The 57,671-nt window shown below is 61.9% G+C and carries 44 protein-coding genes and 1 riboswitch (1 of these 45 running past the window's edge); of the genes, 10 read left to right on the top strand and 34 right to left on the bottom strand.

What is annotated here, in order from left to right:
* The 5 genes from NKH30_RS00225 to NKH30_RS00205 all read right to left on the bottom strand — a co-directional run.
* Positions 1 to 337: the 5' portion of a replication initiator protein A gene (locus NKH30_RS00225; RefSeq protein WP_352470547.1), read on the bottom strand. Its footprint begins 95 nt before the window's first position; only the first 337 of its 432 coding nucleotides appear in the window; it begins with the start codon at positions 335 to 337; the stop codon falls past the left edge of the window.
* A 17-nt stretch (positions 338 to 354) separates the two neighbouring features.
* Positions 355 to 645: a helix-turn-helix transcriptional regulator gene (locus tag NKH30_RS00220; RefSeq protein ID WP_352993738.1), complete on the bottom strand. Its 291-nt coding sequence runs from the start codon at positions 643 to 645 to the stop codon at positions 355 to 357.
* Between the two features lie 125 nt (positions 646 to 770).
* On the bottom strand, positions 771 to 1,295 hold the full coding sequence (locus NKH30_RS00215) for a DUF2285 domain-containing protein (protein WP_352470697.1): 525 nt from the start codon (positions 1,293 to 1,295) through the stop codon (positions 771 to 773).
* A gap of 46 nt (positions 1,296 to 1,341) precedes the next feature.
* Positions 1,342 to 1,527 (bottom strand): transcriptional regulator domain-containing protein, encoded by a 186-nt coding sequence (locus NKH30_RS00210; protein WP_352452199.1) that lies wholly within the window; start codon positions 1,525 to 1,527, stop codon positions 1,342 to 1,344.
* 168 nt (positions 1,528 to 1,695) lie between these two features.
* On the bottom strand, positions 1,696 to 1,974 hold the full coding sequence (locus tag NKH30_RS00205) for a DNA -binding domain-containing protein (RefSeq protein ID WP_352612552.1): 279 nt from the start codon (positions 1,972 to 1,974) through the stop codon (positions 1,696 to 1,698).
* 122 nt (positions 1,975 to 2,096) lie between these two features.
* Between NKH30_RS00205 and NKH30_RS00200 the strand changes: the two genes are divergently transcribed.
* Positions 2,097 to 2,312, top strand: coding sequence for a helix-turn-helix domain-containing protein (locus tag NKH30_RS00200; protein WP_023674290.1), 216 nt, complete (start codon positions 2,097 to 2,099; stop codon positions 2,310 to 2,312).
* Positions 2,313 to 2,505: 193 nt separating this feature from the next.
* Here the strand turns inward: NKH30_RS00200 and NKH30_RS00195 are convergent, their stop codons facing one another.
* The 4 genes from NKH30_RS00195 to NKH30_RS00180 form a co-directional block, all read right to left on the bottom strand.
* Positions 2,506 to 2,835: a DUF736 domain-containing protein gene (locus tag NKH30_RS00195; protein ID WP_352502581.1), complete on the bottom strand. Its 330-nt coding sequence runs from the start codon at positions 2,833 to 2,835 to the stop codon at positions 2,506 to 2,508.
* A gap of 848 nt (positions 2,836 to 3,683) precedes the next feature.
* The gene (locus NKH30_RS00190; RefSeq protein ID WP_352993735.1) at positions 3,684 to 4,619 is read right to left on the bottom strand and encodes an SLOG family protein; all 936 of its coding nucleotides are present in this window, start codon (positions 4,617 to 4,619) and stop codon (positions 3,684 to 3,686) included.
* A gap of 313 nt (positions 4,620 to 4,932) precedes the next feature.
* Complete coding sequence (locus NKH30_RS00185; protein WP_352994039.1) at positions 4,933 to 5,979, bottom strand: DUF7146 domain-containing protein; 1,047 nt, start codon at positions 5,977 to 5,979, stop codon at positions 4,933 to 4,935.
* A complete protein-coding gene (locus tag NKH30_RS00180; RefSeq protein WP_352993732.1) occupies positions 5,979 to 6,290 on the bottom strand; it encodes a hypothetical protein in 312 nt (103 codons plus the stop codon). Before NKH30_RS00180 ends, NKH30_RS00185 begins: the two co-directional genes overlap by 1 nt.
* 766 nt (positions 6,291 to 7,056) lie before the next feature.
* On the opposite strand from NKH30_RS00180, the gene NKH30_RS00175 reads away from it, so the two are divergent.
* Both NKH30_RS00175 and NKH30_RS00170 read left to right on the top strand, forming a co-directional pair.
* Positions 7,057 to 7,470, top strand: coding sequence for an excisionase (locus tag NKH30_RS00175; RefSeq protein WP_352470541.1), 414 nt, complete (start codon positions 7,057 to 7,059; stop codon positions 7,468 to 7,470).
* Positions 7,471 to 7,478: 8 nt separating this feature from the next.
* Positions 7,479 to 8,519: a site-specific integrase gene (locus NKH30_RS00170; RefSeq protein ID WP_352612556.1), complete on the top strand. Its 1,041-nt coding sequence runs from the start codon at positions 7,479 to 7,481 to the stop codon at positions 8,517 to 8,519.
* A gap of 547 nt (positions 8,520 to 9,066) precedes the next feature.
* On the opposite strand, the gene NKH30_RS00165 is transcribed toward NKH30_RS00170, so the two are convergent.
* The 14 genes from NKH30_RS00165 to NKH30_RS00100 form a co-directional block, all read right to left on the bottom strand.
* Positions 9,067 to 10,134 carry an ABC transporter ATP-binding protein gene (locus NKH30_RS00165; protein WP_352502585.1) on the bottom strand — a complete coding sequence of 356 codons (1,068 nt, stop codon included), beginning with the start codon at positions 10,132 to 10,134 and terminating at the stop codon, positions 9,067 to 9,069.
* Positions 10,134 to 10,922: an ABC transporter permease gene (locus tag NKH30_RS00160; RefSeq protein ID WP_352470538.1), complete on the bottom strand. Its 789-nt coding sequence runs from the start codon at positions 10,920 to 10,922 to the stop codon at positions 10,134 to 10,136. Before NKH30_RS00160 ends, NKH30_RS00165 begins: the two co-directional genes overlap by 1 nt.
* Positions 10,922 to 11,791 (bottom strand): ABC transporter permease, encoded by an 870-nt coding sequence (locus NKH30_RS00155; RefSeq protein ID WP_352470537.1) that lies wholly within the window; start codon positions 11,789 to 11,791, stop codon positions 10,922 to 10,924. The genes NKH30_RS00160 and NKH30_RS00155 overlap by 1 nt, the downstream gene beginning before the upstream one ends.
* A gap of 68 nt (positions 11,792 to 11,859) precedes the next feature.
* Entirely contained in the window at positions 11,860 to 12,921 is a 1,062-nt protein-coding gene (locus tag NKH30_RS00150; RefSeq protein ID WP_352540071.1) for an ABC transporter substrate-binding protein, read from the bottom strand.
* A gap of 53 nt (positions 12,922 to 12,974) precedes the next feature.
* Entirely contained in the window at positions 12,975 to 13,949 is a 975-nt protein-coding gene (locus NKH30_RS00145; RefSeq protein WP_352917956.1) for a PfkB family carbohydrate kinase, read from the bottom strand.
* The gene (locus NKH30_RS00140) at positions 13,946 to 14,986 is read right to left on the bottom strand and encodes an ADP-ribosylglycohydrolase family protein (protein WP_352993730.1); all 1,041 of its coding nucleotides are present in this window, start codon (positions 14,984 to 14,986) and stop codon (positions 13,946 to 13,948) included. Before NKH30_RS00140 ends, NKH30_RS00145 begins: the two co-directional genes overlap by 4 nt.
* A gap of 3 nt (positions 14,987 to 14,989) precedes the next feature.
* Positions 14,990 to 15,715, bottom strand: a complete 726-nt coding sequence (locus NKH30_RS00135) for a GntR family transcriptional regulator (RefSeq protein ID WP_352993728.1) — start codon at positions 15,713 to 15,715, stop codon at positions 14,990 to 14,992.
* A gap of 412 nt (positions 15,716 to 16,127) precedes the next feature.
* The gene (locus NKH30_RS00130) at positions 16,128 to 16,901 is read right to left on the bottom strand and encodes a hydroxymethylpyrimidine/phosphomethylpyrimidine kinase (protein ID WP_352540153.1); all 774 of its coding nucleotides are present in this window, start codon (positions 16,899 to 16,901) and stop codon (positions 16,128 to 16,130) included.
* Positions 16,892 to 17,497, bottom strand: coding sequence for a thiamine phosphate synthase (locus tag NKH30_RS00125; protein ID WP_352470532.1), 606 nt, complete (start codon positions 17,495 to 17,497; stop codon positions 16,892 to 16,894). Before NKH30_RS00125 ends, NKH30_RS00130 begins: the two co-directional genes overlap by 10 nt.
* Entirely contained in the window at positions 17,494 to 18,267 is a 774-nt protein-coding gene (locus NKH30_RS00120) for a thiazole synthase (protein WP_352540067.1), read from the bottom strand. Before NKH30_RS00120 ends, NKH30_RS00125 begins: the two co-directional genes overlap by 4 nt.
* Before the next feature lies 1 nt (position 18,268).
* On the bottom strand, positions 18,269 to 18,466 hold the full coding sequence (gene thiS / locus NKH30_RS00115) for a sulfur carrier protein ThiS (RefSeq protein WP_023679205.1): 198 nt from the start codon (positions 18,464 to 18,466) through the stop codon (positions 18,269 to 18,271).
* The gene (gene thiO / locus NKH30_RS00110) at positions 18,435 to 19,436 is read right to left on the bottom strand and encodes a glycine oxidase ThiO (RefSeq protein WP_352470529.1); all 1,002 of its coding nucleotides are present in this window, start codon (positions 19,434 to 19,436) and stop codon (positions 18,435 to 18,437) included. The genes thiS and thiO overlap by 32 nt, the downstream gene beginning before the upstream one ends.
* Positions 19,433 to 21,268 (bottom strand): phosphomethylpyrimidine synthase ThiC, encoded by a 1,836-nt coding sequence (thiC, locus tag NKH30_RS00105; protein WP_352517564.1) that lies wholly within the window; start codon positions 21,266 to 21,268, stop codon positions 19,433 to 19,435. The genes thiO and thiC overlap by 4 nt, the downstream gene beginning before the upstream one ends.
* Positions 21,269 to 21,372: 104 nt before the next feature.
* Positions 21,373 to 21,489: riboswitch (TPP riboswitch) on the bottom strand.
* Positions 21,490 to 21,670: 181 nt separating this feature from the next.
* Complete coding sequence (locus NKH30_RS00100; protein WP_352470527.1) at positions 21,671 to 23,215, bottom strand: Fic family protein; 1,545 nt, start codon at positions 23,213 to 23,215, stop codon at positions 21,671 to 21,673.
* A 1,130-nt stretch (positions 23,216 to 24,345) separates the two neighbouring features.
* Between NKH30_RS00100 and NKH30_RS00095 the strand changes: the two genes are divergently transcribed.
* The 7 genes from NKH30_RS00095 to NKH30_RS00065 all read left to right on the top strand — a co-directional run bounded on the left by NKH30_RS00095 (position 24,346) and on the right by NKH30_RS00065 (position 32,691).
* Positions 24,346 to 24,801 (top strand): YybH family protein, encoded by a 456-nt coding sequence (locus NKH30_RS00095; RefSeq protein WP_352470526.1) that lies wholly within the window; start codon positions 24,346 to 24,348, stop codon positions 24,799 to 24,801.
* A gap of 525 nt (positions 24,802 to 25,326) precedes the next feature.
* On the top strand, positions 25,327 to 27,324 hold the full coding sequence (locus NKH30_RS00090; RefSeq protein ID WP_352816831.1) for a conjugal transfer protein TraG: 1,998 nt from the start codon (positions 25,327 to 25,329) through the stop codon (positions 27,322 to 27,324).
* Positions 27,308 to 27,763, top strand: coding sequence for a CopG family transcriptional regulator (locus tag NKH30_RS00085; RefSeq protein WP_352470524.1), 456 nt, complete (start codon positions 27,308 to 27,310; stop codon positions 27,761 to 27,763). The genes NKH30_RS00090 and NKH30_RS00085 overlap by 17 nt, the downstream gene beginning before the upstream one ends.
* 297 nt (positions 27,764 to 28,060) lie before the next feature.
* Positions 28,061 to 29,059, top strand: coding sequence for a LacI family DNA-binding transcriptional regulator (locus NKH30_RS00080; protein WP_352470523.1), 999 nt, complete (start codon positions 28,061 to 28,063; stop codon positions 29,057 to 29,059).
* On the top strand, positions 29,056 to 30,573 hold the full coding sequence (locus NKH30_RS00075) for a sugar ABC transporter ATP-binding protein (RefSeq protein WP_352470521.1): 1,518 nt from the start codon (positions 29,056 to 29,058) through the stop codon (positions 30,571 to 30,573). Before NKH30_RS00080 ends, NKH30_RS00075 begins: the two co-directional genes overlap by 4 nt.
* A complete protein-coding gene (locus NKH30_RS00070; protein WP_352993721.1) occupies positions 30,573 to 31,628 on the top strand; it encodes an ABC transporter permease in 1,056 nt (351 codons plus the stop codon). Before NKH30_RS00075 ends, NKH30_RS00070 begins: the two co-directional genes overlap by 1 nt.
* 73 nt (positions 31,629 to 31,701) lie before the next feature.
* Positions 31,702 to 32,691: a substrate-binding domain-containing protein gene (locus NKH30_RS00065; RefSeq protein WP_352470518.1), complete on the top strand. Its 990-nt coding sequence runs from the start codon at positions 31,702 to 31,704 to the stop codon at positions 32,689 to 32,691.
* A 729-nt stretch (positions 32,692 to 33,420) separates the two neighbouring features.
* On the opposite strand, the gene NKH30_RS00055 is transcribed toward NKH30_RS00065, so the two are convergent.
* The 11 genes from NKH30_RS00055 to NKH30_RS00005 all read right to left on the bottom strand — a co-directional run bounded on the left by NKH30_RS00055 (position 33,421) and on the right by NKH30_RS00005 (position 56,529).
* The gene (locus NKH30_RS00055) at positions 33,421 to 34,071 is read right to left on the bottom strand and encodes a hypothetical protein (protein WP_352470517.1); all 651 of its coding nucleotides are present in this window, start codon (positions 34,069 to 34,071) and stop codon (positions 33,421 to 33,423) included.
* Positions 34,072 to 34,103: 32 nt separating this feature from the next.
* Positions 34,104 to 40,565, bottom strand: coding sequence for an RHS repeat-associated core domain-containing protein (locus tag NKH30_RS00050; protein WP_352993718.1), 6,462 nt, complete (start codon positions 40,563 to 40,565; stop codon positions 34,104 to 34,106).
* A 25-nt stretch (positions 40,566 to 40,590) separates the two neighbouring features.
* Entirely contained in the window at positions 40,591 to 43,428 is a 2,838-nt protein-coding gene (locus NKH30_RS00045; RefSeq protein ID WP_352993715.1) for a leucine-rich repeat domain-containing protein, read from the bottom strand.
* A gap of 65 nt (positions 43,429 to 43,493) precedes the next feature.
* Positions 43,494 to 45,611, bottom strand: a complete 2,118-nt coding sequence (locus NKH30_RS00040) for an RICIN domain-containing protein (protein ID WP_352470513.1) — start codon at positions 45,609 to 45,611, stop codon at positions 43,494 to 43,496.
* Between the two features lie 19 nt (positions 45,612 to 45,630).
* Positions 45,631 to 47,676, bottom strand: a complete 2,046-nt coding sequence (locus tag NKH30_RS00035; protein ID WP_352612577.1) for a hypothetical protein — start codon at positions 47,674 to 47,676, stop codon at positions 45,631 to 45,633.
* Positions 47,673 to 49,013: a hypothetical protein gene (locus tag NKH30_RS00030; RefSeq protein WP_352993712.1), complete on the bottom strand. Its 1,341-nt coding sequence runs from the start codon at positions 49,011 to 49,013 to the stop codon at positions 47,673 to 47,675. Before NKH30_RS00030 ends, NKH30_RS00035 begins: the two co-directional genes overlap by 4 nt.
* On the bottom strand, positions 49,010 to 52,858 hold the full coding sequence (locus tag NKH30_RS00025) for a coiled-coil domain-containing protein (RefSeq protein WP_352993709.1): 3,849 nt from the start codon (positions 52,856 to 52,858) through the stop codon (positions 49,010 to 49,012). Before NKH30_RS00025 ends, NKH30_RS00030 begins: the two co-directional genes overlap by 4 nt.
* On the bottom strand, positions 52,855 to 54,183 hold the full coding sequence (locus tag NKH30_RS00020) for a hypothetical protein (protein WP_352993706.1): 1,329 nt from the start codon (positions 54,181 to 54,183) through the stop codon (positions 52,855 to 52,857). The genes NKH30_RS00025 and NKH30_RS00020 overlap by 4 nt, the downstream gene beginning before the upstream one ends.
* Complete coding sequence (locus tag NKH30_RS00015; protein WP_352502898.1) at positions 54,180 to 55,310, bottom strand: hypothetical protein; 1,131 nt, start codon at positions 55,308 to 55,310, stop codon at positions 54,180 to 54,182. Before NKH30_RS00015 ends, NKH30_RS00020 begins: the two co-directional genes overlap by 4 nt.
* A gap of 374 nt (positions 55,311 to 55,684) precedes the next feature.
* The gene (locus NKH30_RS00010) at positions 55,685 to 56,239 is read right to left on the bottom strand and encodes an Lcl domain-containing protein (RefSeq protein WP_352993703.1); all 555 of its coding nucleotides are present in this window, start codon (positions 56,237 to 56,239) and stop codon (positions 55,685 to 55,687) included.
* 80 nt (positions 56,240 to 56,319) lie between these two features.
* Positions 56,320 to 56,529, bottom strand: a complete 210-nt coding sequence (locus NKH30_RS00005; protein WP_352993700.1) for a hypothetical protein — start codon at positions 56,527 to 56,529, stop codon at positions 56,320 to 56,322.
* Positions 56,530 to 57,671: the final 1,142 nt, after the last annotated feature.

The following is a 57,671-nucleotide window of genomic DNA, read 5'->3' as shown; positions in this document are numbered from 1 at the left end:
GCCGCCGTTGACGCGGCGACATGAAGGTCAGGATTTGCTGCTGTTTCGCCGCTACCAAGCGGCGCGGTTGCAATCTCCTGGCTTGCGCGTGGATGGTTTGCGACGCAGCCCAGACCAGGATGGCAGCGTTCCAAATCGTTCCCATGCCGTGCACACTTGCCGCCTCAACGCAGGTCGATTCTTCGCCCGCATGAGGGTGGATCGGTGTCAGGCGGCGGGATTTCACCAATAAGACGAGCTGCCGCGCCACGACGTCCCGCGTGCCGCGTGGAGGGAAGCCGGTTGAGGGGACATAAGACAGCGCAAATTGCTGCTGAACGGTCTCGCGATACTGCATTTTCGGTGCGCCACAGATCAGGAGCTGCGGTCGCGCCGGCCGACATAGGCGGGCGCGCGGGCTGCATGGGGTTTTGCCGGCGGAACATAGGTCGCGTTGGCATCGCTGGTGGAGGTGCGTGCGCCCAGCTCTATCCAGGCGTGCAGGTCGTTGATGTCGTAGAGAACGCGCCCGCCGACCTTCCGGTATTTTGGGCCGGTGCCGTAGGTCCGGTGCTTTTCGAGTGTGCGGACGCAGAGCCCGACGATGGGTGCTGCCTCCTTCGTGCGCAAATACTTTTGGGGCGCGACCGCGGGACCCTTCGACATCGCTCGATCTCCATTCGGTTCTGCTGTCGTCCTGGCCTGCCGGGACGCGCGAAGTGGACCATGATCGAAATGAGGAAAGGCGAGGGAGGGCAAAGATTGGGGGGCGCGTTTTTGCTACCCCTTTGCTATCCCGAAGAAGGACTTCGGCGGCCGGACTTTTCGCTGCGGTTGTGGGGATAGAAGAGAAGATCGCGATAGCCGCCGGCGACTAAAAAAGCTGCACGGCGTAAGATAGCTCGGACCTTGTGGCGGAGATGATGATCACGCCAATCTCGCGGCACAATCGGCTCTTGCGAAAACAGCACCTCCGCGAGCTGACGATAGGTTGCACCCATGCGGTGACCATCATGTGCGCGCAAATTGAGGATATGCCTGGTCTTGGTCTGTTGCGGCAGCGCGCCGTAAGATGAACTTCCTGCCCGGCCGTTCAGTGCGCGCCAGAACCGGCGCGCTGCATCGAGCCGCGTCTCGAATGCAGCGTCGAGCGGCAGAAGGGTAGCGTTGAATTCACCGGCGCGGTCATCAGCGACGAGATGACTTTTCCCAATTAAGGTAGACCAAATAATGTGAAGGCCTTCGTCCTGCGGCCAAACGCTGGCTCCGGCAAGGCTGGAAGGTCGAACTGTTTGATGGGATGTAGATACCCGCATGACCCGGAGCACGCGCGGCGAGGCCTGTTCCGTCCAGATGATATTGTCAGCTTTCGGAAGTCCGGCACCGGCAGTTTTGAAATCGCGCGCCCCAACGGGCGGCGAGATCGGGCTGACCGGCAGGTTCTCCAGAACCAGCGAGTTGCGATGCAAGCTGGCTGCACTCTGCCACGAATTCGTCATTCCGGATCAGATACTCGGCAGCGAATTCCGTAGCCTGGTAGCTGCACATGTGTGCATACGCCGCCGGATCGGTCCAATCGCCTTGCACTGTTCCTGTCCTCTCCGCGTACCCGGATGTGAGGCGTCGGCGTCAACATTCCCGGCGGATAAGGAAGTTGAATAGTTGGAGAGTCGGCAAACCATTATGCCGACTCAGCAAAGTGGAGCGACGGCCGCGTCAGTGCGGAGCGCCGCCAGCGAGAAGATATCGGTAGCCGCTGGTCGTCATCCATCGCGCGCGGGCAAGATGGGTTTCCCAGGACCGGTACGCTCGTTCCGGCTCCTGCTCCGGGTCTATATGCAAGACGATCCTGGCCACCTCTCGCCAATCGGCATCTTCCGCCGCCGCGTCAAGCAGGCGAATGTAGGTGAGCAGACGCTCCTCGTCATAGCCGGTCAGGACCGAGGCATCCGGCGCAATGTCGGCGACGTCAGGATCGAGCAGCGGTTTAAGCATGGTATTTGACCATATTTCGATCGCGATCTCGAAGGAGCCGTCCTTTAGATCGAGCACCAATCATAGCGAATAGGAACGATCATTCCTAGAACGATAGTTCCCTTTCTGGTCCCTAATCCGCCATGAATCTCAAGGAGATCATGGCGGCCAACATGCGTCGCCTGCGCCATGACCAGAACGTGACGCAGGAGGAACTGGCCGCCCGCTCTGGACTGAGCATGCGTTACGTCGGATCGATCGAGCGCGCTCGGGTCTCGGCCAGCATCAGTGTTCTTGGGAGGATCGCAACTGCGCTGAATGTGGACCCATGCGAGTTGATCAGAAAATCGGCACCGTGAGTTGACGCGGGAAACACCTCGAATTTTCGATGATCGGCGAGGCGACATGCAGGAATGAAGTCTCCAGTCGCGAACACGACAGGTAGTCGCCCCAAAGTCCGACGGAGCTCGTTGGGCAGCGACTGCGCTCATCTTGCCGTGAAAAGGAGGACGGCCCCGCCCTGTTCGTCCGGGCGGAGCCTTGGTCGGGGCCTTACTCCGCGTTGCGGCGGCCGTTGGGGCGGGACCAGATAAGGCTGTAGTCTTCGCCTTGCTCATCGTTGAAGAGGTTGGCGTAGATCGGAGCAGTGAAGCTCGGATCGTCCACCTTCAGGCCGAGAAAGTCGCGGCCCTCATTGGAGCGCTTGGACCAAGCGGCGCCGATCTCGACCCGCCCGACGAAGACACGGTGACTGGGGGCGTTGTCGCCAGAGCGGTTGGCCTCGGGGACGATGCGGACGTTCTTGGCCTGGAGCGAGAGGGTGACGATTTCGCCGGTGAACTCGTTGTTGCCGGTCCTCTTGAAGCTTCCGATTATCGCCATGAGTTTTCTCCTTGAACTCTGTTTCGAGCCCGCACCATTGCGGCCTCGATAGCGATCGGCGGGCCGGAGGCGATCGACGCCGCATCGCTTGCGACCGCAGCGCCAGCGGAGGATGGCAGCCAAGTGACTTTGTTGTTTCGCGAGGAATGACGGCGCAGCCGGCAGGGGAAGAAAGTCGATCGGCGCCATTGCGGCTTAGGCGATCGAGGCGCAGCCGACCTTCGGCCAGATCAGCCCATTAAAGAGGCCGTTTGGAGCGGCCCACCAGATAGAGACATCAACGGAGAACCTGGCGATACCGTCGCTGGCGAAATCCCGGCTACGACGATCACCGGCGTCGATGCTCCTCTGTACAGGCATCGCGAAGCCGCAAGCTGTTGTCGGAAACGCGCATAAGACATGCACGTGACGGTTCAAGTCACGGCTGACGTGCACCACCGGATATGCGCTATCTTTGGAGCGAGACGGCACGCCGTTGTGGATTCGAACTGTGCGTCGCGCGATGCCGTGTCAGCGACGATCCTAACAATGCGATGGCCGAAAAAAGCATCCTGCCCACGCCGGTTGTTCGGTGAGTTCGCCCAGATCCAGGCCCTGTTCGGTTGAACGGGCGTCGTTATTCGCAGCTGTGATGCCAGCTGCGACGCAGCTGAACGTTGACGGCAAGCGTGACGGCGTCGCGCGCCTTTGCTAGGGCGCGGACTTGAGTATCGCAAAAAGACGGGCGGCGCAGGAAGCCGGAGATCCGGCATCCCGGGCCAAGCACTCCAGCGAGCTGCAAATACAGTACCCGCTGCCCGATCGCGGCCGTATCGTACAATCGAAAAAAGGGTAGCGGCGGGCAGCGCTTACGCGCCGCCTCCCTTGGGGCGGAAGTCGAGGACTGGGATGCCGAGCTTCTTTGCCTTGTCTGCAAGATTGTCCTGAATTCCGGTCCCGGGAAAGACGATGACGCCTATCGGCAGCGCCTCCAGCATTGCATCATTGCGCATGAACGGGGCGGCTTTGGCATGCTTTGTCCATTCAGGGGCAAAGCCGATTTGGGGTACCTTGCGATGGTCTGCCCAACAGGAGGCGATCTTTTCGCCACCCTTCGGCGATTTCCCGTGCATCAATACCATGTCGGGATGCCTGGCGTGGACCTGGTCGAGCTTGGCCCAGATCAGCTGGTGGTCATTGAAGTCGAGCCCAGCGGTGAAGGCGATTTTCGGGCCAGGTGGCAGAAGGACTTCCTGCGAGGCGCGTTTCTTGGCGCTGAGAAAATCGCGGCTGTCGATCAGCGCAGAGGTCATGTTGCGATGGTTGACCATCGATCCGCTGCGCGGTCGCCAACTCGATCCGGTGTGGCGCTCGTAGTGCTCCGCGGCCTGATCACGCATCAGTTCGAAGGCGCTTTGGCGTTCGATCAGCGTCTGCCCTTCGGCCGTCAGGCGTTCCAGCTCGACGGATTTCACTTCGCTGCCGTCCTGCTCACGCTGGCTGCGGCGTTGCGCCTGCTCGTTGTGATCGAGTTCGCGCTCGATCCGATCTGCGGCGCGGTGAAAGATGTTGACGGTCGACCACAGAAGATCGTCGAGATCGGGCTCGAGGCGAGTGTCTTGCAGTGCCACGATGAGGGCGTCGAAGATGTCGGCCATCGCGCCGGCGACGCAGTGGCCCTCTGGAAGCGGTCGAGGATCAGGCTCATCCACGAAGGGACGGTAGCCATAGAGCTGGAGTTCGGTGAGGACGTGGTCGATGGGTGAAGACGAGTGCTGTGGTTCGTAGTCGTCATGCTCGCTCATTGGATGCTCCGCCGGTTGGACCGCGACCCTCGCGGCCTTCATGGCGACGGAAGCCGGCGGACGGGACGGACCTGCACCCGCAGCGAAGCGAAGGGCCGGAGTGTCAGCGGAGGAGGGTGGAGGCCGGCTATTTTGCTTCGCGATGGAAAGCGCTCCCTTGGGGAGCGCGCCGGAAAATAGTCGGCCGGAGACATTGCGGGGCCGAGTCGTTTGCTGGCCGATCGCCCTCTCGAAGGCCCGCAGGCGCGGTTCTCTCCGACTTCAGGAGCATCCAAGTGATGATGGCGACAGCGGACAGGCTGTTCGTTCCGAGTTATCCCGCCACTGCCATGAAACGGGCGATGTCCTGCGGGGCGAGCTGAACACGGACTGCTGCTCGAACGGCATCCAAGCCTAGCGTACAGAGATCTTCGTTGAGGTCCCCAAGTGCCGGCGAGAGCACGACCGGCTCGATCCCGGCAGCATTCGCTCTTTCGATCAAGGTGTCACGCGCGCCGTTACCGGCTGGATCGGCGTCGCGCACGATGTAGAGCCGTCTCAGTGTGAGGGGGAACAGCATGGCAGCAAGATGGGCGGCCGAGAGTGCCGCTGCCATGGCCATATCGGGCAGGATGCACCGAAGCGACAAGACGGTCTCGATGCCTTCGCCGCCCGCCATGACGTCGCCCGGTAGGCCAAAGCGAACCGCGTGACCGAGAAGATCGCCCATCGCGCGCCTCGGCGTACTGACCGGTGCCTTGCCCCTGCCGGAAGGATCAAGCCATGTGCGATGTACGCCAGTCAAATGGCCGTCGAGATCGGTAACGGAAGCGACCATCGCCGGCCAGGTCTCAGTCGGCGCTTGTTCGTCGGGCCGGTAGTAGCAGCGCGGGTGAAAACGCAGGCTTCCGGTCCCGTGCAAAGCGGCAATACTGCGGTTGTGCAGATACGCCTCTACGACCGTACCCGCAATCGGCTGCGACATCGCAAACAGCCGACGCGCTTTCTCCGACATTTCCGACGGCGCGGCCAGCAACTTCGACCGCATTGATGTCTGCTCTGGTCCGGGATGCGGTAGGCCGAGAAACGTTATTGCCTCATGGGCAACGTCCCTGAAGTCGCTCAAACCGCGGCTTTCGCGGATGATATCGAGAAGATCGCCATGCTCCCCGGTCGCCGCGTCAGTCCATTTGCCGGCTGCGCCCTTTCCGCTCTGCGAGCCGACGAGCCGCACGAACATAGAGCGACCCGGCGTGTTTCGGACATCGCCAACAAGCCAGTAGCGTCCCTCGCGATGTCCGTTCGAAAGATAGTGGCGACAAACCGCTTCGGCCTGTCGGCCCAGGCGGTGGGCCAGTTCGGACGCGTCGCGTCGGGGCATCATGCATCCTCCCGCGAGTCGATGCGCTGATAGCGCTCCAGCACCTTGCCCAGAATTGCGGGTTCGGGCGCCTGTGGCTCAGTGGGACTGGCCGACCCTGCGCGAATCTCGACGACAAGGCGCTCGATGCAACCACTGGTCGTCTTGCGCACGAGGAGGTGCGAGTGGGTCGTCACTTCGGCTACGAGGTCAGGTAGGTCCTCGATCCAGATGTCAGCCTTGACGCGGACCTGGGACATGGAGAACTCCACGTTCTTGAAGGCAATGTCTCGCGAGGACAGAAGGGTAATTTTCTGAGGGGTAGTCGCCATCGGGATGTACTCCGAGACGGGCAGTCGAGAGCCTCTCTCTCGACCTTCAAACTCGTCATGGAGATCCCGGCACTCCTCGTCCTCTTGTGCTTGGCAGCCAACCGAGGTTGTTGCGGGGTAGCAACTCAGTGACGGCGTTCCTGTTTACAAACGCGGCTGCAACATACAAACGTGCAGCAGTAGCGATTAAGGACCACAGCGCGGCGATGAACGACGAGCGGGCCGGTCGCCCCATTGGAAGTATCTGCGTTCTTCATCACGCCTTCGGCGCTGTGGCGTGCGACACCGAGGGCATGCGGCTGAGTTCGAGAGCGAACAGAGCGCTTTTTGCGACGGGAAATCGATTTGGACGTGGTTGGTCATCACGGGCGGCTTGCCGCTAATCGTCGCCAGCAATGACGCTGCCAGCCAAGAAGCGAAGGAGGTACTCCGCTGCCCTGCTCGCCTGAACGCGGCGCGGCGCGCGCGGGCGTTGCGACGCAATAGGCCCTGCCGGCCGTATCGATACTGAAACGATGGTCGGATCCCTTTAGGAGTGTGTCTGGCCGGACTGGAAGCAGAGGCCAGCCATAGACTTGTTGCGCAACCACTCCGATTGACAGGTCGAAGGCGCCTCTTCGCCGCAGCACCTCCGGCGGGCGGTTTTCGCAGCCGGTTTTTTGGAGAAGAGTTCTCCGGCAGGACCGTGTCCAGAACGGCGAGACAGGACGGAGTGCTCAACGAGGTCGGCGAACAGCTCAGACCTAAGAACTGCTGAGGACTTCTTATGAAAATCCCCGACCAATTCGACGAGACCACACCACTGCGCGTCGAAATCGCTGCGCGAATTGCCTTTCCCGACGGCTCGATGAGCGCAGCAGGCCTACGCAAGGAACGTGACGCCGGTCGACTTGAAACGGAGCTAATCGCCGGAAAGGAATACGTCAGCTTGATGGCAATCGCGAGGATGAGGGAACTATGCCGCGGACTTCGAAAGGGCCACGCCTGGTATGGCGTGACGAAAGCTGGAAAAAAGATGGAACGCGCCGAAACAAAGCTGGATGGTTTATCCGCGATGGAACCAGCTTCATCAGCGCTGGCGGCGGCGAAAAAGGCCGTCCAGGAACTGAAGCTGAAAAGGCGCTCGCCGCCTACATTGGAAGCAAATACCACCGAGCGCGGGGAGCCGAGGACGTCTTAATTGCCGATGTGGTCAACCTCTACCTTAAAGAGGTTGCACCGAAGCACGCGACACCAGAAGAGACGGCGGCTCGGCTGGATAAGGTCCTTGATTACTTCGGGGAAAAAACTCTCGCCGCCATCAATGGCAAACTCTGCCGCGAGTACATTGCGTCGCGCCCCACCGAAGCCGCGGCGCGCCGCCAACTCGAGGATCTTCGTGCCGCCATCAACTACTACCGCAAGGAGGGTTATACAACCGCCGCACCGGTCATCACCCTGCCAGACAAGGCCGCCGCCCGCGAACGCTGGTTGACCCGCAGTGAGGCGGCCGCACTGATCTGGGCAGCTTGGCGAATGAAGCAGACATGGAAGGGCCAAGCGAGTGGCCGGCGCACTGGGCGACATCTCGCGCGCTTCATCCTCGTCGCACTTTATACAGGAACGCGCTCGGCCGCAATCTGCGGTGCCGCCATGCGCCCAACGAAAGGGCGCGGTCATGTGGACCTAGACCGCGGTATCTTCTATCGCGGTGCCACCGGCGCAAGGAAGACCAAGAAGCGCCAACCCCCTGTACCGTTGCCCGAGCGGCTGCTGGCGCACCTCCGGCGCTGGGCGCGCACTGATCTTCACCTCGAGACCAAATCGCGCGGCAAAAGTGCGAACATCGGTCGCAAGATATCGCAGGATTTTGTCGTGGAATGGAATGGAAAGCCGGTGCAGTCGATAGACAAGAGCTTCAAGACGGCGCGCGAAATCGCCGGCCTAGGGCCCGACGTTACTCCGCACGTGTTCCGCCACACCGCGGCGACTTGGATGATGCAGGCCGGCACCGATCTGTGGCAGGCTGCGGGCTTTCTTGGCATTACAGTGGACGTCCTGATCGAAACTTACGGCCATCATCATCCTAATTTCTTGGCAGACGCCGCCGAGAAGATCACGAAGAAGCCGGTTTTCTCCAAGTCGCCGCAAACCGTTCCGAGTATAACTCAAATCACAAGACACGAACGCGGTGTGCTCATCCCACAGGTTTCCCACAGAAACGGCGAAAGGAAACGCGACCAGTCGTGAGCGAACGTGGCGAAGGAGCCCAGGAACAATAACGACTTGCTGGTAAATCCACATCGTTCGGGACGATGGGATCGCACGTTCAAAACTGCCATCCGCACCCCGCTCAAAGGTCTACTCCGGCTCCCCAGGGCGCGTGCTCGCAGCCGTGCCTTGGATCGGTTTGCCGGGTCCCGAAAGCGACATTGAATCTGGGAGGATTAGAGGCAAAGATCGTGATGCCTGGCTTGACGGAGGCTTGTCTTCGAGGCCAATGAATACGCGCCTGGCCAAATCTCAAAACAGCAGCAAACGGCGCACTAGCCGCAAGCCCGGCGCACCGCTTCTGAGTGAAACTGTCAATCGGCAAGACCTTGGCGATGCCAACCATGTCGTTGTCCATCATCATTGCCGGGATCGGTTGCTCCGGGCCGCAAGACCACCAAAAAATGGCATGGTCTCGTAGGCGGGACGTATCGGCGTTTCTGGCGCGGACCTCAACCAGGAGGTCGCAATCTTTTACCATCACAAAAGCCCCATCTGAGTCGGTCAGTGGTCTATCTCTGGCCTGCTACCCCGCGACGATCAAGACTGTGCTTTCCGGCGACCAATGCAGCACGACATCCTGACCTTCCGCCAGCCTGCCAGCGCCGGTGTTCTGCACAATCACCTTGAGCGTCTGGCCAGCACGCTCGACAAAGTAGGTGCTGCTATTTCCGGCGAAGATGCGCTTCGATACCTGGCCTCGCAGCAGATTCGCGTTGGCCGCATCCGGAGCCTCGGCATCGGTGAAGATGCGGATGCGTTCGGGCCGCACGGCGCAGCTTGCCTTGGCCCCAGCGGCAAGCTTGGCACCCGCGCCGGCGGCAATCGCTGTGCCGTCCGGCAGTCGGATGCCGTTGCCCGTGCTGTCGCCGCGAAGGATGTTGGCGTCGCCCAGGAAAGTGGCGGCAAACTCGCTCTTCGGCCGATCGTAGATCTCCTCGGGCGAGCCTTCCTGCACCAGCTTGCCATCGCGCAGAATGCCGATGCGGTCGCTCATCGTCAGCGCTTCTTCCTGGTCGTGGGTGACGAAGATGGTGGTGATGCCGATCTCGCGCTGGATGCGCTTGAGCTCGATCTGCATGTCGACCCGCAGCGCCTTGTCCAACGCTCCGAGCGGCTCGTCGAGCAACAACACGCGCGGCCGGATGACGATCGCGCGAGCGAGCGCAACCCGTTGGCGCTGGCCGCCGGACAGCTGATGCGGCCGGCGGCCGCCGAGCCTGCCGAGTTGCACAAGGTCGAGTGCGCGCTGTACCTCGCTGGCAATCACCGCCTTGGGCTCGCCGCGCACCGACAGGCCAAAGGCGACATTGCCAGCAACGCTCATATTGGGAAACAGGGCGTAGTTCTGGAACACCATGCCGATGCGCCGCTTCTCCACCGGCACCCGCTCGACACTTTCGCCGCCTATGGAGATGCGGCCAGAGTCGGGAAAGTCGAAGCCGGCGATCTGGCGCAGCAGCGTGGTCTTGCCGCTGCCGGAGGGACCGAGCAGGGCGTAGAAGCCGCCGTCGGCGAAATCGATAGACACATCGTCCAGCGCCTTGTGGGCACCGAAAGCGCGCGACACGTTCGCTACTTGGACGCCAGCCATTATTTCTCTCCGCCGAATTTGAAGAAGCGCGCTGTCAGCAGCATCAGCGCCATCGACACGACAATGATGATCGTCGAGACCGCATTGATCTCGGGCGTGAAACCCTTGCGGATCGCGGCGTAGATTTCGACCGGCAGCGTCGTCTGGCCGGGCGTCGACAAGAAGTAGGATACGACGAACTGGTCGAAGGACACGGCGAAGGCGAACAGCCCACCGGCAATGACGCCCGGCATGATCCAGGGCAGCGTGACGCGGTTCGTCAACTGCCATTGATTGGCGCCGAGCGAGCGCGCCGCCTCTTCCAGCTCGTGCGCGAAGGTCTGCAGTCGGGCCGACACGACGACAATGACGTAGGGAAGCGCAAGCGCGACGTGGCCAAGCAGGATGGCGAACAGGCCGCGCCCAATGCCGACGCCGAAGAAGAAGATCAACATCGCCGTGCCGGTTATCAGCCACGGAATGGCGATTGGCGGAAACAGCAGCGCCTGCAGGAATTTCTTGCCGCGAAACTCATAGCGGTAGAGCGCAAGTGACGCCGCCGAGCCAAGCACGACGCAGATGATGGTAGTGATGACTGCGATTTCGACACTGTTCCAGGTGGCTGAGATAAGCTGGTCGTTCTGCCACAGCGAGACATACCATTCCGCCGTCCATTCGAACGGCAGCTGGTAGAAGGGCGAAACGTTGAAAGACATTAGCGCCATGATGATGATTGGCACATAGAGGAAGGCGAGCAATAGCCAGATGTAAAGGCGGCCGAGCCATTCGAGAACACGTGTCGTCGCCATCACGTAGCCCTCCGCAGCACCGGCGAGGCAACCGCCAGGATGACCAGCACGACGGCCAACAGGATAAAGGAGAGCGCAGCACCCAGCGGCCAGTTGAACACGGCGACGAACTGGTCCTCGATGACAGTGCCGTAAAAGGTGCCGGTACGGCCGCCGAGGATGCGCGGTTCCATGAACGAACCAACAACCGGGACGAAGACGAGCGCTGCGCCCGCCACCAGCCCCGGCATCGACAGCGGAATGATGACTCGATTCAGCACCTGCAGCCGCGAGGCGCCGAGCGAGCGCCCGGCTTCGATTAGCGAGTCATCGATGGCCTGCAGGGTCAGATAGCAGGTCAGCACCATGTAAGGCACGTAGGAGTGCACCAGCCCGATGATTACGGCCGGATAGGAATACATTAGGTCGATGTTGATCTTGAACGGCAGGACGGCGTTGAGCGCAGTGTCGAGAATGCCGCCTTCACGCAACACCATCGCCCAGGAGAAGATACGCACCAGCCCGTTCGACCAGAACGGCAGGATGACGAGCAGGAAAATCGCCTCTCGGGTGCGGCCTTTCAGCACCTTGGCCAGCACATAAGCGGCGGGATAACCGATGACGATGCACCACAGCGTCACCTCGAGGCCGAGGCGCAGCGAGGCCAAAAGCAATGTCAGATAAAGGCTTTGTGAAAAGAAGGCGGCATAGTTTTCGAGCGTGAACGCCCACGGCTTTCCCGACAGCGGCAGGTCGGTCATGAAGGAGAAGAAGACCATGGCTGAGAGCGGCAGGAAGATCGCAACCGTCAGCCAGAGATAGGCAGGCGCCAGCAGTGGCAAGGCCGATCTCAATCCGCTGCGCGACGCGGCCGCAACCTGTGCTGCCATGACATCCACCTCCCAGGATGGGGAAGCATCAGCCGACATGGATGGTCGGCTGATGCCGGCTTCTGCTGTTACTTCACGTCGACCTTGAGCTGCTGCCAGAGCGACAGATAGGTTTCGCGCTGGGCGTCTGTGATCGGCGCCTGGAACTGAATGCGCTTGGCGACTGCCGGGTCACCCATCACCTTGCGGTTGAACGCATCCCCGGGAAGTGCTTCTACAGCCTTGGTGTTGGCGGATACCGGGGCTCCGACCTTGGTGACCCATTCGACATAGAACTTCGGGTCGATCATGTAGTTGATGAAGGCCTCGGCGCCGGCGACATTCTTGGAACCGACCGGAATTGAGAAGGCGTCGAGCCAGGCGACAGCGCCCTCCTGCGGGATCACGAGCGAGACCGGCAGCTTGAAATGGGTCTTGGCGCGATCGGCCGAGCCGCTCCAATAGGTGCCGATGTCGATCTGGTTAGAGGCAGCCATCTGGTTCCAGTCGTTCTCCGAGCTCCAGAACGTCTTGATCTGCGGCATCAGCGAGGTGAGCTTCGCCTTGACCGCCTCGATATCCTTGATGTCGTTGATGTTCTGGCCGGTGGCAATGGCGCCGAACTGAACCGCCTCGACGGCATCATCACGGATGGTGACGCGGCCCTTGTGAGCGGGATCCCACATTTCGGCGATGCTCGTCGGCGGCTTGTCGAATGACTTGTCGTTGATGGCGAGCGCCGTCAGCCCCCAAACCCACGGCACCCCATAGACCTTGCCGTCATGGACAAGCATCGATGATCCGGCCTTGTCCTTGCTGATGTCGGCATAGTTCGGCAGCTTGGACGTGTCGATCGGCTGAATGAGCTTTTCCGCCATCGCCTGATCGTTGAAGGCGGCGTTGATCATGACGACGTCGTAAAGGCCGGGATTGGTCCTGAGCTTGGTCAGCATCTCCTGTTCGGAATTGAAGAAGTCGTTGACGACCTTGTTGCCGGTTGCCTTTTCGAAGGCGGCTATGGCCCACGGCTCGTCGGCGCCATAGCCCTTCCAGTTGAGTACGTGCACCTCGTCGGCCCTGGCGGCCAGCGTAAGCGCCGAAGCGAAGACAGCGGTTGCCGTCAGAAAAGCAGTCAGTTTGGGCATGCGCATGTTCGTTCCTCTCATTATTGCCCGGTTGGCGGGCTTGTTATCCCATTAGGCTGTCACAAATGGGCCTCTTGCTTCCGGCCATGCACGGTCGTCGGTCGATCGTCATGGCTGAGGAATCGCTGGATCTCCTGGTCGTTCGGCGCCGACGACCCGCCATGGCGGGTGACCGAGAGCGCCGCCGCCGCATTGGCGTAACGCGCCGCTTCGAACGGCGACACGCCGTGCGACAGCGCGCTGACTAAGGCGCCGATATGAGTGTCGCCGGCGCCGTTAGTGTCTACCGCCGCGACCTTGAACCCGGGCACATCTTGGGCGGTGCCGTCGGCCAGCCGCACGAAGCAGCCTTTTGCGCCAGCGCGGACGACAACGCCTGCCGCGTTGGGGCAGTGGCTGGCCAGCAGCCGGGCAGCAATAGCCTTTACATCGCCGGTGCCGGCGATCTCAGCCGCTTCGGCGGCGTTGCAGCTCAGCCAGCTTGTGCGCGCCAGCACCCGGTCGAGAATGGTGCGCGGAATGTCTGAGATGATCGGCGTCGGATCGAAGACTAAAGGAATTTCCGCCGGCAGCACCTCGATCCAGTCGACAAGCGCCTCTCGGCTTCCCGGATAGCTAAGCGTATAGCCGGAGGTGAACACCCAGTCGCCCGGTGCGACCGAGATGAGCGCCATCATGTCAAGGCTGAGCACACTCTCCGCACCAGGCCATGAGACGAAGGTGCGCTCGGCATCGCTCGAGATCATGGCGACGCAATTGCCACTGTCCATAACCGCCGATGGCGTCGTCAGTGTCTCGATCCCCTCACTGGCTAAGGCCGCGCGCAGGAAGTCGCCATTGGGTCCGCTGCCGAGCTGGCCGCCGAACACCACCTTCATGCCGGTGCGGCTGGCCGCGACCATCATGTTGAAGCCGCCGCCGGCGACTTGTGCATAGCTTGACGCGGTCTTCTCCGTGCCCGGTGCCGGCAAGGCATCGATGCGGTAGACATAGTCGACCACCGCGCTGCCGATATGGACGAGACGCCCGCTCATGCTGCCGCCTCCTTGCCGGACCTGCTCTTCGCCGCCCGCAGGGCGACCAAGTCGGCGGCGAGCGCGCGCACCCGCCCAATGTCTAGGCCTTTGATCCGGGCGATGTGTTTCTGTGGCAATCGGGAAAAGCCAGTGCAGGCACCGGCCATGCCGGCCGCGATGGCGCCGATCGTGTCGGTGTCGCCACCGAGATTGGCGCTGATGACTGCCGCTTGCCAGGGATCGCCGCCGGCGACTTCCAGCACCGCGAATGCAGCCGGAACGGACTCCTGACTGGCGACGCCGGTGCCGACCAGATCGGTGATCAGCCGGATCGCGTCACTCGTCTCCTTGCCGCGTACGAGCTTCTGCGCCCACCCAATGCGCGCGGCGATGTCACCGCCGGTCACCCAATAGCCGAGCGTTGCTCCGTGCCTCGCCCCGGCGATGGCGCTGTCGGAAGCGGCGCGCCAGTCACCGCCAGCGATGCCGCGACTGATGGCGGCAGCGACCGCTGCGGCCGAAGCGATTGCGATTGACGTGTTGTGCGTCGCCCTGCAAGTTTCGGCCACTTTGCCGACCAATGCGTCAAGCGGCTCTGGCGGCATCATGATGCCGACCGGCGCGATGCGCATGGCTGCACCATTTGTGTCGCCGCTGCGTCCCGCTTCCTCGGCTGGCATACCGTTATTGATCGCGTCGATGGCGCGTTTGGTTGATGGTCCCAGCAGATCGTAGCTGCCGCGCGCCTTGACATCGCGTTCCCAGTCGAGCAGCGCGCTGACCCACCTCGCATGGTCGAACCGGTTACCGGATTCGACCAGGATACGGCCAAGCAGAAGCGCCTGTTCTGTGTCGTCGGTGATCGTCCCGGCCGGGAGTCCCTTCGACACCGGATGGTCGGGGAAAGCAGCAATGAAGTCCTCGACATGACCGTAGAGTTCGGCAATCCGCGCCGGCGACAAAAGCTGCGTCGGCATTCCCAGCGCATCTCCCAGTGCCCCGCCCACAAGCGCTCCCATGGCCCGATCGGTTATGCTCCCGGTGTCGTCCGGCATCTCTCAGAACCTCATATGCAGCGCAAAATGCGCCGGGTTGAGCAGGCTGGTCACATATTCGATCGGCCGGTCATCGGCGGCGCGGGTCAACCGGCGACCGCGAAGGAACGGCGTGCCTTGCGGGCAACCGAGGATTGCAGAGTCCTCGGCGTTGAGCATTTCGATGCCGACCCATTCCTCGCCATGGTCGGGAATGAGGCCCGCGCCGCGCAGCGTCTGGTGCAGCGAGCCTTCGCGCAGGCCGCGCAACGGCACGTCCTCCAGTTCCGGCGACAATGGCAGGCGGCTGCGCTCGATGGAGATGGCGTGGCCGTCGCTGGCATTGGTGCGCACCCGGTCGACAGCGATGAAAAACGGGTTTTCTATACCAAGCAGTGCGGCAAGACGGGGGTCCTCGATCACCTCGAGCCGCAGCGTCCGCGTCTCGGCGTTGGCGCCGGCGTTGGCGAGCGCCCGCGACCAACCGATGGAGTCATCAACGGGCTTGCCATCGAAGGTGACGAAAGAGCCGATGCCGACTTTGGTCGTGATCAGCCCGCGGTTGGACAGTTCCTCGAGGCCTTTGCGGACGGTGTTGCGGCTGACGGAGAAACGCTGGACGAGCTTGTTCTCGCTTTGCAGCCGGTCGCCGAAGCCGAGAACACCGGAGCGGATTTCATGTTCGAGAACGGTGGCGATCTGTTCGGGCTTGCCCGTGCCGGGAGACAGTTGAACCGAGCGCCGCTTCATATGGGTACCTGTTCAGTGATCCTGTATAATCCTGTTCATATCACGGCAGGCTTGTCAACGAGTGCCGCATGGAGCAGTTCGTGATCCCGAGTCCGGTTCAACAGGACGGCATAAGGAGCGTCAGCCTAGCGCCGCCGCAGCCGAGACGCGGGATCGACCGCTCCCGTCGAGGGGCATCGTTTAGCAGGAGCTCGCGACCAAGGTGAATTCCAGGATCGCAGTCGGATGGGGGGAAAGGATGCCACACAACGCACTAGATACGGCGCACGACGGCCGCCTCGCCATCGTTGATCTCGCGGTCGCCGCCTGGCGAGGCCGTCAAACTACTCCTGTCGAGTGAGGTGAATTACGAGGGTAAATTACCAGCCCGGACCCGCGAGCGGCAGGCGTGTCTTTCGAGAGTTGGAAAATCTTACAAATTTCGTCGGTCTGCTGCATTCTTCTTAAACATGGCCAAGACAAGCCGCTTGCCTTCGCGCACACTGTCTTCGAGCGGCTTCGCCTTCGCCAGATGCGCCGCAATCGCGCTAGCCAGCATGCAACCCGTCCCGCGCATTGATGCGACAAGACGAGGTGCGTCGAAGCGGATTGGTTCTTGATCGGAACGCAACAGAATATCGGTTGATCGAGGTCCTGATGCGTGGCCCCCTTTGATCAGCAGGCCCGGCACGCCGGCTGCCAGCAATTTCCGTCCCAGTCTCACCGCGTCGCTCTCGTCGGCTGGCGGTTCCGCACCAACAAGGAGCGCCAGCTCCAGGAGATTGGGGGTCACAAGGCAGCAAAGCGGCATCAGGTCGCGCCTCATGGCAGCGATGGCACCTGCTTCCAGAAGCGCCCGGCCGGAGCTCGAGGCCAGCACCGGATCGAGCACTGCCGGCACCTGCGGATTTTCGCGCAGCACGCCGGCAATGGCAACGACGATCTCAGCCGTTGCGAGCATGCCGATCTTAATTGCCGCCACCTTGTTGGCCTGTAGCGCGGCGCACATCTGATCGGCCACAAGATCGGGCTGCGAAGGATGGATTTCCATTACGGCTTCGTGCGTCTGCACCGTCAGCGCTGTGACAGCCAGGCAGGTGCGCACGCCAATGGAAGAGATCGTCTCGATATCACGTGCAATTCCAGCCCCACCGCTGGGGTCTGATCCGCCGACCACGAGCACATGCGGTTCTCGCCTCAGCGCCATGGCTTTGTCTTTTCGATCCATTCTCGCGTGCGCGCTTCGGGATCGGCATTCAACGTGATGTCGGTGACCACCGCCGCGCTGTCCGCACCAGCCTCGAAGACACCGTCGAGCCGGTCGGGGTTGAGGCCGCCGATGGAGACCAATGGGATCGGCGCCACTCGATGCTTCCACTCGCTGATCCGCTCGAGCCCTTGCGGCGCCCATTTCATCTGCTTCAGGATGGTGGGATAGATGGGGCCGAGCGCGATATAGTCGGGCTCGGCAGCGATGGCCGTTTCCAGTTCGAGATGATCGTGCGTGCTGAGCCCGAGCTTCAATCCGGCGTACTTAATCGCCAGCAGGTCGGCCGCAGCCAAATCCTCTTGGCCGAGATGGACGAAGTCGCAGCCTTCCTCAATGGCGAGCCGCCAATAATCGTTGACGATCAGTTGGCAACCATGGACCGCGCAGACGCCGTTCGCGCGGCGGATTTCCGTCCGCAGCGTGGCCTCGTCCCTATCCTTGATGCGCAACTGAACCAGCTTGACGCCAAGTGGCACCAGCCGTTCGATCCAGGCGGCGCTGTCGACGATCAGGTAGAAGGGATCGAGCTTCATGAGAAAACCGCCCTGCCGAATGTTGGTGTCGATGGCACCGCGACGTCGCGGGGTTCGAGCATCCCCGAGCTGAAAGCTTCTCGACCGGCGTCGACCGCCTTGCCGAACGCACGCGCCATGCCGACCGGATCGGCCGCCTTGGCGACCGCTGTGTTCAGGAGCACGGCATCAAAGCCGAACTCCATGACTGTTGCCGCGTGCGATGGCCGTCCGAGACCAGCATCCACGATCAGCGGGACATCAGGGAAATGTCCGCGCATCGAGCGCAGCGCCATGATGTTGACCGGCCCGAGGGCGGAACCGATCGGTGCGCACCAGGGCATCAAGACCTTGCAGCCCGCCGCAAGCAGCCGCTCGGCGACGACAAGGTCGTCGGTAGTATACGGGAACACCGCAAAACCGTCCTCGCACAGGATGCGGGCGGCTTCGAGCAGACCGAACACGTCCGGCTGCAGCGTGTCGTGATTGCCGATCACTTCGAGCTTGATCCAGGGCGTGCCGAAGACTTCGCGCGCCATTTGTGCGGTCGTGACCGCTTCCTTGACGGAGTGGCAGCCAGCAGTGTTGGGCAGGATTCTGACACCAAGCGACCGGATCAACGACCAGAATTTTTCGCCAGCCCTGCCGCCTGCCATTTCACGGCGCAACGAGACGGTCACCACCGAGGTGCCCGATGCCCTGACTGCATCGGCAAGGATGGCCGGCGAAGGATATTGAGCGGTGCCGAGAAGCAGGCGGGAGGGAAGCGTCGTCCCGAGAAGATCGAACATGCTAGCCTCCCTGCATGGGCGAGAGGATTTCGATCCGGTCGCCGTCGTTCAATTGGAATTCCGCCCGGCTGGCTTTGTGCACGAGGTCGTTGTTGACGGCGGTCGCGAGCCAATCGCCCTCATAGTCAAGCGCGGCAAGCAGCTCGGCCAGCGTGGTGGCGGCAACCTCATGCACTTTGCCGTTGACCATCAGTTTCATGAGCAAGCTCCACGGGTTTGTCGTGATTGAAGACAATTTCGCCCGCCAGGCGCGCCATGGCGGGGGCGAGAAGAAAGCCATGGCGATAGAGCCCGTTGATCGCGACGGTGTCTCCGCTCATTTCGACGCGCGGCAGATTGTCGGGAAAGGCTGGACGGACGCCGACACCGGTTTCAACGATCTCGGCCTCGCCAAAGGCCGGATGGAGGGCATAGGCGGTACCCAGAAGCTCCATCATGGAGCGCGCCGTGACCGGTCTGGCGGACCGGCTTTCAATCATCGTCGCACCGATCATGAACTGGGCGTCGGCACGCGGTACCGCATAGAGCGGAAAGCGCGGATGCAGCAACCGGACCGGGCGCGACAGCGAGAAGTCTGGCGTGTTTAGGATCAGCATTTCGCCGCGAACGCCGCGAAGCCTGTCATCGGCGGCTGCCATTCCCGTGCAATCGATCTGACGATCGAAACCGGAAACATGCCGGGCGTCGGTGCCGAAGTGGAATTTGACACCCATGGCTGCGAGCTTGTCATGAAGTGCTGCCATCGCCTGGCGCGGATCGAGATGGCCCTCATCGGGAAAGAGCAATCCGCGGCGAAAGCGGCCGGCTAAGTCGGGCTCCAGGAGCGCAATTTCGTCTTCGTCGACACGCCGATGGCCCGACGTGCGGCTGGCGAGGCGGTCGAGCTCGCCGGCATCACGCGGGGCGGCCACGACAAGTGTTCCGCCCCGTGTCACCTGACCCGGCAGCACCGCATCCCACCAGTCGGCAGCGTCACGTCCAAGGTCCAGCACCGGCTGCTCGGCGCTTTCACGCTCGCACCATGGCGCCAGCATGCCGCCGGCGAACCACGACGCATTGCCTCCAAGGCCATGCCGGATCTCGGCGACCGTGACCGTCGCGCCGCGGGCGGCGAGTTCGAAGGCGGCGGTGAGGCCGGCGACGCCGGCCCCCTTTATCAGCACCTTCATGACGGCTTACCTGGCTGAGGCGTGAGCGGTGCGACGGTCTCGTCCGCTGGCACGTAGAGATCGCCGCCCTCGCGGTATTTCGCCGCCATCGCCGCCATGCCCTCTTTCTGTGCCTCGGCGCGGATGTCGTGAGAGATACGCATCGAGCAGAATTTCGGTCCGCACATCGAGCAGAAATGCGCCAGCTTGTGCGCCTCCTTGGGCAAGGTCTGGTCGTGGAAGGACCGTGCGGTTTCGGGGTCGAGCGACAGGTTGAACTGGTCCTCCCAGCGGAACTCGAAGCGCGCGCGGGAAAGGGCGTCATCCCTGACTTTCGCCGCCGGGTGGCCCTTCGCCAGGTCGGCCGCGTGCGCTGCGATCTTGTAGGTGATCACGCCGGTCTTGACGTCATCGCGGTCGGGAAGGCCGAGATGCTCCTTGGGCGTGACGTAGCAGAGCATGGCCGTTCCGAACCAGCCGATCATCGCCGCGCCGATGCCGGAAGTGATGTGGTCGTAGCCCGGCGCGATGTCGGTCGTCAGCGGTCCAAGCGTATAGAACGGCGCCTCGCCACAGACGGCGAGCTGCTTGTCCATGTTCGCCTTGATCTTGTGCATCGGCACGTGGCCGGGCCCCTCGATCATCACCTGGCAATCTTTCGCCCAGGCGATCTGCGTCAGCTCGCCGAGCGTTTCCAGCTCGGCGAATTGCGCCGCGTCGTTGGCATCGGCGATCGAGCCGGGACGAAGGCCGTCGCCGAGCGAGAAGGAGACGTCATAAGCGCGGCAGATGTCGCAGATCTCCGCAAAGTGCTCGTAGAGGAAGCTTTCCCGGTGATGGTGCAGGCACCATTTTGCCATGATCGAGCCACCGCGCGAGACGATACCCGTGACCCGGTCAACGGTCAGCGGGATGTAATGCAGCCGCACGCCGGCGTGGATGGTGAAATAGTCAACGCCTTGCTCGGCCTGCTCGATCAACGTGTCGCGGTAGACCTCCCAGGTCAGGTCCTCGGCGATGCCACCAACCTTTTCGAGCGCCTGGTAGAGCGGCACCGTGCCGATCGGCACCGGCGAGTTGCGCACGATCCATTCGCGGATGTTGTGGATGTTGCGGCCGGTCGACAGATCCATCACCGTGTCGGCGCCCCAGCGGATCGCCCACACCATCTTTTCGACCTCTTCAGCCATCGACGATGTGACGGCGGAGTTACCGATATTGGCGTTGATCTTGACCAGGAAATTGCGGCCGATGATCATCGGTTCGCTCTCGGGATGATTGATGTTGGCGGGAATGATCGCGCGTCCGCGCGCCACCTCGTGGCGGACGAATTCAGGCGTGACGAAGTCGGGGATCGCCGCGCCGAAGGCCTCGCCGTCGCGCTCAAGCTTGCCGTGCAGGATCTCGCGACCAAGGTTCTCGCGGATGGCGACGAACTCCATTTCGGGCGTGATGATGCCAGCGCGCGCATAGGCAAGCTGTGTCACCGCCTTGCCGGTCTGGGCCCGGAGTGGCCGGTTGCGGACTGGAAATTCCGGTGTTAGGCGCTCGCCTGCCGCAAACCCATTGTCTTCTGGCCGGACGTGGCGGCCGTCATAGGCTTCGACATCGCCGCGCGCGGTGACCCATTCATGGCGAAGCCGTGCAAGGCCGTTTTCGATGCTGGTTTCGACAGTCGGGTCGGTATAGGGGCCGGACGGATCGTAAGCGGTCACCGGCGGCTCGCCTGCCGTCGGATGGACGGAGATTTCGCGCATCGGCACCCTGAGCTGCGGGTGGATGGTACCGGATTTGTGGATTTTGCGTGAGGCAGGCAGCGGTCCCGTCGAGACGGCGGGGGTGAGGGCATTCATCTTGAGGCTCCTTTGCTCGTTGCATTGGAGACCCAGTTCTGTGCCGGAAGGATGAAAAGACGCTTCTGTCGACCTGCCGAAACAGGACCTCGGGCGTAAACTCCCGCAAAGCGCTTGCACCGTCCCTACGCCAGTATGAACTGGATCAGGTTCAACGGGTCACTGCGCCGCGAATGCCAGCAGTATCTCAGCCCCTTGCCGGGACTCCCCTGGTGAATGCGTGAGGTTGGACGGGACCGCTCCGGTTTGTCAAGCGCGTTCTGGCCGCGGCTGATCGGCGGCCGGTCAGACCGTGCGGAAAAAATCGTGCATGTCTCGGCGACAAGTCAAGCATCGGAGATGAAGGCAGGGACAAGGGAATCGCAAACCGTCGGACTAAAATCGATCCTGATGATCACACCTTCAATGGGCACCAAAGGTTTGCGCGTAGATCGCCTCGATTCTTCCTGCCTCGTCACTGGTCAGCGCGGCGAATTCCTTCTCGCGCGCGCGGTTCGATAGATGGCCATCATTCTGGTGAAGAAAACGGAAGAGCAGATCGGTCAACCGCTCGGGCATGTCGATAAAGGCGTCCACCTGCTGCCGGAACTGATCGTAGCGCTGCAGAAATGCGGTTTCCTCGGGAAGGTCCCGTTCGATCGTCCGCTGAACGCAAGCATAGAGGAATTCGGCGTGCGGGGTTGCATCGAAGAACCGGTAGAAATCACCGGTGTCATTCAGCACCCGGACGTTGAATTGCGGCGTCGGTTCCCATTCCACCAACGGCAGAAGGCGCTGCGAATAGCTCTCGAGCACGCCCCTGTACTCGTTGATCTGGTCCAGGATCGCGGCCGAGACGGGAAAGACCACTCCCGGCGGATTGAAGCCGCGCATGGCAAGGACGTGGTGGATTAGGTAGCGGTGAATGCGGCCGTTTCCGTCCTCGAACGGGTGAATATAGACAAAGCCGAAGGCGAGGATTGCGGCGGCTACGACTGCATCAAGCTTTTGCGCGGGGCCCTGATCGAACGCCGCCATTCCATCGATTAGCCGCGGCAGGTCCTCGGGCCGAGCGCTGATGTGATCGGGCAAGGGCGTACCGTTGTCTCGATCATGCTCACCGACGAAACCTCCTTCTTTTCGGAAGCCAAGTCTTACGAAACGAGCGTCACCAAGTACAATTCTTTGCAGACGCAGCAGCTCATCGCGATCGATCGGCCAGCGGCCGGCTTCGCCGATGGCGCGGCCCCAGCGCTGGATGCGATCTTGCGGCGGGTGCTCGCCCTCGATCGCGTAGCTTGATCGCGAGTCTTTGAGCAAAAGAAAGGCGGCGGTCCGAGCAAGGAGGTCGCGCGGCACGTCCGCTACGATTGCCTCCGCGCGCCGCGGTAGTTCAAGGCCGATGAATTTTTCGAGAATCTTGGTGCGGAACACCAGAGGGCAGAACTCACGCGTGCCGGGGAGATTGTCCCTTACGCGATAGCGCGAAGCGGTCTTGTCGGGTCCGGGCCACTGCAGCTCGGGATCGACAACCGGAATGTATCGTCCGGCCTCCGCGTCCGGCAGATCGATACGCGCGTCCCTCAGCCATTCATATAAAAACCAGATGCGGCGGGCATAACTGCCGGTCGGGCTTTCACGGACCAGCGCCTCGATCGGCGCGGGACCGGTCACTTGGAACAGCCGCTTGAGGACGGCAAGGTCCAGTCCCTCGTACTTGAGCGCAAAGGTCAGGTGGCCTTCGAGGGTAGGATTTGGGGCATGGCGGGGGGTCATGATCCGCCAGCCATCCCGTTCGGTAATGCGATGATGCTCGCCAGTGGCGAACAACCTACGGGGCAAGGGCGCGGCGAGCCTGTAGGCTCCGATCAGGGCGCTGTACCCGGCCGGGGTCGCCGTTTCAGGAAGGCGGATTTCCTGAAAAACGGTAACAGGACCTGAAAATTGGTGCTGTTGCACCGCAGGCATGAAACGCGAATCCTTCCATTGAATTTTGGTTTAGTCGGCAAAACCTATGAAAAATGATCCTATCCCATGAAAATTGATGCCACAAGACAAATTTTCCGAAAACCGATTCTAAACAGTGCTGAGGTCGATCAAGCAAGAACTCCGCCACCGGCTCAAGGAAGCGACTTCAGACCAAAAAGGTGAGTCCAGGAACCGCCATTCGCCCGTCTTAGTCACGAGGCCGGCACGGATGGCCCGCTTTACGTCGAGCCGGATTGCTCGAGCGCGCCGTTCGGGGCTCACTCATAGAGCGCTCCGGTGCGCGATCCCGATTTGATAGCCGCGATCACGCTCGCGACTGATCTTGGTGACGTGGCGGCGTCGGAGTAGAAAAGTGATGCAGGATCTCGGTGGCGTCGTGTGTGTGTGACCTGAAGTGAGTTCTCTGCGGTATGGGGGGCGGCACGCAGCGCGCGTCTTCTCGGCAAACAGATCGACGAAGCGGCACCGAAGGGAAGTTCCTGGCATTCATTCTCGCCATCGCTGCCCCAATTTGCCGATCGGACTGCCGATCGATCTCGCCCAATACTTTGCGCGCGCAAGGGCCGAAGCTGAACTGGGCGGCACCTGCTCATTCGGGAGCTGACTCATGCTTGGTGCCCGAGAGAGCTGTGCCTGATCGAATGCGTGAAATCGTAGCTCGGAGTGGAGAGGCTGACGCGGTCATCTGTCACCGCCTTCGGGCTGTAACGGAAAGCGCGACATCGTCTCCAATGCTCGTTCCCCACGTCGAGGGGCCCAGCGGCTTGGCTACGGGGGGGACTGTCAGCTAGTGGCCGCTGGGCCTTGACGACCAGCGACCGTAAGAGGAGGCCCTGTGCTGGCTGACGAAAACTTGCGAGCAAAGCCACGGAAAAGCATCATTCGAACGAACTCTTTCGTCGAGACGAGGAGGGCAGTGAGGCGGTAGCCGCCGCTTTGAAGTTCTCCGGCAGCTGCTACGCTGGTCATTCCGAGGGTCGCAGTTGCGCTTGCGCCGTCATATCAGATAAGTCTAATAAAATACGCGCCTGGCCATCGAACGCGCCGCGGCGCCCTTGGGTCGGCGCTATTCATCGGGTGGGCATGTCGGGCACGCAAGGGAGGACGAAATGAGACTGGTTCAGTCATTTGCATTTGCTGCTGTGCTGCTTCTTTCGTCTGCATTGTCTGCGGCCGCCCACTCGGCTCGTGAGGACATCGAAGCGGCGTTGGTAAAATTCATGGACGCCTTCAACAGCGGAAACGCAGCAGCGGTAGGTCAAATGTATACCGACGATGCCGCCCTGCTGCCACCCGACGGCAAACGCGTCGATGACCGCAAGGGCGTGGAAGAATTCTGGCAGGGCGCAATCAAGGCCGGGATGAAGAATCTCACCCTGAAGGCGCTGGAAGTGGAAGAGAGCGGGAATCTCGCCTACGAAGTTGGCGCATTTACGCTCGGTGTGCCGAGCAAAGGCGGTGCCCCTTCCACCGTTGCGGGCAAGTACATTGTCGTTTGGAAAAAAGGGGACGACGGGACGTGGCGCCTGCATCGGGACATCTGGAACTTTGGTGCGGCCCAATAGATTCCGCGACCCGTGAGGCCGGCGCGCGCAACAGTTCCAACGAAAGTCCATGGCAATAGTTGATGTGACTGAATTGATTAACAAAATTGAACAGACTTGATGGGTCTGCTCATCGAGTCGGCTCTGGATCTATCGCGCTACCGATCAGGGAGGCGGTAAGATTCGAGCTCAGCAGAACGGCAATTCCGGCTGACCACCACTTGCCGGGACTAGAGCGTTCTCCGGCTCGGCGCGCCGCTGAGGGCTCTTGTTCATTTGGTCGTGGGCAATCCGCGGTTCTCCAAGAACCCGTCCATCTCGTCAAATGCCATCTGAGCCGAGACAACTAATTATCATTGGGCAAAGTAGCGGCTCAACGGCTCCAGAAGAAAGCAGCCCCCCGATGCTCGTTCAACATTCGAGCCCGCATCGGGCAAGTCTTTCCACGTCCGGGTACGCCATGCTGCTTCGACCGCCCCTTTCTTCTTGCGGATTTAGGAATTCGAGCTTTTCGGTTGTTCCGATCATCCATTTGGGAAACGATCGATGCCGGCAAGCAAGGTTTTATGGGGCCAGATACTCACCGCCTTTCTGATCGTCGTCGCGACGACATGGGGAGCAACACAGTGGACGGCAGGGCGGCTCGGCTTTCAAAGCCAACTCGGTCCGCCGTGGTTCGAATTGGCTGGACAGCCCGTTTATCCGCCGCCAGCCTTTTTCTGGTGGTGGTTTTTCTACGACGCCTACGCGCCGAAGGTCTTCCTGGAGGGCGCGGCGATTGCGGCGAGCGGAAGCCTCATGGCTATCGTCGCAGCGATCGGGATGTCGCTGTGGCGGGGGCGCGAGGCAAAGGACACCACGACTTACGGCTCGGCGCGCTGGGCGACGCGAGACGAAATCAAGGCCGCTGGGATGATCGGTCAGGATGGGCTGATCCTGGGTATGTTGGGCCGACACTATCTGCGCCACGACGGTCCGGAACACGTGCTATGTTTCGCACCGACCCGAAGCGGCAAAGGCGTCGGCCTGGTCGTGCCGTCACTACTGACCTGGCCGGGTTCGGCAATCGTCCACGACATCAAAGGCGAAAACTGGGAACTGACGGCCGGATGGCGGGCCCGTTTCGGCCAGGTGCTTCTGTTCGACCCGACCAATGCTGGATCAGCAGCCTACAATCCTCTGCTGGAGGTGCGACGGGGCGAGTGGGAAGTTCGAGATGTGCAGAACGTGGCGGATGTCCTGGTCGACCCAGAAGGCACATTGGAACGCCGCAACCACTGGGAGAAGACCAGCCATTCGTTGCTGGTCGGCGCAATACTGCACGTGCTCTATGCGGAGAAAGACAAGACCCTCGCAGGCGTGGCGAACTTCCTTTCCGATCCAGAGCGGCCAATCGAGGCAACGCTGCGCGCCATGATGCTGACGCGGCATTTGGGTGATGCAGGCCCGCATCCCGTCGTGGCGTCGGCTGCTCGGGAACTGCTTAACAAGTCCGAGAACGAGCGTTCCGGCGTGCTCTCGACGGCCATGAGTTTTCTGGGCCTCTACCGCGATCCAGTTGTGGCCAAGGTGACGTCATGCTGTGACTGGCGGATCGCAGACCTTGTCGAGGAGGCACGGCCGACGACGCTTTATCTGGTCGTGCCGCCATCGGACATCAGTCGCACAAAGCCGCTGATCCGACTCGTGCTTAACCAGATCGGCCGCAGGCTCGCCGAAGATCTTCACGCGAAGGATCACCGGCAGCGTCTTTTGATGCTGCTGGACGAGTTTCCCGCGCTTGGCAGGCTCGATTTCTTCGAAAGCGCGCTGGCCTTCATGGCCGGGTATGGCATCAAGTCGTTCCTGATTGCACAATCGCTCAATCAGATCGAGAAGGCCTACGGACCGAACAATTCCATCCTCGACAATTGTCATGTGCGGGTGAGCTTCGCCACGAATGACGAGAGGACGGCCAAGCGCGTCTCAGACTCTCTGGGGACCGCGACCGAGTTGCGCGCCATGAAGAACTATGCGGGGCACAGATTGTCGCCCTGGCTCGGGCATCTGATGGTGTCGCGGCAGGAAACGGCGCGTGCACTGATGACGCCGGGCGAGATCATGCAGCTGCCGCCGACCGAGGCGATCATTATGATCTCGGGCCAGTTCCCAGTCCGTGCGAAGAAGGCACGCTACTTTGCCGACCCGCGTCTTGCCGAGCGCGTCTTGCCGCCACCAAGGACCGGAGGGACAACGCAGAACGCTCGCCCTGACGACTGGACCGACACGACACTTCTTGCTGAGCCGGAAGGCAAATCTCGCAAGCTGAGGCTTGCCAGGGATCAGCAGGACGAGGATCCGGCCAATGGCGGCATTCGCCGCCAGCCCGAGCTTCCCGAACACGAAGACATCGCGCCGGAACGAACGGCACGCTGCGACGATGAGTTCGACCTCGACAGGGATGAGCCCGATGATGACGCCGTTCGTCGCCGCAGTGTCGATCAAGCCATGAGACGCGCAGCTCGTCAGGCCGCCCTTGACCCCAATGATGGCATTGAGCTTTGAGCGCATGAAGAACGCCAAGAAAAGACGTCTGTCTGCCTATCTCGACCCTGACATAATGAGGGCACTGGCGGATTACGCTGGGCGGCGCGAGGTCTCGCTGTCACTGGTCGCCGAGGCTGCGCTCGCGTCGTTCCTGTCGCCGGACGCCGAAGAACGAAAGCAAGCGGCGATCACTCGCCGCCTCGACCAGATCGATCGACGCGTGCAGCGGGTCGAGCGTGACGTCGGAATTGCTATTGAGACGCTAGCATTGTTCGTCCGGTTTTGGCTCAACTCGACTCCAGCCTTGCCGGAATCGGCGCAAGCGGAGGCGCGCGCCAAGGGCTTGCAGCGCTACGACAATTTCGTCGATGCGCTCGGTCGCCGGCTCAGCAAAGGACCAAGGCTCAGGCAGGAAATAGCCGACGATGTCCCGCCAGTGCCGCCAGCGAGCCGATAAGGTGCGTGACGCCAGATTGAAGCGTCTCTCGGGACCGTGATCTTTCCGACGGGTTGGTATCTGCTCGCGCACCGTTCCTAAACGTGCCCACAAAGTTCGGGTGGTGAGCGAGCGGAGGTCATATGTCTGCTTTGCTCCATTCCAGACAACATTAGTCTAATCAGATCAAAACGACTATCGAATCGATTGCGCAAACGTTTCGATGGCACTATGGTTATTGTATCCGCCAGGACAGAGCGGGTTTAAAGCGCAACATCAGGGAGGAGCGCTTGCGAGTAGCACTCCGTTTGAGCCGCAATGGCAACGATGGTTGAGGTAGCCCTTCGTGCCGGGGTGTCGGTCTCAACGGTGTCACATGTGATCAACCGCACGCGCTTTGTCTCGCCTGCGAAATCGAGAGCCATTAACGAAGCGATTGCTTTGCTTGGATATCAGCCCAATGGGCTGGCGCGTTCCCTCAAGGTCGCTTCAACCAACAGCGTCGGCTTGGCGATTTCGGCGATCTCGAACCCGTATTTCACTGACATCATCTGTGCCGTGGAAGCGGAATGCGCGCGTCTTGGCCTCATGGTTTTCCTTTCCGACACGCAGGACGATCCTGATCGGGAGCTTGCGGTCGTTCGCGCCTTCCATCAACGACGTGTTGACGGCGTTATTTTGGCGCCCTCGGGTGCCCCAGAGCGAGCCACCAATTACCTTGCCGAGAAAATGGTTCCCTGCGTTCTGATCGACCGGTTTGCCGACGAACGATTTGACCAGATCGGTGTTGAGAACCAATCTGCGATGCGCGCTCTTATCGATCACGTCGCATCCTTCGGCCATCAGCGGATTGGGTTCATTGCAGGGCAGCCGGGCCTTGCTACGACTCGCGAACGTATCGATGCGTTCAAGTCAGCTTTGATGGCTAACGGACTTGCCTACGTGTCGGAATATCTGCAGCCAGGGAACGTCGACACGGCGAGCGCTACGGCATCGACCCGCGCGATGTTGTCGTTGCCTTCGCCGCCTACGGCCTTGGTCACCGGCAACAATATGGCGACGATCGGAGCGGTCCGAGCGGTTCGCGAAAAAGGTCTCGAAATACCTCGGGATCTTTCACTTGTCGGCTTTGACGACTTCGAATGGGCCGATTGTTTTGAGCCGCAACTGACCCTTATTGCGCAGCCTTGCGCCGAAATCGGGCGGCAGGCCGCATCGCTGCTTAGCGCCCGAATTGCATCAACGGATACAGAGCCCCGCTCGGTGCGGCTTCAGGCGACGCTGCATGCCCGTCAATCCTGCGGAAGGCCGGCATGAGCGCGCCGCTTCTATCGGTGACAGGGGCCGTGAAACGCTTCGGCGGCGTTCAGGCACTACGCGGTGTCGATTTCGATCTCAAGCCAGGCGAGATCCACGCCCTGCTGGGCGAGAACGGCGCCGGCAAATCGACATTGATGAATCTGCTGTCGGGAGTTTACGCACCCGACGAAGGTACAATCCAGATTGACGGCAAGCCGGTGCGGTTCAACAACCCGCGCGAGGCGCAGACGGCCGGAATTGCGACCATTTTTCAGGAGCTTGATCTCGTTCCAACGCTCGATGTGGCGTCAAACCTCTTCCTTGGCCGCGAATTGATGCGCTCGGGCGGACTGCTCGATGTGGCGGGGATGCGCCGCGAAGCTCGCAAGCGTCTGGAAGCTATCGAACTGGCTATCGATCCCGCCGGGCTAGTCGGCGACCTCTCGATAGGGCAACGCCAGGTCGTTGCGATCGTCAAAGCGTTGTCCTATGCGACGCGGGTCTTGATCATGGACGAGCCGACGGCGGCCCTAACGGTGGGCGAGGTCGAGAGGCTGTTCGACATCATGCGCAAGCTCGCCGCCAGTGGCGTCGGCATCGTCTATATCTCCCACCGTCTGGAGGAAGTGCCGCAGATCGCGGACCGGGTGACGGTGATGCGGGACGGACGTGTAGCTGGCATCACCGATCCGCACACACCGCAGGCCGAACTGGTGCGGCTGCTCGTCGGGCGCCCACTGGACGAACTCTATCCCCAGCGCACCACGGCCGTCGGCCGGGCTCTGCTCAGCCTGCGCAATGCCAGCTTCCGGCTAGCGCGCGACAGCGCCGGCTGGCAGGCCCCGACAGGGCTTTCACTCGAGGTGCATGAAGGCGAGATCGTCGGGCTGGCCGGCATCATGGGGGCAGGGCGCACCGAGCTCCTGAGCGCGCTTTACGGCACCGGCCTTTCCGGCCAATGGGAGGGCGGCGTGGTCATTTCCGGCCGTCCGATCAAGCTTGATTCGATCAGAGCCGCGCGCCTTGCCGGCATCGCCTTCGTCACCGACGACCGCCGTGGCAGTGGCCTAATGCTGAGGATGGCGGTTGGCCTCAACCTCGTCATGTCGGTGATCCGGCGAATATCGCCGGGCGGACTGATGTCACCGGGCCGCCAGGCCGAGGCGGTGAAACAATCGTTCGGCCAGTTCGACATTCGGCCGAAGAATCCCGACATCGCGGTCGGCGCGCTGTCCGGCGGCAACCAGCAGAAGGTGGTGCTGGCCAAGGAGATACTTGGCAATCCCCGGCTCTTGCTGCTCGACGAGCCGACGCGCGGCGTCGATGTCGGCGCCAAGGGCGAGATCTATCAGCGGCTGCGGCAGTTGGCTGCACAAGGCCTGGGCATCCTAGTTGCCTCCAGCGAAATGCCGGAGCTGATTGGCCTGTGCGACCGCATCGTGGTGCTGCGCCAGGGGCGCAATGTAGCGGAATTCACCGGTGGCGTTGACGAGCACACCGTGATGGCAGCGGCAAATGGCAGGGAGGCGTGATGTCCGAACAGAAGATTTCGGTTGCCAGCGGTCCGGTGCTAGCCGCACCGGCCGCAAAGCATCGCGATCCACTCGCGCTGATCGTGCGCTTCCAAAGCTTGATCGGCCTGGTGCTGGTGGCGATCGGCGGCGTCATCTTCTCGCCCAGGCGCCATGGCGAGATACTGTTCCTTGCGCCCGACAACATGGCCAACATCGTGCGCGCCGTGTCGGAGACCGGCATTATCGCCATCGGCATGACCTTCGTCATTATCACCGCCGGCATCGACCTTTCGGTGGGGGCAGTGCTTGGTCTCTCCAGCGTCGTCACCGCGACGATGATGATCTCCGGCGGCTTCGGGCTTATCCCGACCATTCTCGCGGTGCTGATAATGGGCACCGTCTTCGGCGTGATCCAGGGCACCATTTCCAGCCGCTTTCGGCTTGAGCCGTTCATCGTCACGCTCGCCGGCCTGCAGGCGGCGCGGGGTCTCGCGCTGGTCGTTTCCGGCAACCAGTACATTAATATTTCCTATGGCGAGGGGCCCGGCCTGGCGCCACCTGTCTTCGCGGTACTGGGCGAGCGCCTGTTCAACAACACAGTGCCGGTGGCGACCATCGTCTTCATCGTCTTCGCCGCTATTGCTACCCTGGTACTGAATACCACGCGCTTCGGCCGCTATGTCTTTGCCGTCGGCGGCAACGAGCGAGCGGCGCGCATTTCGGGCGTTCCGGTCTCTATGGTCAAGATCTCGGTCTACGCCATTACCGGATTTGCCGCCGCCCTTGCCGGCATCGTGCATGCGGGTCAGTTCAACTTCGGCAGCGCCAATGACGGTATGGGCTATGAGCTCACGGCCATCGCGGCCGTGGTCATCGGCGGCACCAGCCTGTTCGGCGGCGCCGGCTCGATGGTCGGCACCGTTGCCGGCACCATCATGCTCGGCGCGCTCGCCAACATCCTTCAGCTCAACAACATTACCCCCGCCATGCAGCTGCTCGCGACCGCCGCGATCATCGTTGTGGCGGCAGTGCTTCAATCCCTCGTTCGCCGCCGCGAGGGTTTGGGACGATAGGAGGCCGGCGGCAGCATTTGGAAGACCATGAAACCAAGGTCTGGCCATAGGCCCGACGAGGAGGAGAGCAAGCATGACAACGATGGAAAAAGGATCGAGGCGCGCCCTGCAGGTCGCCTTTCTGGCAGGCTCTTGCCTGTGCATGGCGGGTGCTGCCCAAGCGGCCGACCCGATGGTCAAGGCCTGCGCCAAGGACGGCCAGTTCATCATCGGCTTTTCGCAGGCGAACAATGCCGAGCCCTACCGCCAGCATGTCAATGACGAGCTGACCGCGGCGGTCAAGGATGTGCCGCAGTTCACGCTGCAGATCGCCGACGGCGCCGGCAACGTCAACACGCAGACCTCGCAGGTGGACAACTTCATAACCCAGAAAGTTGATCTGCTGTTGATCTCGCCCTTCGAGGCAGCACCCATAACCCCGGCGGTGAAGCGCGCGATGGATGCCGGCATTCCCGTCATCGAACTAGACCGCAAAACGGTAGGCGACCCCGGCAAGGACTACACCGCCTTCATCGGCGGCGACAATTACAAGATCGCGCTCGAAGCGGGCAAATACACCGCAAAGACCCTGCTCCCGGAAGGCGGCGAGGCGGCGGTGCTTGAAGGGCTGCCGAGTTCGACGCCAGCGGTGGAGCGGCTCAACGGCTTCAAGGACGGTGTGAAGGAGAATGCCAAAATCCAAGTGGTGGCCGAGCAGGCCGCCGACTGGGTGCCCGACAAAGCTCAGACCGCCTTTTCCGCCATGCTGCAAGCGCACCCGGACATCAAGGTGCTCTATGCCTCGAACGACATGATGGCGGCGGGTGCGCTGCTCGCAGCCAAGGGCGCGGGCAAGCAGGTCAAGATCATCGGCACTGATGGCCTGCCGGGTCCGGCCGGCGGCATCGAGGCCGTGGCCAAGGGCGACTGGGCGGCAACCTTCACCTACCCGACCGGCGCCAAGGAAGCGATCGAGATGTCGAAAAAGATCCTGCTTGAGTGTGCTTCGTCGGTGGAGCCGACGGTGACGGTGGACACGACCGCGATCACGCCGGAAAATGCCAAGCAGATGACGGGAAACTGAGGGCAGGGCCGACAGCAGAGTTGATACGACAAGGCCCGGGAGTGGGCCTTGTTGTTTTTGTGAGCGAGCCGGCGTGGTCGTCGTCGGTCAAAACTCCGGCTAGAAAAATCCCGGCGGTCGAAGGACGGCACGCAGTTGAGCGCGTAGGCGGCATCAGCCCGTCTCGCCGCGATTTCAGCTGGATCTTGCAAGCAGCCTTGTCACGGGCTCGTTTCCATTTGGTTGGCGCCAGGCACTCGCGGAAAGCGCGAAAAGCGCCTCTATTCCGGAATAAAGCGGTCACGCCGATGACCGCCACCGTCACCGCCGCCGCCCTCTCGAGAAAGACTTCGGCGCTCATGAGGATACCTCGGTCCGCAATCCGGTCGTCATCACCAAAACGGCGGCACGCGCCGTGCTGCTGGCCTACGGGGGTTTTGTCCGGCTGTTGAGCGCGACAGGCGGGTCGAGCTGATAGCGGAGCTCAATAAGGACGATATTGCTGCGGTCGAAGCCTCCGCATGGAGCCGAGTCTCGACCATCTCACGACGAGCTCTCTGAGCCAAAACCAAAGTCGCACAGGTCTTCCGATATTCCTATCTCTGGCATTGGCACACCGGGAAGGCGCGGAGAAGGCGACAAGGACCGGCCCGCCTGGTGCTGGCGCTGGTCGGCCCCCACAAAGCACGTGGACAATACCAGTCTAGCCCTTCGTCGGCGCCAGATGTTGCTTGCTACCTCGCGGCTAGCCTACCGCAGGTCCAGCTGCAACAGGCCGCTATAATCCTCCGTCGCCAGGAAGAAGCCCTCGTCGATCGCCTTGGCTCTGAAAGCGGGATCGTCGCCGAGGTTGCGAAATTCCGGCTTCAATGTGCCTGATGCATCGAAGTAGCGATCTCGAAAGGTCGCCCGGTCAAGCCCGGCATAGTCTTTACCCTGACCTGCGACCGTGCAGGATTTCAGTTCGGTTTGGTCGGCAGCGTCCGCCGGGAAACTCTTCCTTGCAAAATCCATGGGACCGATGCCTGGAGCAATGCTGCGGGGGAATTGCGTGACGCACCGCTTCGTCGCGTCACCCGCAGCGATCGTCAGATCGAAATAGGGAGGCCTCAGCCCCTTGGTCGCGAGGTAGGCAAAGGCACGAATGCGATTGGCTGCCTTCAACGTCTCAAGGTCGGTCGTCTCCAGAATGCCGCCATCGATGGTGAGCTTTCCCGACCCGCCAAGTGCGGCAATTTGCTTCTGCAGCCAGTCTGCGTCACGATCGATCCAGGTCAGGAAATCGAGTGGCATCGCTTGCGGCTCCTTCATCTGCGGGTTCATGGATTGAGCGAGGGCCGCCGCAGTGATGAGCATCGCCAGCCCGGCCAGCGCTGCCGTAGAGAGAGGGAAGTTACGCATGTCATGCCTCCGTCCTTCTGCGTTGCCGCGAATCAGTTGTAGTGGTTGCGCGGCTTGATACCGAGCATGTCGCGCAATTGGTTCTCCGTTATGTCGTCAGGCCGCGGCGTTCCGCCGACACCGACGGTCCGCGCTTCCTCGTCCATGGAGGTATGTGGCTTTCCATCAAGCCCGTTGTAGGTGGCTGGACCCATGCCGGAAATCTGTCCCGCCTGGATGTGGGAGGCGTGGATCTGCTCATGGGCGAGCACGATGCCAGGATCGGCCGGGTTTGTCGCGACAGTGCCGGTCGATTTGTCGAACTCGCTCGACGTGCGGATACGGGCTGCCGCCGGATCGTAAGAGATGACCGCTCCTCCCGGTGTCGTCGTCGGATCCTTCGTGTGATCGGCGAGATCGGTTCCGGTGCGGCCGGCCACGTTCTGGATCGTCACCGTTTCTGGGCTGTCGACAATCCTCTTGGTGAGTTCGCGCCCTGTATCCATCCCGGTACCGGGTACGAAGAAGTCCTTGACGTCGAGCCAGGCGCCGTGGAGCCAGCTTTGCGAAACCTCGCCGGTCTTGCTGTTGACTCGGGCAGTCGGGTCTGTGCGTTGGATATCCTCCTCAACTTGCCGCCGATAGGCGGCATCGCCGGCCACGATCTCCTTGAGACCTGTCGGGTCGATATAGGCCATCGGATTATTGTTGGCATATGCGAAGAGATTGCATGATGTGGGGTTGCCGGTGCAGCGCTCAGGATCGCCGACATACAGCGGGTCGGGTGAGACGAAGCGGCCAAGGGCCGGATCGTAGTAGCGGGCACCGAAGTAGTAGAGCCCGGTATCGTCGTCGAGATATTTGCCGGTGAACCGATGGTGGGTTTTTTCGCGCGGCAACTCGCCCGAAATATCCGTCAAGTGATCGGCCCAGGCAGGAGCCAGTACTTCCGGCTTGTGCTCGGTTCCGTATGCGCGATAGAGCATTTGCTCGACCGGGGCGCCGCCCGAGGCGATCACATAGTCGCTGCTCTCGATATGATCCTTGAGGTAATAGAACCATTTACCGGTGCCGTGCTCGAGCCGCACCAACTTGGTCGAGGCAATGTTGACATAGCTCTCTTCGCCCTTTGGGCCGACCTCGAATGTCTCCACTGGATAGAGATAAAGCTGGTCTGGCTTCGATCCGTCCGGAGTAACGATCTTCTTGTATAGGCGTCGACCGGTCTGGTCGTAGCCGTAGAAGACGTCGTTGGTCGCGGTTTGCGCTCGGATGAGCCGGCCGTTGATGTCAAAGACAGTGCCGGTAAGGTTCGGCGACGTCGCCAGCTGGCCGAAGCCATCGAAACCATATGGCTTGGACGCGCTGCCGGCCGGAATGAGGCCGGTCGCGCTGGCTGCCGCCGGGACAATCCGTGCTCCGGGATCGAGCTCGTCATTGCGGGCGAAGGTGCCGGCAGGCGAATAGCCGAATTCGGCATGTTTGCCATAGCGATCGATACTCACGAGCTCGTTCTTGAAGTCATAGTGAAAGGTGCCGGAACGGTCGACATGGGTCGCGTCGCCGGCGCCACTGCCCAGCGCATCGACGATCTGTGTGATGGAGCCGTTCGAGTTGAAAGCCATGGTCAAGTCCTGCAGCGGAACGCCTCCCGCTTGCGAGACGATATGCGTCAGGAACAGCGTCGTCGGATCGTAGGTCATCTGCGTGAAGGCGCCGAGCCGGTAGTTGACGCGCTCGACCCGTCCTTCCGGATTGTACGTGATGTTCTCGATCACTTTCTGCGGGCCGGCGAAGTCCGGATGGGATACCGTCACGGAGCGGAGATTCTTGTCCGGTCCGAGCGCGAATTTCGACGTCAGGCCGCGTGGGCCGATCGATGAATCGATCCGGCCATCAAGCGTGTGATGGAAGCGATCGGCATACTTTGCGTGGTTGATCTCCACCTCGTTGGCGGTCATGCGGCCGTTCGCGTTGTAGGCGTAGCGTTCGGCCGCATCGAACAGGCCGTTGGGATCGTGGATGATGACCTCGGTTATTTTATCGAGCGGCAACGCGATCGGCACTTCGAACCCGGCCGCAGAGGCTATCTCGACGCCCCGGTCGTAGCGGTATTCGAGATGGAGGACACCGTCGTCAACCTCTGTGAGCTTGCGGTTAAGGAAGTCGTAGGTGGACGTCTGCACGGAAGCTTCGCCGTTCACGCCGACGCGCGCGATCGCTGATTGCCGCCCGCGCGCGTCGTAGAAGGCGTACCGATCGCCCATTCCGGGGATCGACTGGAATTCGATGTCGCCGACCGAATTGTAGATCAACCGTCGAGGCGCAGTTTCGCCCGGCAGCCAAATCTCGCTCAAATAGCCGAAGGAATCGCGCACGAAGCGGGAAATTTGCATCACGCCGTCGCCATTGGCGGCGATGAAGCCGGTCACCCCGTTCTCGTTGCTGAGCGAATATTCCTCGCTCCGCACCGTACCGTCGAACTGATCGGCATAGGTCGTTATTGTGTGCGTGCCCCAAGGCCCGAAGGTCATCTCGGAAACCTTGCCCGACGGGTAAGACTCACGCACCATGCGGCCCGTTGCGTCGTAGGTATATGTGTTGCCGATTTCGTGATCCGGACGCGGAACGTCGCCCAGCTCGAAGACCTTCTGCAGGTTCAGATCGTCGATACCGCCGAAGCTCCTGACGACGAATGGGGTCCAGCGGAAGACCAGTTTCTCGTTGCGATTGTAGAGCGCGAAGTTGCGGACCCGCACGCCCCCCTCGGCAACGCTTTCCAGGTCGGCGATCTGGTTGCCGCGGGCGTTGTAGGCGGCGAGCTCGGCAATGAATTCGCTCTCGCTTTCCGGAGTTTGGGCAGCGCTTGCGTAACGGCGCTTCGATGTCAAGATCAGTGAGGGCAGGCCGCTCTCGCCGATCTTGTAGCTGTAGAATTTCTCCGCACCGTCGGCTGCCACCTCATGGATCCTACGGCCGAGCGCGTCATAGTCGTTGGTGACGACCATGCCGAGGGGAGTCGTCATCGTTCGCACAGCTCCGGCCCGTGGCCCGTCGTAGGTCATTGACGTGATCTGGTTGAGCTCAGGCGCACCACCCGCCATCTTGGTGTGGCTCATCGGCAAGGTGCCGGTCTCTTCGTAGAGAACGGCCTCTGTCTGCCCAAGGTCGTCCGACAGCGCGGTGGTGTTGCCGAAGACGTCATAGCCCATTCTCTTGGTGAGGGTGCGGGTGGCGTTGCGGAACTGCTCGAGCGACGCCGGCAAGTTGCTGAGGCCGGAAAAGACTTCGAGTGTCCGGGTGCCCATGCGACCGCCCGCGTCGGCTAGATAGGTGAAGCTTTCACGGCTGAGCAGTCGCGTTCCGGTTAGGATACGGCGCTCGGATGCGGCGTTGACAATGCTGAGCGCGGCGAGATCGGCACGCGACTGCGCATACCCGGTCTGGGTGGTGCGGCTAAAGCCCTGAATGGTCAAATCCGCGGGTCCCGGGATATCGCGAACCTGCACAGTTTCCGAGGCGGGCATATTGAATTCGTCGAAATCGGCATACGTCTGGACCTTCACCGGGTCCTTACATTCGGGATCGGCCGGGTCCTGCTGTTCGGCGTCGCCGGCGGAACCGGTCAGCGTCTCCTTGACCTTTCTGAGATAGGACGAGCCGTCGCCACGCGAAAACGTCTCCCAAACCGACGACTCGCACTTCAACATCATCCCCGTCGTCGGCAGCTTCTGGGTGCGCGTGGCGGTCGACAGCGAGTGCAGCGCCGCCGCCGACGGATCGAGCGTCTCGGTCGTCTCCGCGCTCGCGACGAGCGTCGCCTCGGGCTTCACTTCATAGGTCTTGCGGATCTTCAGTTTGCCGGCGAGGTTCAGGTCAGCCGCCGTTTCCGCGAAGGTGTAATACTGTTCGCGATCGAGGCTTGAGCGCTGCGTGACCCGCTGGCCGGCCGCGTTCTCGTCGCCGTACGCGATCCTCTCGACGTCCGAGAAGCCGATAAAACGGCGATTGATCACATCGTAAAATGGATTGTGGTAGAAATATTCGTCCGTCTGCACTTGGGCGCGAACCTGGCCGGGTATGCCCTGCGACGTGACGAGTTGCTTGGCAACGACAACGGGAAAATGCAGGTTGCGCGTCGGCTGGCCGTTGGCGCGGTCGCGCAGCATCTCGTCGATCGAAGTCGCATAGCGAATGTCGTGCCGGCGGCCGGAATCGAAGTCGACGACCGTGAGCAGGTTGGCCTTGACCAACTGCACCGTGTCGGTGCGGTTGAAGTCAATCACGACGACGGGCTTCACCTCGTCGCCGGACGGCTTCTGGAACACGATGATTTCGCTCTGGCCGTCGCCGTCGATGTCTGCGACGCGCGAAGCGAAGGTCTGCGTCGACGCGCCCAGTTGAACCCGCAGATTGAGCGCGATGCTGAGCGGATCCTTCAGGTAGGTCCCGTCGCCGAAGCCGAGCCAGACGCGCATCTGGTCAGTGCGCTCGCCCATCGACGCGAAATCGATGATGCCGTCGCCGTTGGCGTCGATGTACCACATTGTGGCGAGGTTATCGCCGGGCTGCATGCCGCCAATCTTCGAGAAGCTGCCGTGACCGCAGACCGGATCGTTGATCGCGGCGTCGCCAAACAGCAGCGCATTCGGGTCCTTCGAGAACATGTTGCCCTGGTTCTCATAGAGGCAGAAGCCCTGGTCAGCCGGGCGGATGACGACGAGATCGGGCAGCCGGTCGCCATTGATGTCGACCATCCGCACATTGTTGCGGCCGAGTATCTGGCCGTCCTGACTGTTGAATGGGAACGCTTTGGTAAGCGCTCCGAAATTGACGTTGTAACCCCCATCGGCCTGCCGCCGGGTGAGATTGAGAAATATCCGCCATTCCGTGCGGCCATCAGCATTGAGGCGCGTCGTGACGATGTCGGACAGGCTGTCCATATTAACGTCGGCGAAGCGGCCGTTGCCGCCCGCGAATGTCGTTGGCGAGACGCCGGGCAGCGGGATCGAGCGGCCGAGATAAGGGAAGGTCCCGTCGGCTTTGCCGTCATAGACGTGCATCAGCCCGTCTTCGATTTCGACGATATCGACGAAGCTGTCGCCCAGGATGTCGGCAAAAGCGAAGCGATTGTCGGTGAGCCGGGGGGCGATCTGGCGCATTAGTCCAGCCTCGGTCGGACGCGACAGCACGAGTTGGCTGGTGTCGCCGAAGGCGCTGTTCAGGTCGCCGCTTCCGAGATGCACGGTCGCGCCGTCATCCTTGGTCTGCACGATGTCGACCAGTGCATCCATGTTGAGGTCGGCCAATTCGAAATTCTGCGGCGGGATGTCGCCGGCGAACGCCATTTTCGGCGCTTCGAACACGACGGGGCGCGACGCCAGTTCGGCGCTTGTCCACGACGAATAGCCGAAATGGATGTCCGGGAACTTCAGCGTCGATTGCGCCAGCGCCTCGCCGCCGGTGTCACCATACCGGTAGAGCACGCGCAGCTGGTCGAGCACATTGACCGACTGCGCGTCGATGAGCGGCGTGAGGTCGGCCTGAGCCTTCGCCAGGCAGTCCGGATGCGCCCGGACGACGAACTTCGACGTGTCACTGGTATCACGGCCGACATATCCCATGCACCATTGGGCGTAGACGGTGTCTTTGAACTTGGCCGTCACCTTGCCGTAGAGCCGGGCGTTCTCCTGTTTGCTGCCATTGGTGTGGCTTACGAGCGTCGATTGCGTCTCGATCAGCTCGAACTGATAGCTGCTCTGACCGCCGGCGAAGCTGGCCTTTGTCAGGTAGCTGCGTCCACCGAAACGCTGGTACTCGTAGCGGATGGCTTCGCGGTTGGCATTGAGCTGCAGCACCAGCGGCCATTTCGTGACATAGGGCGCGGCTACATCGAAATTGCCCTCCGCCACGGAGGAATCGCCGCTGAAGATCAGCCGTGTTCCGTTGGCGTTGATCACCTCGAAACCGGAGGAGATGGTGTCGGTGTGTAGGCCGCCCGTCAGGTCGAGCGAAAGGACGTCGAACGCGCCAGTGTGGTAGAGGATCTTGACGAAATCCTCGGCATATTCGGGCTTGTACTCCCAGACGCCGTTCTGGTTGCCGAGGAAGATGAGTCGCGCGCCCATATACGACAGGCGGGAGAAGAAATCGCCGCCTGGCTTGGTGCCGGGCACGGCCGTGCCGAGATCGTCATTGGCGGCGATCGCCTGGGTATTGAACTGCCAGCCGATACCGAGCCCGTTGCCGGTATCGCCCGCGAACTGGCTGTAGGTGAGGCTCAGTTGCGGCCCGAACTGGCCGCGCGTCGGCAGGGTGGGTAGCGGCACGGTGAAGTTCGCCGATCCCGTATTGTTGTTCAGCGTGAAGCTGCCTTCCTCCTGCGTGACAGTGCCGCCCGCAGCGGGCAACTGCACGATCGACGTCGCAGATTTGTCTTCGGCGCGGGCCGGTGAGCCGAGTACTGCGGCGCCAGCGGCCAGGGCTGCGAGGGCGGTAAGGGTCTTTATGAACATGGGACTACCTCTCCGGATGCAGGCACTACTGATGAATTTGCGGACCCACGATGATGAGCTGTAAGCAGTTCGGGCGCGGACAGATGACCGAGGGCTGGACGGCGATCGCGTCGTGCAGGTGAATGTTTCCATCGAAGATGCGCCACGGCTCGCGGTTGCAGGCTTCGGCGACTTGAGGGAGGAGCGGCTGCGGGAAGGAGCAGACCGGATTGTTGCCCAGATAGGTCTTTCCGATCACCGGATGGACGCTAGCGAAGTTCTCGATCCGATTGCCTCTCAGATCGACGACTGACAGCGCCGGAAGCGAGCCAAGGGGCAGCGCATCGAAGACCCGGTTGTTGCGCAGATCGATATCCGACAACGCCGGCATGTTCGATAGATTGCCGACATTGGTGATCTGGTTGTCGTTCAGGTAGATGTATTTGAGCCCGCTCGATCCGAAGCGCGGGATCGCGGATAGCCGGTTGGTGGCGAGGTTCAGTTTCTGAAGTCCTGTCAGCGAAGCGATCGGCGACGCGTCGGTGATCACATTGTCGAAGAGGTTAAGTTCGCCCAGCGCCCGGAAATGGACCACGGGGTTGACGGCGATGATCGATTTCTTGTTCAGAGTCAGGCTGGTCAGTGACTGCGCCCAGTTCTGCGCTGCACTGCAATCTGCGCTGTCGACGTGGTCGGCCTGCATGCGGCTGTCGAGCGCCGCCATGAAGCCGCGGGCGTCGCCGAGCGCAATAGAATCGAACCGGTAGACGATGCAGTATTCAGCGAAGCTGGCGTATTGCAGCGGCAGATTGCGCATGCCGGCATCCTCGAGCAGCGGCAGGTCCGCCAACGGCGTCACGGATTGTACGTGTGTGTTCGAGAAATAGAGCTTTGTCAGCTTGTTGAGCATCCCGATGCCGATCAGGTTCGACAGGGGATTGCCGTCGATGTTCAGTTGTTCGAGGCGGCGCAGCTGGAGGATGCCCTGGATCGAGGGGATCTGGTTGTTGCGGATCCAAAGCTTCGTCAGCCCCGGTACCGCCGACAGCGCCGAGACGTCGGACAATTGGTTGTCGGACAGGTCGATGGAGGTCAGATTTCCCATCACTGGGAAGAGCGAGACGCTGGTCAACCCGCGGTTCTTCGCATCGGCGAACTGGCGCGAACTGAGATCATCATAGGCTCTGCCGCAAACAGTCTTGCCCGAGATCGATAGCAGCGCGTTCACTTCCGCGGTTTGCGCGGGCGTTAGAAAGTCGGTCTGGTTCCGCATCATACATGCCGACAGGAAGTCGCTCGCTTGCACGGGATTGTCGGAAAGATCGAGACTGATCAGGCCCGACAGCGCTGCCAGCGGTCTGACATTGGCGATCGAATTCTTCGACAGGTTGAGTGTGCCGAGATTGGTCAGGCCGGCAAGCGGCGAGACGTCCGTGATGGCATTGTTGGACAGGTTGAGCGAGGTGAGTTGCGGTAAGGTGGCGAGCGGACGCAGGTCGCTGACGATCTTCGACGACAGATCGAGTGCGGTGGTCGCCAGCAGCTTGTTGCCGACCACCAAGCACGTCCCGCCACCCTCCAGTTCGACCATGGCTCGTATGGTTTGCCCAAGCGGGGTCGCCGCGTCGCGGTGCAGCACGCACAGGTCAACGAAGCTCTGCCCGCCATTCGCCACGATTGGATTGCCGCTGAGATTGATGGCCAGCGTCGAGGGGAAGCTGCCGAGATTGGCGAAGGTCTCGATCTTGTTGTTGGCGAGGTTCAGACTGGTCAGGCCGCCGAGCGCGCTGAGCGGATCGAGCATGTCGCCCGTGAGGCCATTGTTGGCGATGGACAGGATCGAGAGCGCCTGCAGGAATTGCAGCGGCTCAAGGCTGGCGATCTTGTTGTCGTCGAGTGTGAGGTTCGTCAGCAACGCGAGCGCCGACAGCGCGCGGATGTCGGTGATGTCGTTGTCGGAGACGTCGGCCCGCGTCAGCGCGATCAGTGGCGCCAGGGCGTTGATGTTGCTGACGTGATTGCCGGAAATATCAAGAAAGGTCAGTGTCTTGAGCTTGGCCAGCGGCCCGAGTTCGGCGATCGAGTTGTTGCCGGCGATCGACAGGCTGGTGAGGTTCGTCAGCACCGCAATCGGCTCGAGTGATTGCACGCCCTTGCCGCTCAGGTTCAGCGTCGTGATCGATTCCAGGAAGGTCTGTGCGGTGGCGCAGGCGGCCGGGTTGCCGAGCGCGGAGACTCCGCCGGGCGTTGAATCGAGCACCGCCATCACGGTCGCCGTTTCAGCCGGCGTGCGGTCGCCCTTGATGCACCATTTCGCGAAGGTGGTCGGCTTGTTGACCGGCGGCGCGCCCGAGAGGCACGTGATGGTGTGGATCTTGCCGGCGAAGAACGGCGTGGGGTCGGCGTTCAGCGCCTGGTCGAGATTGAGCTTCAACTCGGTGACCAGCGGTGCGCAGGATGGAATGTAGAGCCGGTCGGAAAATGTCGTCGCGCCGAAGTCTGAGGGAAATTGCAAGTAGTAGATGAGGCCGCTGCCATTATCGTACGCGAACACCTTTATTGGGTATGTCTCGCCCGAGGGGCACAGCAGCGGATTGGCGGCCGGATCCGCGGCGACGATCGCGCTGTCGACGGCGGTCAACACCTCCGAGGGAACCGTCGCGAAGCCAAGTCCGCGGATCACTGCTTCCTCGTCCGCCTGGTCCTTGCAGCGGATGCGGTAGCCGCGCCCGTCGGAGATAAGCAACGGATAATGCAGCCGGTTCGCCTCCAGCGCCGGATCCTCGAACAGCACAACCTTCGGCTCGTCCGCGCGGGCCGGGCCGGCGGCGGCGGCCACGAGCATGACCAGAACAAGGAGCAGCGATTGGCCGATGCGGTTCATCTGGTTTCTCCTTTCGAGGCTCAGGCTGATCGATGCGGCTCAATCAGCCCGAACCAATGGCAGCGCTACATCTCGTCCGCGGTCTTGATGGTCCAAAAGCTCGACGGCTCGCGATCGCAAGTGAACTGAAGGGCTGGGATGTTGTTCAAGTTGCTAACCCCGCCGGCAATGATCAGGCACTTGCCTGTCTGGACGTTTTCCGCCTGAACTCCGTCGCGCGTCTCGACAAGGTTCCAACGACGCGAAGGATCGCTGTCACAGTTGAACTGCAAGGCCGGGATGTTGTCTTCGGTACTGACTCCGCCGGCAATCGTCAGGCACTTGCTTGTCCGGACGTTGGCCACCTGGAAGCCATCGCCCGTCTCGACCAGCCTCCAGCGCTGCCATTGACTGCCGTCGCAGTCGAATTGCACCGTCGGTGCATTGTTGTCGGTTCGTCCTTCCGCGACCGAAAGGCACCTTTCGGTTTGCCGGTTCACCAGCAACACTTCCGGGTCGGCCGCCCGGATGCTCCAGAACCGCGACGGATCGCGGTCGCAGTTGAATTGGAGGGCAGGGACGTTGTCATCGGTGCTCACCCCGCCGGCAATGGTCAGGCATTTGCTCGTCTGCATGTTTTCAGCCTGGAAGCCGTCGCCGGTTGCGGTCAGCTTCCAGCGCCGCGACGGATCTCGGTCGCAGTCGAATTGAAGGGCCGGGATGTTGTTGTCGGTGCTGACACCGCCGGCAATCGTCAGGCATTTTCCGGTCCGCACGTTCTGTAACTGAAAACCGTCATTCGTCTCGACCAGCTTCCAGCGGCGCCACTGGTCGCCGTCGCAGTTGAACTGTACGGCCGGCGCGTTGTTGTCGAGGCGCCCCTCGGAAACTGCCAGGCATTTGCCGGTCTGCATGTTTGCCAGCACCACGTCTCCCTCCTTGATCGCCGTGATGCAGGCTTCGAAAATTTTCCCGGTGGCCGCGGTCGATTGCTCCGGTCGACTGATGCAGACCGGATTGCCGTCCAGCGAAGGCTTGAATGGCAGGATGGCGCTGACGGACTGCACCGTGGCCAGACGGTTCGCGCGCAGGTTAAGAGAGGTGAGTTCGGTAAGGCCCATCAAGGCGCGCGCATCCGTGACGCGGTTTTTCGACAGGTCGAGCGCCGTGAGCTCTTGCAGAAACCGCAGCGGCGACACGTCGGCGATCTTGTTGCTGGCCAGAACCAGTCGCGTCAGCGCCCGCGCCGAGGCGAGCGGCCGCAGGTCGGCGATCTGGTTGGAACTGAGGTCGGCGTCGGCCAGATCCTTCATCACGCCAGTCACGTTGATGTTGCTGATCCTGTTTCGCGACAGATCGAGAAAGGTAAGCTTGGTCAGCTTTTCCAGATCGCGCGTGTCGGCTATTTCATTGCCGGACAAGGTCAGGCGCGTCAGATGGGTAAGTGTCGCCAGCGGCTCGAGATTTGTCAGCCGTCGCCCGGCAAGGTCGAGCGTCGTGCTCGACGCGAGAAAGTCCTGCGCGCTTGCGCACGCCGCCGGATTGCCCAACGCGGAGGCACCGCCGGGTGTCAGCTCGAGCAGCTCCTCGACCGTCGTCTGCTGGGCAGGATCAAGGTCGTTCTTGATGCACCAACTGGCAAAGGTCGTCGGCCGTCCGACAAGCGGCGGGCCCGCCAGGCATGCGATGGTATGGACCTTTCCGGCAAAGAAAGGGGTAGGGTCGGCCTCGATCGCCTGATTGAGCTTGAGCTTTAACCCTTCGACCAACGGCGCGCAGCCGGGAATGTAGAGTTGGTCGGAAAAGGATGTTGACCCGAAATCGGTCGGGAACTGCAGGTAGTAGACGAGCCCGCTGCCGCTATCATGCGCAAAGACCTTGATCGGGTAGTGCTCGTCGGATGGGCACAACAGCGGATTGGCGGCTGGGTCGGCCGCGATGACCGCATTGTCGACGGCGCTCAGCATTTGCGACGGGACGGTTACTAAGCCCAGTCCGCGGATCACTGCTTCCTCGTCCGCCTGAACACTGCAGCGAATGCGGTAGCCGCGTCCTTCGGAGATGAGCAGGGGATAGTGCAAGCGAGTGGCGTTCAGCGTCGGGTCCTCCAACAGAACGAGCTTCGGTTCCTCGGCTCGGGCCCGACCGGCGCCGATCACCGCAAGCAGCGCCAGCAGGAGCAGCGATCGGGCTATGCGGGTCATCTGGTTTCTCCTTTCCGCTCTATTCGACCAGGCTGAAGCGGCCTGGCCCGCAGGCCCGGCTGGTATTGTCGTGTGCAATGTCGTTGCCCGGCAGCAGGAAACTGGCGCTGGAGGCGCTGTCGGCGAAACTGACCGCGCAGCGGAAGCCGGACACCGTCGAGGTGGTGAAATTCGCCGACGAACCGCGCTCGAGCTGGATGGCGGAGCCGACCGTAAGGCCAGCGGCCATGGGCGCGAGCCCGTCCGAGCGACCCGCCACGACCGCGCCGCGCAGAACTAGCGGATTAGCGGCGGCGATGTCGGTGAAGGCCATCCGCATCAGGCTGTCGGAGGTGAGCACCGCGCCGAAGCGTGCGCGCACAATGCTGGAGCGGGCAGGCGCTTGGGCCGAGATCAGCAGCCGTGCCCGAACGCCTTGGATCGCCAGCATGTCTGCTTCGACCCTGAGCCCGCGCGCATAAAGGTCCGCCAGGCACAGCGACGCGCCCCGCGCGATCGGCGACAGTCCGTCCGCCACGGTGCCGATAGTCACATCGTCGAGCGCGACCGCGCCATTCTGCGCGATCACGGCGACGACCTCGTCGGTCGTTTGAGCGGCTGCCCGCGCCAGATCGATCCGCTCGAGTTCGAGCCGCGGCAATCCATCGGCGACGATGATCACGCCTGTGGCTGACAGGATGCATGACGACGTGCCGGCAGGCACTCGGTTGGCGGTGCCGACGAGCCGCGTGCGGGCAACGCCGGGGGCCGGCGCCATGTGCACGGTCTTGAACGGCAATCCCTTCAGGATTAGCGTCTGCGGCATCTGGACCGATGCGGGCAGTTCGAGCCTGAGATTCGCCCGCCCGGCGCAATCGCCCTCGGCAGAGAATTGCGCCAGCGTCAGCGTGCCGCCATCATTGATGCGGCGAAGGCACGTATCGCCGGCCGAACCCCGACAGTCGAACCCGGTACCCGGCGCCGGAGCGGCTGTCAGCGCGCGATCCGTCTCGCCCATCCAGTCGCCAATGCCGGGGGCGGAGAGGCCGAGCGCCAACGTCAGACGCGGGCAACCCGTAAATGACAGGCTTCGCCCCTCCGCGAAGATCCAATCCAGCCGCGCATTGCCGAGGGAGTCAAGCGAGGTGATGGACAGGCCGGCTGACAGCGGCGTCAGGCCGAGGTCGATACCCGGCTGCGCGAAGGTCGAGTGCTCGCGCTGATAGCCATCGCAATTCGACAGACACAGGTCGACGAAGGGCGCCGAACGAAGCGCCGCCACCGCGTCGGCGCCGAGCAGGGTTACGGCCTCGGCCTCAGCGATGCCGAAGAATGATCGCAGCTTCTTCTCCGCCGCTTCCGCTCCGGCTGCATCGGCAATGATGTCGCGCGTCGCCTTGCCGTCAAGGCGCACAATCGGCAGGTAGGAGGGCTGCGCACCTTCGCCCGGCGGCGCGTAGCGCACGACATAGATCGTGTCGCCAATGCTTTCGGCGCTGAGGAAGGTTTCAAACCGGTGCAGACTCCAGCGCGCCGCACTCGCCACCGCTACATTCGATGTGCCGCCAAGATCGGCGCGCCCGCAATCGAACACGAAGGGTGTCCCGACATCGGGCGGCGCGACGAAGCCCTGCAGTACGCCAGGGAGTTGCAACCGCTCGCGGATGGCGAGCGCTGCCTTGATCTCCGCGCAGGCGGCGGGGACGGCGAAATAACCGCTGCCCGAGACGGCGGGGAGATAGTAGTTGCCCGATGCCTCGACATCGGCCCAGATGGCGGTCGTCGCCGGCCAGTCGATATCGAAGGCCGTGCCGGGGCATGGCAAGCGCGGCTGCGCGCCGAAGCCGTTTTCGGTCTGAAGCTTGGCGAACGTTGCCTCCGAGACGATAGCGGTGTCAGGCAGGTGCAGCAGCCGCTTCGCCTGGCCGGCGCTGGCGCAGCCGGCAAGCTCCACCGCCTTGCCGTCGAAAAGCGCGACATAGACGTCCTTGTTCTGATCGGTGACGAAAGCGTCAAGCTGCGGCTCGGCGGGGGCCACCGAAGTGCTGGCGAGAAACAGGGTGAGCAATGCGGCCGCCTGTCTCATCTCAGTTCGCTCAGGCAGCTTGCCGCACGGGTGGGCTCCATATTGACTTCGGTCATCAACGGATCGAGGCCGGCCGACTGGCACAGCTCCTTGACCGAGATCGAGTGCGGCCCCTGGAAATCGACCTTGAGAGTTCCATTGCTCATCTGCCCGTTCTGGCCGATGCACAGCGGATTGTTGGCGAGCGCCGGCCGACGGCAGGTGCGGATGACGTCGGCCATTGCCCGGCGGTTGGTCAGTTCGCAGAAGTAGATGCGGCAAAGCGCGGCGACTGCGGCGCGGTTCTCGGCGTCGGCATTGATGATTCGCTTGATGTCGGTGATCAGGCCGCTCGCCTTGGCTGCGAATGCTAGGCCTTCGACGCGAGTTTTCTCGCCCGCGATCTCGCCCGACCGTTCGGTGATCTTCGGCATCAGGTTGATGTTTTCCGAGGTTATGAACAGGCCGCCTTTCCAGCGGTCGAACTCGTCGAGGATCGAGGTCGCCCTCAGGATCGCTTGGCGGTAGGCGTTGTAGATCGGCCCCATCTTGGTGTCGCGCGCCGCCTCGTAAACCTGGTTTAGCGCAGCGTATTCCTTGTTCACCGCGTCGGCGCCCGCCTTGATACCGTCGATGCCGGCGCGCGAACTCTGCACCAGACCCTCGGCACGCTTCAGCTTGCGGGAAAACATCGCCGTAATCGGGCTCTCGACGCTGGCGAAGTAGTTTTCGATCACCTTGCCGGCCGCTCCGTCGGCGAAGGCATTGATCTCGGTGTCGGACAGATTGGAGATCAGGCCGCACTGGGCGTCGAAATCGGCGCTCAAGGGCCCGGCCTGGCAGGAGCTCATCTCCGCCAGTCTCTGATCGAGCGTTCGGTTCGAAGCGAGCCCGTCGGCATACTCGAACAGCGCATGATTCCATTCGATAGCATTCAAGTCAGCCTGGCTGTGCCGCCGGTCGCGGCAGAACAGCGTCTGCTCCATCCGGCTCTGGTTCCCCGAAGCGCGGTAGGCGTCGAGGTGACGCGTCGCCTCGGCGCAGGTCGCCAGACCTGAAATCAGCCCGGCAAGCTGCTGGTGGACGGGCGGCAGTCCGCGTGTCTGCGCCTCCCGCATTAGATTGGCGGCGCGTTGGCTGTCTTCGGGACTGCGGGCCGGGCGGTGGAAGACGCAGAGGCCTTGCTCGAAGGTTTTCAGCGTGCCGTCCGGAATGGCCGGCCCCTCGCAGTTTGGAGCGTCGAGAACACGCGATTCGATGCTATAGCCGGCAAGATTGTCGACGAAGAGGTCGCGCGCGGCCGCTCCCGTCGCGCCAAGCGCCATGCCGAGCGCCGCTGTGGCGATGATCGCTCTCATGGCGCGCTCGCGAAGATGAAATAGAGGGTGAACACAGCGCCGTCGAAGGGGCAGTCGCTCGGCTGCAGCGACAGCCGGTATGAGCCGATCAGCGGCGCGCCGAGATAGGGCAGGATCAGGCTGGTGTCGTTCGACGGTCCGGGTGCGCGGGGGAACTTGCGCGCCTGGTAGCGATCCTGAACCCAATAGCGGATGATCCGGCTGATCTCGTCGCCGCTGTCGGCTTGGTTGAAAAAGGTCTGCAAGGCGACCCGCTCCGGCCCGACCGAAATGTCGGCGCGGACCTCGTTCGACCCCTTGGTCAGCGGCTTGAACACGAAGCCGCTGCCGCGGTGTTGCAAGGCGAAGCGGTTCCACTGCGCGCCAGTGCACTGGTAGTCGGTGCCGACGAAGACATCGATCAGTGTCAGATTCTTGCGGTCGCGGAATTTGTTGGGCGCCCATAGCGCGAAATAGCCGTTCGCTTTCATCAGCCCGTCGGTCGATGCGAAGGGCGAAACCTCGAACTCGACATTCTCGTCGAGCGCCAGCTTGCGGGCGAAACCGGAATTGGCGGGCACTACGATCTGGGCGACATCGATATTGATCTGCCGCTCGTCGAAAAAGCGCTTGGCGACAATGTCGTCGATCATTGCCTGCAGCTGGGTTGCGTTGCGCACATAGACCTCGGGCACAGTCGCGGCCTCGCCGGTGAAGGCCTGCACCACTTCAAAGCGGCGGCGCATCAGGTGCATCAGTCGGTTGGCGGTCTCAAGCACGCGCCGCTTGGTCACCAGATATTCGGGAATGCCCTTCATCAGGTCGGCTACGGTGTCCTGGGTCGCGATGAACAGATTCTTGCCCGTCGCCGGATCGTCGATTTGGGTAACGAGCTTGGTCATGTCTTCTTGCTGCTTTGTCACCTCCGCCTGAATATTGCCCTGGAACTTCAGGATGCTGTCCTGGAGCGCGCGGCTCTTGAGACCGAGATCCTTGGCCTGGTTCAGGCCCGCGACGAGTTCCTCGGTGTTGCCGCGCGACTGCGTGATGCGCTGCTCGACGAAGGCGAGTTCGGCATCGTTCAGTGCCAGCATCTTGTCCCTCTGCCTGTCGCGTAGTTCGTTGATCAGGTTGGTCGAGGCATTTGATTTCTCGGCGAGGCCGGTAACGGTCGTCTGCGCAGCGCGAACGCGCTCGATGCGGCCGTTGGTTGCCGCGACCAGTTCGGCAACACGTGCATTGTCCTCGTTGAGCTGAGCTTCCGACAAGGACAGCTTGTCGAGTTCGAGATTGAGGATCGCGATCTCATTGGTCAGCCGGTCGATCGTGCGCTGCTGGTCGGTGATCTGGAAACTGAGCATGTCGTTTTCGCGCGCCTGAAGATCGAGTCCGGCAAGTATTCGTTCATGGTCGGACGTGAGCCGCGCCACCTGTTCGTCGATGCCGAGATCCTGGCTCTGGCAGTCGACCGCCGCCATCGAGCCCTGCAGGGTCAGCTCCTTGATCTCTTCGGCCCCTTGCGCCAGCCGGCCGGCGAGTTGGAAATGCGTGTCGATCAGCGCCCGGGCCTTGAGCGCCTTGTCGAGGTCGAGTTCCTCATTCGCTTGGCGCAGCTGCGTGATCCGCTGCTGCAGGCCGTTGATCTGGTTGATGTTCTCCTGCGTCACCCGCCCGGTCGCGATGATCGTCGACAAGATCGACTGTGCCGCTTCGAGCGACGCCTTGACGACCTTGGAGGTGTCGATCTTGGTCGCCGCGCCGCTGGCGAGCCCGCAGGCGCAGACGTTGACCTCGGGTATCGCCGCGGAGATCGCGTAGGCGGCCTGGATGGCGGTGAGCGTGATCTGCGCGGCCTGCGTCGTGCCGTTGAACGCAGCGAACCAGGCGATCACTTCGGTCAACTGGCCGTCGACCTGGTCGCGGGCTTCCTCAAGGTCCGCCTTTTTCTTGGCATAGGCGTCACGCTCGGCTTCATAGAGCTTCTTGGCGAAGTCGGTTTCCGTCTGTGTGAACGAGCCGCAACTGACGTTCGCCAGTTCCTGCGGCAGCGAGACGTTCGACGTGATCATCTGCTGGTCGGACATCAGCGGCTCGACGTCGGCGAAATCGGCGTCACCGATGACGCACTTCATCAGGAAAGCCCTGGCCTGGGTCTGTGTGGCCAAGAGCTGAGCCCTGAGGCCCGACTGTCCATCAGGGCCGCACATCTGGGCGACATACTGGTTGCGCGTGAAGGCCGGCGTCACTGTCTGGCACGGCTGTTCGCCCGCAAGCAGCGGGGTGAATGGATGGGCCGGCGCCTCTCCGATCAGGGCGAGCTGGTTCTCGATGCCGCAAAGCTGTTCGCGGTCGACGGCCCGGCGGCGCTGATAGAGATCGGTCTGGCGCAGTTGCAGTTCGGTGATTGCGTCGTTGGCGCGGGCAATCGCACCCTGGTTGTTGGTGATCTGGGTTTGGAGGATCTGCCGCTGGCGAACCGCCTGTTCGAGCTGGTTGGCGTTGCGCTCGGTCTGGCGGGCATATTCGGTGATCTGGCTCTCGAGCGAGGAAATCTGCAGATCGAGGTTCATCTGAGTCATTTCCCAATTCAGCAGCCAGCGCAGTTCGTTGCGCCGCTCGACTTCGGCCTCCTTGGAGAGGACGATGAGATCGAGTTCCTGCCTGTCACTGATCTGACGGCGCTGGTTCTCGAACTCGGCGATCTTGGTGCCGAGCTCGATCTCCAGCGACCTGATCTGCTGGCGATAGCCGAACGTGTCCTTCTCGGCGTCGACCGCGTTGATCTCTTGCTGGACGGTGGTGGCGAAGGTCTGCGCCTCGTGCTCCAGCTTGCCGATTTTGTGGGCGATCAGGTTGACTTCCTGGCTGCGGATCGTCCGCTCCTCATCGATCGCGCGGGTCGCTTGGCCTTCCTTGTTCGCGTACCACCGCTCAACCAGCGCCTCGACATTGCGCTCGACCTCGGTCAGTCGCTGTTCGCTTTCGGCCAGGGCCTGCTGCAGTTCTTCGAACGGGATCGTGGTGAACTGCATGGGGTCGATGTTGAGGAACAGGAAACCCTTGTGCACGCTGTCCATGCGGGCATCGAGGTCGCTGTGCTGCAGCAGCAGGTCGGCGCGCAAGTCGTCGTAGGTGGACTCGCCCGGAATATCCATCTGCGTCTCGACCAGCACCCACATTGCGGCCTCGTAATTGGTGTAGGCCTTGGAGAGGTTGGGTTGGCTGTCGAGGCCGGCGCCTCCGACAGCGCCCAACGTATCGTAGACCAGGAAGTCGAGCGCCTTGACGCGCGCCTCCGAGAGGGTCTGGTACCAGACGTCGCCGGTGTTCATAAGCAACTGGATCTTCAGCGAGGACAGCGCCGTCAACTGCCGCACGAAGCTGCGGTAACTCGCATCCGCTCCCGCCGCGGCTCCCTGGTCGTTGCCTTGTTGCCGCGCGAGAATGCGAAGACCCCTGTCGACGATCTCGATGCCTTGCCGGCCGAATTCCTGCGCCGCCTGCGGCGAAACCGGCGTATCGTTTCGGCTGACACCGCTCGCCGACGACAGGAAGGGCATGTCGGCCGCGAGGAACAGGCGGTAGCGCCCGAGTTGCAGATGGCAGTCGAAATCGCACACGATCGCCAGCCGTCCGGTCGCCTCGTCGCCGCAGGTCGTCAGGAACTGTTCGAGTTCGGTGGCGACTTCACCCATATATTTTACGTCGGCGCGGAAATTAGCGATCTTCAGCAGGGTCGTCAGCTCGCCGGCATGGCCGGCCGCCGCGTCGACGTCGAGCGCCATGCAGTCCTGCGCGCGCGCCATTCCCGCAGCGCCGAAGACGACGCCGGCAACCAGTCCGCAAAGCAGGAAAAACCGTCTCATGGCTGCCCCGTCGTCAGAAGAACCTCGGAAATCTGGCGCACGTGCCGGGCAAGTTCGGCCATCTGCGCCTTGGAAAGCGAAGGATTCTGGAACCGCCCGACCACCGCCCGGGCATGATTGATGCAGTCTTCGTAGGGCCCATTGATCTTCGCAGTCAGCGCGCCGGTGTCCAGCGTGAGGTCGAGCGTCGAATACGCGCCGGCCAGTCCTGCGCAGGAAGAAAGCTCTGACGTGATCGTCGGATCGTCGACGACATGCGCGAGGCCGGACAGAGCCGTCATCACCCCTTCGATTTGTCCGACGATCTGTGCCATCCTTGCCTTACCGTCCTCGAACTCCTTCAGCGAATCCGGCTGGTTGAGGCTGGAGAGATCGACGGCCTGCAGCGTGGCGATCGTCTCGGCTGCTTTCAGCTGGTCCTCCTTGACGAGCACCATGTTGGCCTGAGCGTTGCCGAGTACTCGCTCCAACTCCATCACCTCGGCCGACTTGATCGTCACGTCCATCTCGTTGACCAGCGACTGATATTGGGTCGAAGCGGCGTTCATCAGGTTGAGCGTGTCGTCGACCTTCGTCCTGACCGCCTTGACGATCTGTTCGCGCACCCGCGTCTCGATGAGGCCGGTCGTCTCGGCCCGCCCACGCACTGGCTTGGCCGAACAGACCAGCTTTGCCAGCGCGTCCGAGCCGAGCCGTGCACGCACCGCCCCAACGATCGGGAATAGCGGGCGCCAGGCAGCAGGCAGCGCATCCGCGCTTGCGCCCGACAAAGGTCCAGCATCGATCTCGTTCATACGCGTCAGATGCCGGCATTTCTCCTGCAAGTCGGCCCCGGAAAAGTAAAGCCGCCCGGTGATCAGGTAAGCCTCGATCGCGGCTGCGTATTGTCGCCCGACGAGGGCGGCGAGTTCTTCAGCGTTATCGGTCGAGACCGGGGCGAAGAAGCGGTAGCGGCTGAGATAGATCTCCGCCCAGGCGAGGCGGCGCATCAGCACCGAGGCGTCGTCGGCCGAAAGCGGGATGACCGGAAAGCCGACGCTGCGGCTGCCGCCCGAGGGGGCAGATGCCTCGCCGATCACCTCGCCGGCGAAGGGCAGGCCGAAATCGGGCTGCGTCGCCTCGTGACTCGGTTCGACGGCGACGGGGCCGGGGGCGAGCAAGCTGAACCGGGTCGTTTCGGGCGTCGCGTTCGAGAGCGTGGCGTTCCAGAAGCCGTCAAGTTTTTCCGATGTGTAAGCGCGCTCCAGAATCGATGCGCCGCCGGCTTCGCTGGCCAACACGCAACTGACGATGACGAATAACACGGTGTCTCGGAAGCTTGTCATCGGCAGTACCACACCCTGTCGGCTGCGCCTGCCTGGGCGCAGATGCCGGTCGCAGCGCCGTGCGCCTTCCAGTCCGCCTTAATCTTGGTGAGATCATTGAATGCGCCCTGTGCCGCGTTGTCGGCATGAACCTCGGCATCCAGTCGCCAGAAGGGCTTTGCCGGATCGGTCGGGAGCAGCACCCCGATCATATTGATGTGGAAGGCGGAGACTTTGAGAAAGTCCTCAGCGCTAGCGACGGTCTTGCGATTAAGATTGGCGTATTGCTCAGGCGTTACGTTGCCGAGCGCCCGCTTGAACTCTTCCTCCGAAACTTCGACGGAGCGCAGCATCTGCGTCGTCTTCGCTGCCAACCCGTCGAGGATTGAGGTGTTGGCGACCAGCGTCGCGCCCGCACCGCTCACCGGTCCGAAGATCTCCGCGAAAATGGCGCGGATCGCCTTCAAGTGCGTGTCGGCCGACTTAATCTCGACGCGGCGCAGCGCGATGCCCGTTTCGAGGTCTGACGCCCGACTGACGAAGCCACTCAGCGCGCCTTGCAGCGTTTCGAACGAGGAACGGGCTTCCGGCGGCGGCTGCAGGAACACCGAGCGCGCATAGCGTACGGCCTCACTGCGGGCGATGTCCTCGACGGCGGCGCGTGTGAGTGCCGATTCCGGGCAACCGGTTACGCTGCCGAGGTCGGTCAGCATCTGCGCGGCATGATAGATTTGATCCATTTGTCGCACCGTGCCGAAGGAGCCGCTGGTGGTGAACTCGGTCTCGACGCCGGACAGATAGTCGGTCAGGTATTCGCGCGCGAACTTCACCATCTCGCACTGCACGCCGGCGGCACGTTCGCGAATGTGGCGGCCGTAGAATGAGGCGCCGACGAAGTATTTCTGGTCGGGCGTCGGTTCGAACCGCTCGACGAAGAGCGACTGGATAACGGTATCGTATTCACCGCACGCATAGGTGCGTTCAAGGCATGCGGGGTCGGTCTGCAGGTCGCACTGCGATAGCGCGGGGCCGCAGATTTGCTGGGCTGCAGCGGGGTCAATTCCTTCGCCGTGCACAAGAAACGCCGCGACGATGATCGCTCGATTGAAGATGTACCTCTTCAACATAACGACCAAAGGAAAATGCACAAAAGCCTCCCCCACCGTCGAAACGGCGGCCTCATTGCTCTTTACTGGCAATATGCTAGCAGGCTACTTTTGGTATTTGTTCGCTACAGCGGAAATTGGCCGCCGAAGGCGTGGCCAATTCAAATTCAGCTTCGCTTTAAAATGCACTGCTAAAGTAAGATAGAACGGTTTGTCTGTCGATACACGTGGCTTTTTGCATTCCGTTACGGAAATGCGTGCCTAAGTGTTGATGCAGTTAACGCATCGTAAAGAGTTGTCTTTTCCGCTCTCTTGGCCCCGTCCAAGCATCGTTCGGCGCCCACGGTTCGAATGCGGGAGGTCACGATCTGGCCTTGGGCCCTAACCTCAACCAATCTGCGCGGCCTGCCAGGCAGCTAATCCAAGCCCGTGGCGGGCGCCCCAAAAACGCACCATACGCCTGCCTTCTTGGACGCTTCAAGCGGACGCACCAGAGTGGTAGGGGCACTGAACGCAACGACCGCAAAGGACCCTGCCAGGCCCGGCCATTCAGTGCGGGTCCAGTATTCGGTTTCGCTACGTGCGAGCGGCGGCAGCTTGTATTGCGCGAAGGCCTCGCGCTGCCTTGGCCAGTCTGCCGAATCGAGGCTCGTCAGTTCCGCCATCGTTGGAAGCTGCCAGCCCATGTCGCCGTACGGCCCACCTTGCCCGAGCGTAGCGCAGTACCTCATCGCATCGCTCAGCGTTGCGGGTTGATCAAGCCTGTCTAGCCGGGCAACGAGGCAAGTGCGTTGGTCGACGAAAGCTTTGCCGTCATGTTCAGCGAGCAACCAGAAATTTTGATCACTCAGCGGCTGGCGGGCTTGCTTGTGCACGATACCGCAAGGTGCGGCTTGGGATTGTGACGCTGATATGGTTGCGAAAACGGCAAGCCCTATGCTGAAAGCCGCAAGAGTGGCGATCCGAAGCATGCCTTCCTCCTCCTCCTTGGCCGCGCGTTCGACATGGCAATCGAATAAACGTACTTGAACCGGCGAACAATTGAAAGTTCCTACACTTCCCTGGTTGCCTTGTAGATGATCGAGGGCCTTGGTCCGACGAAGTGTGTGCGTGCAGCAATCCTCGAGCCGAACACCGAACGATCAATTCTGGTCTGGAAGTAATCCTCGGCCGTTTCTGCGCCGTCGAGCCAGAGAACAAGCTCGACCGCACGCGTCCGTATCTTCGGACCGATGACCAAGCTTTCGATGTTGGTCTTCACAATGGTCACATCCGCGCAACATGCGATGGCGAGATTCAACAAAGCTTGATGACGCGAGCGACCATCTCGATCGGGAAGCGAGCATGAGGGTTGAGATCAAGCTGGGCCAGTCTGCGATGCGGTAGCGGGAAATGGCTTTCCAACGCAGAGGGCGCGTGTCTCAAGTCTACAGGGGTAAGGTTGACATAGTTGAACGACAACGGTGGCCACGCCCTATGTGAACGAAGACATCCTCACCCACTGGCTACCGGTTACGTCGTGTGGACACTTGTCTGATCGATAGGACGATGCGCAGGCGTCAAAGCGGCAACAGCGCGTCGGGCTTCACATCACCGATCGATGCGAAACTATGCGTTTCCCTGACACCAGGAAGCAGCAGAATGACCGCTGCAGGCCAGACCCCGCGGGTGCTTACCAACTTGGAAGCGTGGACCCGCCGAAGATTGCGTAGGTATCTTTGGCGGCAATGGGGAACGGCCACAACCGCTACAAGGAGTTGCGCCGTCGTGGCGTGCCAAAGCTCCGGGCCGCGGTTGCTGCCGGTTCACCGACGGGATTCTGGCGCATGTCAGGACACCCGGCAGTCCAACAGGCCCTGCCCAACCAACACTTCGAGTCGCTCGGTCTCCCCCGTCTCTATGTCTCTGTCCAAGCTTAATCCGGTCGAACCGCCGTGATACGTGATCCGTATGCCGGGTGGTGTGGGAGAGGCGGCGCCGCGAGGGGTTCCTATCCCGATCTCCGGCCTCGTGCGGCAGGCAGGATCGGCGAAGACGAAGCGTCCCGGCCCCTCGGCCATTAGGACCCTTGGGTACAGGCCATCTGCCTCATATAGTCGGCTTCGATGACTTTCTGGTTGGCCGCCTGCCCGTTGGCGAACAACTGGTGATCGGATGCCATTTGCCGCTCGGGCTTGGAAAGTTGACGTTCTCCCGCGCAATCCCATCCAATTGCCGGGCGCGTAGGTAACGCGGATACTTCACCAGGTCCCGAAATCACATGACACGCAGCCGCCGTCTCTGTCCGATCCTTGGACTTAAACATATCAGTAGAAAATAGCTGTAACCATCTTTCATCTTGCCGCGTATGATCCGATCATCTGCCGTGCAGGTTTGAGGACATGCAATGAACAAGGCCGCTGC

The organism is Mesorhizobium sp. M1273, assembly GCF_040318195.1.
Classification (GTDB): domain Bacteria; phylum Pseudomonadota; class Alphaproteobacteria; order Rhizobiales; family Rhizobiaceae; genus Mesorhizobium.
This window is presented reverse-complemented; position numbering and strand designations above follow the sequence as displayed.

Bases quoted from the DNA above. Each gene is read 5' to 3' on its own strand.
- NKH30_RS00220 (WP_352993738.1), bottom strand. From the start codon at position 645: ATGTCGAAGGGTCCCGCGGTCGCGCCCCAAAAGTATTTGCGCACGAAG.
- NKH30_RS00215 (WP_352470697.1), bottom strand. From the start codon at position 1,295: ATGCGGGTATCTACATCCCATCAAACAGTTCGACCTTCCAGCCTTGCC.
- NKH30_RS00210 (WP_352452199.1), bottom strand. From the start codon at position 1,527: ATGTGCAGCTACCAGGCTACGGAATTCGCTGCCGAGTATCTGATCCGG.
- NKH30_RS00205 (WP_352612552.1), bottom strand. From the start codon at position 1,974: ATGCTTAAACCGCTGCTCGATCCTGACGTCGCCGACATTGCGCCGGAT.
- NKH30_RS00200 (WP_023674290.1), top strand. From the start codon at position 2,097: ATGAATCTCAAGGAGATCATGGCGGCCAACATGCGTCGCCTGCGCCAT.
- NKH30_RS00195 (WP_352502581.1), bottom strand. From the start codon at position 2,835: ATGGCGATAATCGGAAGCTTCAAGAGGACCGGCAACAACGAGTTCACC.
- NKH30_RS00190 (WP_352993735.1), bottom strand. From the start codon at position 4,619: ATGAGCGAGCATGACGACTACGAACCACAGCACTCGTCTTCACCCATC.
- NKH30_RS00185 (WP_352994039.1), bottom strand. From the start codon at position 5,979: ATGCCCCGACGCGACGCGTCCGAACTGGCCCACCGCCTGGGCCGACAG.
- NKH30_RS00180 (WP_352993732.1), bottom strand. From the start codon at position 6,290: ATGGCGACTACCCCTCAGAAAATTACCCTTCTGTCCTCGCGAGACATT.
- NKH30_RS00175 (WP_352470541.1), top strand. From the start codon at position 7,057: ATGAAAATCCCCGACCAATTCGACGAGACCACACCACTGCGCGTCGAA.
- NKH30_RS00165 (WP_352502585.1), bottom strand. From the start codon at position 10,134: ATGGCTGGCGTCCAAGTAGCGAACGTGTCGCGCGCTTTCGGTGCCCAC.
- NKH30_RS00160 (WP_352470538.1), bottom strand. From the start codon at position 10,922: ATGGCGACGACACGTGTTCTCGAATGGCTCGGCCGCCTTTACATCTGG.
- NKH30_RS00155 (WP_352470537.1), bottom strand. From the start codon at position 11,791: ATGGCAGCACAGGTTGCGGCCGCGTCGCGCAGCGGATTGAGATCGGCC.
- NKH30_RS00150 (WP_352540071.1), bottom strand. From the start codon at position 12,921: ATGCGCATGCCCAAACTGACTGCTTTTCTGACGGCAACCGCTGTCTTC.
- NKH30_RS00145 (WP_352917956.1), bottom strand. From the start codon at position 13,949: ATGAGCGGGCGTCTCGTCCATATCGGCAGCGCGGTGGTCGACTATGTC.
- NKH30_RS00140 (WP_352993730.1), bottom strand. From the start codon at position 14,986: ATGCCGGACGACACCGGGAGCATAACCGATCGGGCCATGGGAGCGCTT.
- NKH30_RS00135 (WP_352993728.1), bottom strand. From the start codon at position 15,715: ATGAAGCGGCGCTCGGTTCAACTGTCTCCCGGCACGGGCAAGCCCGAA.
- NKH30_RS00130 (WP_352540153.1), bottom strand. From the start codon at position 16,901: ATGGCGCTGAGGCGAGAACCGCATGTGCTCGTGGTCGGCGGATCAGAC.
- NKH30_RS00125 (WP_352470532.1), bottom strand. From the start codon at position 17,497: ATGAAGCTCGATCCCTTCTACCTGATCGTCGACAGCGCCGCCTGGATC.
- NKH30_RS00120 (WP_352540067.1), bottom strand. From the start codon at position 18,267: ATGTTCGATCTTCTCGGGACGACGCTTCCCTCCCGCCTGCTTCTCGGC.
- thiS (WP_023679205.1), bottom strand. From the start codon at position 18,466: ATGAAACTGATGGTCAACGGCAAAGTGCATGAGGTTGCCGCCACCACG.
- thiO (WP_352470529.1), bottom strand. From the start codon at position 19,436: ATGAAGGTGCTGATAAAGGGGGCCGGCGTCGCCGGCCTCACCGCCGCC.
- thiC (WP_352517564.1), bottom strand. From the start codon at position 21,268: ATGAATGCCCTCACCCCCGCCGTCTCGACGGGACCGCTGCCTGCCTCA.
- NKH30_RS00100 (WP_352470527.1), bottom strand. From the start codon at position 23,215: ATGCCTGCGGTGCAACAGCACCAATTTTCAGGTCCTGTTACCGTTTTT.
- NKH30_RS00095 (WP_352470526.1), top strand. From the start codon at position 24,346: ATGAGACTGGTTCAGTCATTTGCATTTGCTGCTGTGCTGCTTCTTTCG.
- NKH30_RS00090 (WP_352816831.1), top strand. From the start codon at position 25,327: ATGCCGGCAAGCAAGGTTTTATGGGGCCAGATACTCACCGCCTTTCTG.
- NKH30_RS00085 (WP_352470524.1), top strand. From the start codon at position 27,308: ATGGCATTGAGCTTTGAGCGCATGAAGAACGCCAAGAAAAGACGTCTG.
- NKH30_RS00080 (WP_352470523.1), top strand. From the start codon at position 28,061: ATGGCAACGATGGTTGAGGTAGCCCTTCGTGCCGGGGTGTCGGTCTCA.
- NKH30_RS00075 (WP_352470521.1), top strand. From the start codon at position 29,056: ATGAGCGCGCCGCTTCTATCGGTGACAGGGGCCGTGAAACGCTTCGGC.
- NKH30_RS00070 (WP_352993721.1), top strand. From the start codon at position 30,573: ATGTCCGAACAGAAGATTTCGGTTGCCAGCGGTCCGGTGCTAGCCGCA.
- NKH30_RS00065 (WP_352470518.1), top strand. From the start codon at position 31,702: ATGACAACGATGGAAAAAGGATCGAGGCGCGCCCTGCAGGTCGCCTTT.
- NKH30_RS00055 (WP_352470517.1), bottom strand. From the start codon at position 34,071: ATGCGTAACTTCCCTCTCTCTACGGCAGCGCTGGCCGGGCTGGCGATG.
- NKH30_RS00050 (WP_352993718.1), bottom strand. From the start codon at position 40,565: ATGTTCATAAAGACCCTTACCGCCCTCGCAGCCCTGGCCGCTGGCGCC.
- NKH30_RS00045 (WP_352993715.1), bottom strand. From the start codon at position 43,428: ATGAACCGCATCGGCCAATCGCTGCTCCTTGTTCTGGTCATGCTCGTG.
- NKH30_RS00040 (WP_352470513.1), bottom strand. From the start codon at position 45,611: ATGACCCGCATAGCCCGATCGCTGCTCCTGCTGGCGCTGCTTGCGGTG.
- NKH30_RS00035 (WP_352612577.1), bottom strand. From the start codon at position 47,676: ATGAGACAGGCGGCCGCATTGCTCACCCTGTTTCTCGCCAGCACTTCG.
- NKH30_RS00030 (WP_352993712.1), bottom strand. From the start codon at position 49,013: ATGAGAGCGATCATCGCCACAGCGGCGCTCGGCATGGCGCTTGGCGCG.
- NKH30_RS00025 (WP_352993709.1), bottom strand. From the start codon at position 52,858: ATGAGACGGTTTTTCCTGCTTTGCGGACTGGTTGCCGGCGTCGTCTTC.
- NKH30_RS00020 (WP_352993706.1), bottom strand. From the start codon at position 54,183: ATGACAAGCTTCCGAGACACCGTGTTATTCGTCATCGTCAGTTGCGTG.
- NKH30_RS00010 (WP_352993703.1), bottom strand. From the start codon at position 56,239: ATGCTTCGGATCGCCACTCTTGCGGCTTTCAGCATAGGGCTTGCCGTT.